We start from the raw sequence: 48,194 nt of genomic DNA, 5'->3' as shown, positions 1-48,194 counted from the left end.
ATGGATAATGGTCCGGAATTTATCTCACTTGCACTGGCTGAATGGGCAGAGCAACATGCAGTAAAACTGGAGTTTATCCAGCCGGGTAAGCCGACGCAGAACGCTTTTATTGAGCGCTTTAACCGAACATACCGTACAGAAATACTCGATTTTTATCTGTTCAGAACGCTGAATGAAGTGCGGGAAATCACGGAAAGATGGGTGTCAGAATATAACTGTGAACGCCCTCATGAATCACTGAACAATATGACGCCGGAGGAGTATCGACAGCACCATTATTTGGCCGGGATCTCAAAAAATGCATGGAACTAAAACGGGTCTATTTACATGGCCAGTTCCTCGTCCCGTTCAGCCAGCTGGCGTTTGAGGCGAGCGATCTCTGCTGCCTGTTCACTTTCTCGCTCAGAGGAGGTTGCCTGGTGTTGTTGTTTGCTGCGCCAGGTATAGAGCTGAGACTCATACAGGCTGAGTTCGCGGGCAGCGGCAGCGATGCCAATACGTTCAGCAAGCTTCAGAGCTTCCTGACGAAATTCGGGAGTGTGCTGCTTACGGGGTTTTTTACTGGCTGTTACTGGTTTTGTCATGTGAGTCACCTCTGGCTGAGAGTTTACTCACTTAGTCGCGTGTCCACTATTGGCGGGTAAGATCATATTTACAGGCTCGTTTATTCGCATCAACTGTGTTTGTGTCATATCAAGAATGGTTCAATCATACAGCCATTCCCCAGCTTCGGCACTATTGACTAACATCCATACATACAAGGGCTTAGTTTCAACTATTTTACCTGTGAATGCAGGATCAAAGTACTCTGATATTTCAAATCCATTCAATTTCACATTCCAATGCTTGAAATAGTAATCAAGGGTGTCCTGTGCATCTTCCCATATAATATTTAACTCGCCTTTAGTAAGCTCAGTGTCTAATGTTATGGGCTGTCTCTCACCAAAAATGTAGTACTTACGCACAGCATGTTGATCAAATATGTAATCGATAATTTCTTGTTCAATACTCATTAGAAATATGTCCACTGGATGCGATCTTTAGGGTCAACGATAGTATTGAAAATGTCGGCAGTATCTTTCGTTATTGCTCTTGCCGTCCAAACAGCCATACCCAATCCTACCCAAGGGATATAACGACCAATGATCGTTCCAACTTTATTAGTTGGGGTAAATCTGAAATTTTTGAAACCGCCAATGGGTGTTGGAATTCGTATACCTACGGGAAGATGCTTATCCCGGAAAATCATACGCGAATACTTAGATGCAACTGAAGTGCCTTCTAATGCCCCCGCAGGTTTTGTTCGCGTCGATACCCACGGCTGACCAGAAATAAGCATTGCCGCCACCGATGCTGTTATGCCTAAATGTTGGCTCATTACATCAACCATAATCAGCATATAGAGTTCATCGGGTTTGAGATTCCAGTACCCCTTATAGAAGTACCCATGTACTTGTTCGACCGTATCCATTCAATATCCCTCTGTCATGGAAGTCACCGCAGTGTAGATCTGCGGCCTGTATATGGTCAATAAGTGAATACCTTAAGTACTATCAACTAAATAGTTGGTTATGGCGTAAAAGCTAAGATTATTTTTGAACTGTTGTCCGTCAGCGCCCCGTCCCAGAATTAGTCAGAATTTTACGATAACGCCAGGATTTGTAGCCAAGTTTTGCTGGCGTTATATACCAGATAAAAGACAGTACAATCAGTAACGTGATCACAAGTGTCAGACTTGTGTCCCTGGATGCAAGTAAAAGAGTCAAAGCCAGTATGATGAAGGCAACAATTGTTATCCACTTCGTTGCCTTAAAACGATTGGCCAGATCATTCACAATTCATGAACGTCTGTATGCTACAGGGCAAAACCAATCCGAATAGGTAAACACCATGACAAATCACTCAGAACCAAAATTAACCATGTACGGCCTTTCTCCTAAAGTATGCGACACCATCAAAAAAGCGCGCCGCTGGCTGGAAGCGAATCAGGTGGAGTATCGCTTTCATGATTACCGTGCTGATGGTCTTGATGCCCAATTATTACGTACATTTATTGATGAACTTGGCTGGGAACCCCTGCTGAATACCCGCGGTACCACCTGGCGTAAGCTGGATGAAAGCCTGCGCGCCACTATTACCAACGCGGATACCGCCGCCACGCTGATGCTCGAAATGCCGTCAATCATCAAACGCCCATTGCTCTGCGCGCCCGGTAAGCCTATGCTGCTGGGTTTCAATGAATCCAGTTATGAGAAGTTTATCAACGAGGTGTAGTTTATGTCGTGCCCGGTTATTGAGCTGACACAGCAGCTTATTCGTCGCCCTTCTCTGAGCCCAAATGATAAAGGTTGCCAGGCGTTAATGATTGAACGTCTGCGTGCCATCGGTTTTACCATTGAGCCGATGAATTTTGGCGACACGCTTAACTTCTGGGCATGGCGAGGCCAGGGAGAGACGCTGGCGTTCGCCGGGCATACCGATGTGGTGCCTGCCGGTGATGCCGGGCGCTGGATCAATCCGCCGTTTGAACCGACTATTCGCGACGGCATGCTATTTGGCCGTGGCGCGGCAGACATGAAAGGTTCGCTGGCCGCGATGGTGGTAGCCGCAGAACGTTTTGTCGCGCAGCACCCACAGCATAAAGGACGCCTTGCCTTTCTGATCACTTCTGACGAAGAAGCCAGCGCCGCCAACGGTACGGTAAAAGTGGTCGAGGCGCTAATGGCGCGCAACGAACGTCTTGATTATTGTCTGGTCGGCGAACCCTCAAGTTCGGAAGTGGTTGGCGACGTGGTAAAAAACGGTCGTCGCGGCTCCCTGACCTGCAACCTGACAATTCACGGTGTGCAAGGCCATGTGGCTTACCCGCATCTGGCCGATAACCCGGTACATCGCGCTGCGCCAATGCTCAACGAACTGGTGGCAATTGAGTGGGATCGCGGCAACGAATACTTCCCGCCGACCAGTATGCAGATTGCCAATATCAAAGCAGGCACCGGCAGCAATAACGTCATTCCTGGCGATCTGTTTGTACAGTTTAACTTCCGCTTCAGCACCGAACTGACCGACGAAATGATTAAAGCGCAGGTACAGGCGTTGCTGGAAAAACATCAACTGCGCTACACCGTGGAGTGGTGGCTTTCCGGGCAACCCTTCCTGACAGGGCGCGGCAAGCTGGTCGATGCGGTGGTTAACGCTATCGAGCACTATAATGAGATCAGGCCGCAACTGTTAACCACAGGCGGCACGTCCGATGGGCGTTTTATCGCGCGTATGGGCGCGCAGGTCGTTGAACTGGGGCCGGTTAACGCGACCATTCATAAAATTAACGAGTGTGTGAATGCAGCGGATTTACAACTGCTTGCCCGCATGTATCAACGCATTATGGAACAACTCATTGCCTGACGGGTCTGGAGGATTGCATGGACTGGCTTGCTAAATATTGGTGGATTCTGGTGCTGGTGTTTTTACTCGGCGTACTGCTGAATGTGATCAAAGATCTTAACCGCGTCGATCACAAAAAATTCCTCGCCAATAAACCTGATCTGCCGCCGCATCGTGATTTCAACGACAAATGGGATGACGATGATAACTGGCCGAACAAGGACCAGCCGAAAAAGTAACCCCCGACAACGCATTCACCCCCTGCCGGGGGTGAGTTCCGCTTTTTAAAGTAGCTCAATAATATCGTCATCGTTCGGCTTACCGCCGCTCAGCGCTTCGTCAAAGTAGTGTTTTGGCACGGTGTAACGCAAATGGTTTAACGCCAGTTCGATACTGCGATCGTCAATCGCATGGCCTAAATCATCGACGATATCCAGCGTCACATCACCACCAAGCTGCAACAGTGCTTCTTGTGCGTTTACCGCCCACGCCATGTCAATCACCCGATCTTCGCCACCATGAATAAGATGGATCGCCTGGGCGCTGACCGCATTTTCCGGCAGGCTGGCGTAACGACCGTTAAAAGCAATCACGCGCGATGCCAGATCCGGCTGCGCCTTCATCCCCTCCAGCGCCATAATTGCCCCCTGTGAGAAACCGATAAGCGCTGTAGCCAGCGGACTCACACCGCTCTGCTGCTGCCAGTAACGCACAATGTCGATAAATTGCGGCATCACCGCATCCACACGCTGCTGGCGATTCTCTTCCGTCACACCATCAACAGAGAACCATTGGCGTCCCGCGCCTGCGGCTTCAATGCCGCCAATGCTGACAATTAGCGCATCGGGGAAGTGCGGAACAAACCAGCTACCAATTTCGCCCATGGAGACCGGATTATCGCCAACACCATGGAACAACAGCAGGAGCTGTTTAGCCGGGGCGAGTGGGCTTTGCACAACAAAATGGTCATGTTTCATGATGGTCTCCTTAATCGTTGAGTGCAGTTTACGCCCGGCAGTAATAATGACCATGCCATTTAACTGAATGAGATAGTTAAAAAAACTGCATTTTCTGCACCCATTCTTTCAGGGTAAGCGTGCGCCGTGCATCAAGCTGTTGCAGCGCCTGCGCAACCTCACTCCGCTGCTGCGCCAGCAACGCTTTGCGCCCGTGAAGCGAAAGGCGCAGGCACACGGTCTGTTCGCTCTCACCATCTGAAATCTGCCCGCGCAACGCCGCCAGGGGTAACGTGCTGTGTTTCAGTAGCCGGGATAAGGCGCCGACGGCCGCAGAGAGCGGACGATGGGCAAAAGCGAACCCGGCCAGCTCCTGCCAGTCCTCTTCATTAAGGGTAGACGCCTGCACGACGGGCAAGGACAACTTTTCCTCACGCCAGGGTGCAAGCCAGGGAAGATCGCGCGCCAGGCGTTGCTGTTCACGTTCCGCCAGCGCTTGGCCTGACGTCGTCAGGGGCAATATTGCCATCGCCGTATAACAGCCACTACTGGCTTCCCGGTGGCAGCCCAGACGTACCAGCACAAACCCGCAATTATCCCAGAAACACCACAGCGCGGGCGTGAAGCCAAAACTGACCGACAGATAATCGCAGCCATCGGCCTGCGCCTGCGCACGGACTATCAGCGCCCGGCCAATGCCTTCACGCTGGCAGCCGGGATGCACGGCGATACGGCTGACGCGCAGCCCACGCAGCGTGGCGGCAAGCGGGTTTCCGCCATGCGCTGCCAGCGATTGCGCCACCAGGTTGCCACGCGGGCGACGAAAACCGGCCCACACCGACTGGCTCAACGCCGGGTTTAATCCGCCCTCTTCCACCAGCCAGAGTGCAGCAACCACGCTCTGCGTCTTTTGTGCCAGCCAGAAATGCTGCCCTAGCGCGTCCATCATGCGTCGCAGATCGAGCGGCGAAGTGCGGTAGTGGGCGCTCGCCAGCAGACGGTATAACGCCGCAGGCCGCGAGGGCGTTTTCTGCCACGCATCTTGCGCCAGCGGCAGGATTGTCACCTCACCTGCGGGTACCTCGCCAATCTGTACATCATCAAACAACAGCAGGTTTTCAATCACCTGCTCCAGCGGACAACCGGATGCCCAGCGCAGCGGCGTGTTCAGGGCGTCAAATTGCAGATGGGGAAACCCGGCGCAGAATTTCAGCAGAAACCCCTGACCGGTGCCTTCATATCCCTGAACCGTAGTGGTGAGCAGAACATACTGAAAGGCCGAGACAAGTATATGTAGCAGAGGGCCGGGTATTGCCGCCGCTTCATCCACTACCAGCCAGCCTGGTTGCCTGCCACTGTGCGCAATCCGCTGCGCCAGCGCATCCGGTGCCATAAAAGCAAAATGTTCTCCGGCGTAAGCCGCCAGCACATCTGTGGCGGCACGCGCAGGTGCAGTTACCGTAGCGGGAGTCGACAGCCGCGCAATGTGCATACCTGCCAGCGCCGATTTCCCTCTTCCGCGCGGCGCAGTGACAACCATTACGCCGGGCGGCATCGCCTGTAATCGTGAGAGGATCCGCGCCTGTTCCTGCGCTGGCGCCCCGCTTGCGGGATGCCAGCCGGCACGCGACACTTCAGGGGGGAAAGAGAATGGTTGCCCTTCACGCCAGATCAGCACCTGGCTGTCAGCCTGTACGGTTCGGCAGAAATGCCCGACAAAAACCGGCACCGGAATGGGATCAAGGGTATCGCTCCAGCGCGCACTGTCTGCATCTGGCTGTTGCGGCCATACGCTGAAGGGCGGCGTAAGCAACACCAGCCAGCTACCGGCGGTTAATGTCCCGGCAAGCGCGGCAAAAGCGGCGACATCAAAACCCATGCGGGCGTCAAACACTGCATGGTGAAACTCGCGTCCCAGCAGTGTCGTTAGCGCGCGCGGCGCGCAGCGCTGCGGCCAGGATGTGGCTTCGCCCACCCACAGCCAGTCTCCGGGAAACTTCTCCCGCAACGTACTGGCCTGTGCTTCACACCAACCGGGCGAGCCGCTGACCACCAGCAAGCGGCGGATGCCCTGCCGCTCCATCTGTGCGCTCAGTTCAGAAAACGGTGACATAGCAGAAGGTCACAGACGCCCGCTGAAGGTGTCACACTGCGCCGGATTGCCGCTGTCCATACCGCGTTTAAACCAGGTGTAACGCTGTGCGGAAGTGCCATGAGTAAAGGTCTCCGGGAATACAGCGCCCTGGCTGCGCTGCTGCAACCGATCGTCGCCTATCGCCTGCGCGGCATTCAACGCCTCTTCCAGATCGCCCGCTTCCAGCACGCCTTGCTGCTGCATACTGTGCCCCCAGACACCCGCATAGCAATCAGCCTGAAGCTCCATGCGCACTGAGAGTTCATTAGCCTCTTTCTGCGTCGCATTCTGTTGCAGGCGGCGAACTTTGGCTTCTGTTCCCAGCACCTTCTGTACGTGGTGCCCCACTTCATGCGCAATAACGTAGCCCTGGGCAAAATCGCCGCCCGCGCCGAGTTTATTTTTCATCTCGTCATAAAAAGAGAGATCAATATAGACCTTGCTGTCTGCCGGGCAGTAGAACGGCCCCATGATCGATTGCCCTGTGCCACAGCCAGTATTGGTATGGTTACGATACATAACCAGTTTAGGTTGCGGATAGTTACGCCCCATCTTTTGGAAAATGTTGCCCCAGGTATCTTCCGTCGAAGCGAAAATCACGCTGGTAAAGTGTGCGGATTCATCTTCCTGCGGGCTGATACTCCGTTGTTGCTGCGGAGCGGTAGTGATCGGCTGCCCGGTGAGCAAGCCCGTCAGATCAACGCCATAATAGCTGGCCACCATCACCACAAACAGCAGGATTAGCCCTCCTTTGCCGCCAGGCAGGCGAAACCCCGGTCCGCGCATTGACGGCCCGCCCGACTCATTGCGCCGGTCCTCTACGTTGCTACTTTCTCGACGCCCTTGCCAGCGCATAACTTACTCCCTATGCCAATGATGGACACTGTATATATGATCGTAGGCGCTCAGGGAAGGATTAGCACGGGAAAAAAGATGTGAAAATCCAGAGGATGCAGACATCCTCTGGCGGTCATGCGGAGTAGATGATTAGTCTAATTTCACGCCCAGACGATGGGCAACGGCTTCATAAGCCTCGATCAGGCCGCCGAGGCTCTGACGGAAACGGTCTTTGTCCATTTTGTCCAGCGTCTCTTTGTCCCACAGACGGCTACCGTCCGGTGAAAACTCATCGCCGAGCACCACTTCACCTTTGAACAGACCGAACTCCAGTTTGAAGTCGACAAGGATCAGGCCAGCATCATCGAACAGTTTTTTCAGCACGTCATTAGCTTTGTAGGTCAGCTCTTTCATACGCGCGAGGTTTTCTTTGTTCACCCAACCGAAGGTTTCACAGTAGGATTCGTTGACCATCGGATCGTGCATTGCGTCGTTTTTCAGAAACATATCGAACAGCGGCGGGTTCAGCTCGATGCCTTCTTCAACGCCCAGACGCTTAACCAGCGATCCAGCCGCACGGTTACGGATCACACACTCAACTGGCACCATATCCAGCTTTTTCACCAGACATTCGGTATCGGAGAGCAATGCTTCCATCTGGGTCGGGATGCCCGCTTCCTGCAATTTACTCATAATGAAATGGTTGAACTTGTTGTTCACCATGCCTTTACGATCGAACTGCTCAATGCGCGCGCCATCCCCTGCTGACGTATCGTTACGGAATTCGAGCACCAACAGATCCGGGTTTTCGGTACTGTATACGGTCTTCGCTTTGCCGCGATACAACTCAGCTTGCTTTTGCATCTTTCTTACTCCAGGTGTGATGATATAGAGACGATTTCGCTATTTTACGCCGACGCACACGTTTGCGTCACCAAAATTAAAAAAGGCCGGAGTTTTCCGGCCTTAGGGATTAATGGTTGAACGCTGACTGGAATGCCGCGACCAACACATCGTTTTGCGACTGCGTCAGAGTATGACCTTTCGGATCGATAAACTGGAGGCTACTGCGGTTGTCCAGATCGCCGACCTGCAACTTATAGTCACCGGCTGAGAGGCCCGGATCGCGAGCGCCCAGAGCCTGCCAACTGCTGTCAGACAGTGGTTTGTAGGTCACAGCAATGCTGCCGGTAGAACGGGTGCTGTCGGTCACTTTCATGCCCACTTTTTCCAGCACGCCCGGCAGACGCTTCCATACGATGTTGAACGGACCACGCACCACCAGCATTGGCAGACCGGTATCATCCGCGCTGCTCTGAACGTCCAGCGAGGTTACGCTGCGTTTTTCAGCGGCGTTCTGCGCGTCAGTTACCGATTTATCCAGGCCGCCGGAGATGACGTTCAGCATTTCAGTGCTGTAACGCTGCAACGATGCCGCGTCAGCCACCGGTTTACCCGACTGCTCCAGGTTCAGCAGCTTAACCACCACCGCTTGCTGATAGCCTTGTGGTTTCACCGAGATTTGATAACGGCCACGATACTGCTGATCTTCATCCAGACGGTTCCAGTCAACCCAGCCGGTGGTCAGGCTCTGCGACGCATCGTCACGTTTGTCGATGCTGTAATTTTTCGCCTGAATGATGCTGACGACCTGCGGCCACAGTGTGCTGTTGCGGCCGTTTTCTACCATCAGCGTTGCGGTATCACCGGTAAACTGGGTACGCGCGCCGCTCACCAACGCCAGCGGTTGTGCTGGCGGGCGGATATCCAGCGCTTTACCGACTGCGCCGCTGCCGTTCGTGACAGGGATGTTGTAATCACCGTTTTGCAGCGGAAGGATCATTCCTGCCGGCGCATGAAGTTCAGCAAGCGGTGTAGCATCCAGATAGGATTCGTCACCGCTAACCTGACGCTTGTAACGTGAATCGGAACTACAGGCGGCGAGCAACATCACAAGTGAAACACCCGCTACCTTCGCCAGGCGCGACTTCTGTACTGAGTAAGCCATCAAATCTCCCTAAACTTTACAGCAGACCGGCATGCTTAAGTGCTGCACGGACAACCTCACGACCATTATCGGTGAGCGGCGTCATCGGCAAACGTAGCGTATCGGTTGCTACAAGCCCCAACTCCTTACATGCCCATTTGACCGGGATCGGATTGGGTTCGACAAATAGTTTGTTGTGTAACGGCATCAGACGCTGGTTGATCACGCGCGCTTCGGAGAAATGCCCCTGGATCGCCAGTTTACACATCTCGGCCATGTCTCGCGCCGCGACGTTAGCGGTCACGGAAATAACGCCGTCGCCGCCGAGCTGCATAAAGTCCAGCGCGCTGGCATCGTCGCCGCTCACCAGAATAAAGTCGTCTGAAACCAGCTCTTTGATCTGATGAACACGTGTTAAGTTCCCGGTCGCTTCTTTAATACCGACAATATTTTTAATTTCCGCCAGGCGACCCACGGTTTCCGGCAGCATATCGCAGCCGGTACGCGACGGCACATTATACAGAATTTGCGGCAGGTCAGTATGTTCGGCGATGGCTTTAAAATGCTGGAACAGACCTTCCTGGGTAGGACGGTTGTAGTACGGCGTGACGGTCAGACAGCCGACAATGCCGATGTTATTAAAGCGCTTCGTCAGACTGATGGCTTCTGCGGTGGCGTTTGCGCCCGTCCCGGCAATAACAGGGATGCGCCCTTCGGCCAGTTCCACGGTCATCATCACCACATCAGCATGTTCTTCGTGGCTTAGTGTGGCGGATTCACCGGTAGTCCCTACCGATACGATCGCCGAGGTTCCGTTGGCGACATGATAATCAATCAGTTTCTTCAGGCTTGAGCGGCAGACTTTACCTTGCGAATCCATCGGCGTGACAAGCGCGACAATACTTCCCGTGAACATGGGCCATCCTCTGTGCTAACAAGATTCTCAATGGTACGTGCGGTGCTGTAAGAAAAGCAAGAGACCTGAGGCTCAGTGGCGGTTGTATGCCGGTTTTTTTTATGCTTTCCTTATGATTACCTCACGTTTGACAGGAAGCACAGGTTTGACAACCTCATCACAACACTTTTTGGTTATCACTGCGCTGGGGGCCGACCGGCCTGGCATTGTGAACACAATCACACGCCACGTCAGTAGCTGCGGCTGTAATATTGAAGACAGTCGCCTGGCGATGCTGGGGGAAGAGTTCACTTTTATTATGCTGCTTTCCGGATCGTGGAATGCCATTACGCTGATTGAATCCACCCTACCGCTGAAAGGTGCAGAGCTGGATTTACTGATCGTCATGAAGCGTACTGACGCCCGTCCACGCCCTGATATGCCCGCCACCGTTTGGGTGCAGGTTGACGTCCCTGATTCACCGCATTTGATTGAGCGCTTTACGGCGCTGTTTGACGCGCACAAAATGAATATTGCCGAGCTGGTTTCGCGCACGCAGCCGGGAAATAAAGATGATGTCCCGCAGCTATTTATTCAGATCACCGCTCATAGCCCGGCTTCACAAGACGCATCAAATATTGAGCAGGCGTTCAAAGCCCTATGTACAGAACTGCACGCGCAAGGCAGTATAAACATCGTTAACTATTCTCAGCATGATGAACAGGATGGAGTTAAGTAATGAATCCACTGAAAGCCGGTGATATTGCACCGAAATTTAGCTTGCCCGATCAAGACGGAGAACAAGTAAATTTGACCGACTTCCAGGGACAGCGTGTTCTGGTCTACTTCTACCCGAAGGCAATGACACCAGGCTGTACTGTCCAGGCCTGCGGCTTGCGCGATAATATGGACGAGTTGAAAAAAGCGGGCGTAGAAGTGCTGGGTATCAGCACGGATAAGCCCGAAAAACTGTCCCGTTTTGCCGAAAAAGAGCTGCTCAATTTTACGCTGCTGTCTGATGAAGACCATCAGGTATGTGAGCAGTTTGGCGTCTGGGGTGAAAAATCCTTTATGGGTAAAACCTACGACGGCATCCACCGTATCAGCTTTCTCGTGGATGCAGACGGCAAAATCGAACATGTGTTTGATGATTTCAAAACCAGCAACCACCACGATATCGTGCTGAACTGGCTGAAAGAAAACGCCTGATTGCGCCTCTTTTTTCCGAGGGCGAATCCCCCTGATCCGCCCTCCTTGTTTCTCTCTTCGCGTCTTATTTGAAGTCGATCACATTTCATTGCCGCGTCTCGACACTTGTGCCGACAGGTTATTTTTCACTCAGCGCTGACCATCACTTTTGTCCATTCCCAAGCACAAAAAAATACACAACCCACTGAAATATAAACTTTTCATATTCTGGCATACCTTGTGCTAAGGCAGGTTCAACGAATTTTGCTTTTATTAACAAGGAGCCGTCATGAACCGCTTTGTGATTGCCGATCCCGAGTGGTGTATAGGATGCAACACCTGCCTTGCTGCGTGTTCGGATGCCCATAAACATCAGGGATTACAACAGCATCCTAGGCTCACACTGGTGCGAACGCAGACGAAAACCGCACCCGTGCTTTGCCGCCACTGCGACGACGCGCCCTGTAAACAGGTGTGTCCGGTCAACGCCATCTCCTTTCAGGATGAGGCGGTTTATCTCAATGAAACCCTGTGTATTGGTTGCAAGCTGTGCGGTCTGGTCTGCCCATTCGGCGCGATCACGCCATCCGGCAGCCGCCCACTAAATATTCCCGCGCGTTACGAACATCATCTGCCGGAAGAGCAATTGCGCGATGTACCCGCCAGCCCGAACACTGACCACCCTTTTTTGCGCTGGAATGCGGGCGTGCAGACCATCGCAGTGAAGTGCGATCTCTGCCACTTCCTGCCGGAAGGGCCATCCTGCGTGCGGGCCTGCCCGACCCACGCCCTGCATCTGGTGACAGATTCCGCCATGCATAAACAGTTAAAAAACCGCAGAGAACTGGCCGCCCTGAGTTCGACAGAGATCAGTTTCGCGGCCGTTTCCCCTTCGTCGGAGCAATGCTAATGGATGCCCTGCAATTATTGATGTGGTCAATCGTGCTGTACGTTGCTGGCGGCGTGGCCTCTCTGTTGCTTTCTCGTCAGCAAATTCTGGCCATCAACGTCGCCGGGATCTCGGCAATGCTCGGCGGATTATTCGGCATTGCCAGTGCGCTGGTCGCACTTGGCAGCGGCGACACACTTACCTGGCAGGCCACAGGGCCGTTTGATTTCGCCCATTTTATGGTGCGGCTGGATAGTCTGAGCGCCTTTATGCTGCTGGTGATTTCCTTGCTGGTGACGCTGTGCGGGCTTTATTCACTGGCCTATGTTCGCGAATACCTCGGCAAAGGGCCGGGGGCGATGGGATTCTTTATGAATCTGTTTATCGCCTCGATGGTCGGGCTGGTAGTGATGGACAATGCCTTCTGGTTCATTGTGCTGTTCGAGATGATGTCGCTGGCCTCGTGGTTTTTGGTTATCACCGACCAGGATGACGAATCGATCCGCGCCGGGATGCTCTACTTCTTTATTGCCCACGCCGGTTCTGTGCTGATCATGGTCGCTTTCTTCCTGATGTGGCGGCAAAGCGGTAGCCTGGATTTCGCCAGCTTCCGCACTCTGTCGCTGTCACCGGGTACCGCTTCTGCGGTCTTCCTGCTCGCCTTCTTCGGGTTTGGCGCCAAAGCGGGGATGTTGCCGCTGCACAGTTGGTTGCCGCGCGCCCACCCGGCAGCGCCGTCCCACGCCTCGGCGTTGATGTCCGGCGTGATGGTGAAAATCGGTATCTTCGGCATTATCAAAGTCGGCATCGACCTGCTCGGCCACAGCGGTATTCCTCTGTGGTGGGGCGTGGTGGTGCTGGCTTTTGGCGCAGTCTCTTCGGTGCTCGGCGTGCTGTATGCGCTGGCCGAGCACGATATCAAACGCCTGCTGGCATGGCACACGGTGGAAAACATCGGCATCATTTTGATGGGCGTCGGCGTCGGCATGGCGGGGATTGCGCTGCACCAGCCAGTGATCGCTGCCGTCGGCCTGCTGGGTGCGCTGTTCCACTTGCTCAATCATGCATTGTTTAAAGGGCTGCTGTTTCTCGGCGCCGGGGCGATTATCTACCGTCTGCATAGCCGCGATATGGAAAAAATGGGCGCGCTGGCGAAACGGATGCCGTGGACAGCGGGCGCATTCCTTGTTGGCTGCCTCGCCATTTCTGCGATGCCGCCGCTCAACGGTTTTATCAGTGAGTGGTACACCTATCAGTCGCTCTTCTCTCTCACGCGCATCGACGCCATCATTCCACGCCTCGCCGGTCCCGTCGCAATAGTGATGCTGGCGATCACCGGGGCGCTGGCCGCGATGTGCTTCGTCAAAGTCTACGGTATTAGTTTCTGCGGTAACCCGCGCAGCGAAAAAGCCGATCAGGCGCGGGAAGTGCCGTGGCCCATGATTGCCGCCATGCTGGTACTGGCGCTGCTCTGCGTTGTGTGCGGCGTTGGCGCCAGTGTCATCGCGCCGCATCTGTTGCAGGTTGCGCTTTCACTTACCGCCACCACGTCTCTTGTCGTCACTCAGGGTGCCACACTGGTTCCCGGCGACGCGCAACAGGCTATGCTGACGCCCTCCACCCTGTTCCTGCTGTTGATTGCCCTGCCGCTGTTGCCCGGCATGTTGTGGTACATCAACCGTCAGACGCGCGGCACATACCGCCGCAGCGGCGATGCCTGGGCCTGCGGCTATGTATGGGAGAAAGGCATGGCGCCTTCAGCAGGCAGCTTTACTCAGCCGCTGCGCGTGATGTTCGGCCCGCTGTATCGCCTGCGTAAACAGCTCGATCCCACTACGCCTCTGCAACAAAGCCTTGGAGGCATTACGCAGATAGCCAGCCGTACCGAACCCTTCTGGGACGATAAAATTATCCGCCCGCTGGTCAGCATGACTCAGCGTATTGCCCGTCTGGTGCAGTACCTGCAAAGCGGGGATTTCCGTCTCTATTGCCTGTATGTGATTGCCGCGCTGGTGATCCTGCTGCTGACGATTGCGCTGTGAGGAGGGAATGACGATGTTAGAACAGACTTCTGCGTGGTCACTGGGGCTGTTTGCGCTTTGCCAGGCAGCCTTGTTGCTGGCGCTGACACCGCTGTTTACCGGTATTTCGCGCCAGATCCGTGCCCGCATACATTCAAGGCGCGGGCCGGGGATATGGCAGGATTACCGTGACCTGCAAAAACTTTTAAAACGCCAGGCGGTCGCGCCCGCCTCTTCCGGGCTGATGTTCCGCGTGATGCCGTGGGTACTGCTCAGCAGCATGTTGCTGGTGGCGATGACATTACCGCTGTTTATCCGCACCTCGCCCTTCGCGGGCGCAGGTGATCTGATCACCCTGATTTATCTTTTTGCGCTGTTCCGCTTTTTCTTTGCCCTTTCCGGCCTTGATACCGGCAGCCCTTTCTCCGGTCTGGGCGCCAGCCGCGAGCTGACGCTGGGGATTTTGGTGGAGCCAATGCTGATCCTCTCATTGTTGGTGCTGGCGCTGCTGGCCGGTTCCACCAATATCAGCGCCATCAGCAACACACTGGCATCAGGCTGGATCTCACCAGTCGCCACTCTGCTGGCATTACTCGCCTGTGGGTTCGCCTGCTTTATTGAGATGGGCAAAATCCCCTTCGACGTTGCAGAAGCCGAACAGGAGTTGCAGGAAGGGCCGCTGACCGAATATTCCGGTGCAGGTCTGGCGCTGGTGAAATGGGGCGTAGGGTTGAAACGGGTGGTGATGGCCGCGCTATTTCTGGCGCTGTTTTTCCCTTTCGGTAATGCCACCAGTCTGAGTATCGGCGCGATGGCACTGTCGCTGGTTATCACGCTTATCAAATTGCTGGTGGTGTTCGTTCTGGCGTCGCTGGTGGAGAACTCGCTGGCGCGCGGACGCTTTTTGCTGACACATCACCTTACCTGGCTCGGCTTCAGTCTGGCTGCGCTGTCGTATGTTCTTTGGTTAACCGGTCTGTAAGGAGCACAGGAAAACAATGGAAACTCTTGCTTTGACGACGCTGCTGCTGCCCTTTATCGGCGCGCTGATCGTCTCACTGGCTCCCCGGCGAACCGCCCCGCAGCTCGCCACGCTGTTTGCTCTGCTGGCGACGGCGGCGACACTGTCGCTGGCGCTCAGTTTCTATACTGCCGGGCGTGAAGCGGTGGATATTCCGCTGCTGGCGGCAGGCCAGATAGCGCTGTTTGGTCTCACGATTGATCGTATCAGCACGCTGATCCTGTTTGTGGTGGTGTTCCTCGGTCTGCTGGTGGCGATCTACTCAACCGGCTATCTGACGCGCGGCAACCGTGAACATCCGCACGATGGCAGCAACCGCTACTATGCCTTTTTGCTGATTTTTATCGGCGCGATGTCCGGGCTGGTACTCTCTTCAACGTTGCTGGGACAACTACTGTTTTTTGAAATTACCGGCGGCTGTTCCTGGGCGCTGATCAGCTATTACCAGAGCGAAAAATCACAGCGTGCGGCCATGAAAGCCCTGCTGATTACCCATGTTGGCTCGCTGGGCCTTTATCTGGCGGCTGCTACGCTGTTCCTCAATACCGGTACCTTTGCCCTGAGCGCCATCAGCCAGTTGCAAGGCACACCAGCCTGGCTAGTGTACGGCGGCATTCTGTTTGCCGCATGGGGGAAATCGGCCCAGTTGCCGTTACAGGCCTGGCTGCCGGATGCCATGGAAGCGCCAACCCCGGTGAGTGCTTACTTACACGCCGCGTCAATGGTGAAAGTTGGCGTCTATATTTTCGCCCGCGCTATCGCCGAAGGCGGCCAGATACCACATGCCATCGGCTGGATCGGTGTGACGATGGCGACGATAACGATGGTCTACGGCTTTTTGATGTACCTGCCGCAAAAAGATATGAAGCGGCTACTGGCATGGTCGACCATTTCGCAACTGGCATGGATCTTCCTCGCGCTGTCGCTCTCCACCTTCGGTTCGCCGCTGGCCTTCAAAGCGGGGATTGTTTACATCTTCAACCATGCTTTCGCCAAGAGCCTGTTCTTCCTCGTCGCCGGTGCGTTGAGCTATAGCTGCGGCACTCGCCTGCTGCCACGTTTGCGCGGGGTAATGCGCACGCTACCGCTGGCAGGTATCGGCTTTTGCGTTGCTGCGCTGGCCATCACTGGCGTTCCGCCGTTTAACGGTTTCTTCAGCAAGTTTCCCCTCTTCGCCGCCGGTTTTGCGCTCTCGGATAGCTACCCGATCCTGCTGCCAGTGATGGTGCTGGCGCTGGTGGAATCGGTCGCCAGCTTCGGCTGGTTTATCTACTGGTTTGGCCGTGTCGTACCGGGCGAAGCGAGTGAAGAGGTGGCGCAGGCCGCACCGTTGCCGTGGGCGATGAAACTGGTGCTGTTCATTCTGATTGTGATGTCGCTGTGCTCAAGCGTGATTGCTGCGGCGTGGCTTGGATAAGGGAGTCGATGATGACGGGAACTTTGCTTGTTAACAATCTGGCGGGGCTGATGATGTTCACCTCGCTGCTGGTCACCTGCGCCAGACGCTACTCCGTCTCTTGCTGGTTGTATGCCCTGCAATCACTAGTGCTGGTCTCTATCTTTTTCACGCTATCGCAGTTGCTGGATGCAAAACAATTGCTGATGTGGTCGTTCAGCGCCTTCTTTACCAAGGTACTGCTGGTGCCGCTGATTATGAGCTATGCGTTTCGCAAGATGGCGCCAGATGGCACAGGGGAACGGCTGTTTGGCCCGGCGACGCTGGTGCTGATGGCCGCCGCCATTGTGCTGCTGTGCTGGTTTGTCGTCCGACCGGTGCAACTGCCGATGGTCGCCCAGCTTAAACCGGCACTCGCCGTCGCCCTCGGTCACTTCCTGCTGGGTCTGCTGTGCATCATCAGCCAGCGCAATATCTTGCGCCAGGTGTTCGGTTACTGCCTGATGGAAAACGGCTCGCATCTGGTGCTGGCGCTACTCGCCTGGCGCGCGCCAGAACTGGTTGAGATCGGTATCGCGACAGATGCCATTTTCGCCGTGATTGTGATGGCGTTGCTGGCAAGGAAAATCTGGCGCACCCACGGCACGCTGGATGTTAACAACCTTACGGCGCTGAAGGGGTAATACCATGAGTCATGCATTGATGTTCACGCTGTTGCTGTTGACGCCGTTGGCTGTCTCTGCGCTCTGTTTTGCCTGCCGGTTGAGCGGGAATGCGGCGCGGACGCTGGTCACGGTGGTGCACTCACTGGGCATTACGTTGTTATTGATTGTCGCATTGTGGACGGTAGCAGAAGCGGTGCAGGCAGGAGAAATTTTCGGCGCGCACCGCTGGCTGCACATTGATAGCCTCAGCGGTTTATTTTTGTCGCTGCTGGGGATTATCGGTTTTCTCACCGGGCTGTATTCAATTGGCTATATGCACCATGAAGTTGATCACGGGGAAATCAGCGTATCCACGCTCTGTTACTACTACGGTTTCTTTCATCTGTTCCTGTTCACCATGTTACTGGTCGTCACCAGCAACAACCTGATTGTGATGTGGGCGGCCATTGAAGCCACCACCCTAAGCTCGGCATTTCTGGTGGGTATTTACGGTCAGCGATCCTCGCTGGAAGCGGCGTGGAAATACATCATCATCTGTACCGTTGGTGTGGCGTTTGGTCTGTTCGGCACCGTGCTGGTATACGCCAATGCCGCCAGCTTTATGGCTGAGCCGGATCACGCTATTTTCTGGACGGAAGTGCTGAAAGAGAGCAGCAAACTCGATCCGACATTAATGGTACTGGCTTTTGTCTTTGTGCTGATCGGTTTTGGGACGAAAACCGGCCTCTTCCCGATGCACGCCTGGCTGCCAGATGCGCACAGTGAAGCTCCCAGCCCGGTGAGCGCCCTGCTCTCAGCGGTGCTGCTCAACTGCGCGCTGCTGGTATTGATTCGTTACTACATCATTATTTGTCACGCCATTGGCGACAGCTTCCCGAATACGCTACTGCTGGTGTTCGGCATGTTGTCGGTTGGTGTTGCCGCCTTCTTCATCCTGGTACAGCAGGATATGAAACGCCTGCTGGCCTACTCCAGCGTAGAAAATATGGGGCTGGTGGCGGTGGCGCTCGGTATCGGTGGGCCACTCGGCATCTTCGCCGCGCTGCTGCATACCCTGAATCACAGCCTTGCCAAAACGCTGCTGTTCTGCGGCTCCGGCAATGTGTTGCTGAAGTACGGCACCCGTAATATGGATGTGGTGTGCGGCATGTTGAAAGTAATGCCGCTGAGCGCCGTGCTGCTTGGCGGCGGTGCACTGGCGCTCGGCGGTATGCCGCCATTCAACATCTTCCTCAGTGAATTTATGACTGTCACCGCCGGGCTGGCGGCTGAGCACCTGGTCGTAACCCTGGTGCTGCTGTTGCTGCTGACGCTGGTACTTGGCGGACTGGTGCGCATGGTCGCCAAAGTGCTGTTCGCCACACCGCCGCAGCAAGTTGCCAGCGGCGAACTGGGCTGGCTGACCACCGTTCCGATGGTGTTGTTACTGGTGATGATGCTAGTGATGGGCACCCATATTCCGCAGCCGGTCAGCCGTTTGCTGGCCGGTGCCTCGAGCATCGTGCTGTCCGGCGACGATGCGCGCCCCACCCGGCTAAGCTGGCTGTGGGCCACATTTGAGACTACCGCCGCGTCGGCAACACCATCGCACGTCCAGGGAGAGTGAAAGTGAGTTATTTAGCAAGCGTGAACCACCAGCAGCCGCGCGGCGATGCCTGCCTTGCGGCGTTGAAAATGCAGTTTCCCGGCGCGGTGCTGGAAGAAGAACGTCAGACCTTCGAACAAGTCACCATTACGGTGAAAATCAATCTGTTGCCGGAAATTGTTCACTATCTCTATTACCAGCATGACGGCTGGTTACCGGTACTGTTTGGCAACGACGAACGCAGCCTCAACGGCCATTATGCGGTCTATTACGCGCTGTCGATGGAAGGGTCGGAAAAGTGCTGGATTGTGGTGAAAGCACTGGTTGATGCCAATACGCGGGAATTTCCGTCGGTGACGCCACGCGTGCCTGCGGCCGTGTGGGGCGAACGAGAGATCCGCGATATGTATGGGCTGATCCCGGTCGGCTTGCCGGATCAACGTCGTCTGGTATTACCGGACGACTGGCCGGACGATCTGCATCCGCTGCGTAAAGATACGATGGATTATCGCCTGCGCCCGGAGCCGACCAGCGACACGGAGAATTACACCTTTATCAATGATGGCGGCAATTCTGCACGTATCGTGCCGATTGGCCCGCTGCATATCACTTCTGACGAACCAGGTCACTTCCGTCTGTTTGTCGATGGTGAACGGATTGTCGACGCCGATTACCGTCTGTTCTATGTACATCGTGGCATGGAGAAACTGGCGGAAACCCGCATGGGCTATAACGAAGTCACCTTCCTTTCAGATCGGGTCTGCGGTATTTGCGGTTTTGCCCACAGCGTCGCCTACACCACGTCAGTGGAAAACGCGCTGGGAATTGTGGTGCCACAGCGTGCGCACACTATTCGCTCGGTATTACTGGAAGTGGAGCGGCTGCACAGCCATCTGCTTAACATTGGTCTTTCCAGCCACTTTGTCGGTTTCGACACCGGTTTTATGCAGTTTTTCCGTATTCGTGAGAAGTCGATGACCATGGCGGAGCTGCTGACCGGCTCACGCAAAACCTACGGTCTGAACCTGATTGGCGGTATCCGCCGCGACATCCTGAAAGAGCAACGCGTGAAGACTATCCAACTGGTAAAAGAGATGCGTGCCGAAGTGACGCAACTGGTGGAGATGCTGCTCTCGACGCCGAACATGGCGCAGCGCACCCAGGGTGTCGGCATTCTTGACCGCCAGGTCGCGCGCGATTTCAGCCCTGTGGGGCCGCTGATTCGCGGCAGCGGTTTCGCCCGCGATCTGCGCTTCGATCACCCTTACGCCGACTATGGCAATCTGCCGAAAACCCTGTTTACCTGGCCGGGTGGCGACGTCTTCTCGCGCCTGATGGTGCGGGTAAAAGAGGTGTTTGATTCGCTGGCGATGATTGAGTTTGCCCTCGATAACCTGCCGGATACGCCGTTGCTGACCGAAGGCTTCAGCTATCAGCCGCATAAATTCGCTCTCGGTTATGTTGAAGCGCCGCGCGGGGAAGATGTGCACTGGAGCATGCTCGGCGACAATCAGAAGCTCTACCGCTGGCGCTGCCGTGCAGCCACCTATGCCAACTGGCCGGTGCTGCGCTATATGCTGCGCGGCAACACCGTCTCCGACGCGCCGCTGATTATCGGTAGCCTCGATCCCTGTTACTCGTGTACAGACCGCGTCACGCTGGTTGATGTGCGTAAACGTAAATCGACGACCGTGCCCTATAAAGAGATCGAACGTTACGGCATTGAACGTCGTCACTCGCCGCTGAAGTAAGGAAAGAAACGATGCTGAAATTGTTGAAGACCATTCTCAGGGCGGGCGAACCCACGGTGAAATACCCGTTTGCGCCGCTGGAGGTGTGCCCCGGTTTTCGCGGTAAACCCGAACTGGATCCGTTGCAATGCATTGCCTGCGGCGCCTGCACCACCGCCTGCCCGGCGAATGCGCTGACCATGGAGACCACGCCAGAGGAAAACCGCCGTGTCTGGCAGTTATTTATTGGCCGCTGTATTTACTGCGGTCGTTGCGAAGAGGTGTGTCCGACGCGGGCGATCCGCTTGTCAGAAGAGTTTGAACTGGCAGTCACCCGCAAAGCCGATTTGTATGTGCGCGCGACATTTCGTCTGCAACACTGCACCGAATGCGGCGTCCCCTTCGCCCCGGAAAAATCGGTCGCACTGGCGGTTGAATTGCTGGCGCTCAGCCAGAACACTCCGGAACTGGTCGACTCCCTGCGCGCGCAAGCGTGCATCTGTCCGGCCTGCCGGCGTCGCGCCGCACTGGAACACCACAACAGTACCAACATTCATTACTATCTTGAGGAGCAAGCATGAGTTCCGACCTGAAGATATTGTCGCAGCATGTCAGCCAGCCAGTGCCGCTTGATGAGTCAGCGCAAAAAATCAAACAGCTTCTGCTGCGTGATATCCAGCGTTCCGCTTATGTTTACCGCGTGGACTGTGGCGGCTGCAACGGCTGTGAAATCGAGATTTTCGCTGCCATTACGCCGCTGTTCGACGCCGAGCGCTTTGGCATCAAAGTGGTGGCTTCGCCACGTCACGCCGATATTTTGCTGTTTACCGGTGCAGTGACTCGCGCAATGCGTATGCCCGCCTTACGCGCCTGGGATGCCGCGCCCGATCATAAAATTGCTATCTCTTATGGCGCATGCGGCGTCGGCGGCGGGATTTTCCACGATCTTTACTGTGTGTGGGGCGGCAGCGATACCATTGTGCCGATTGATGTCTGGATCCCTGGTTGTCCGCCGACACCTGCGGCCACCATTCATGGTTTCGCGGTAGCGCTGGGCCTGCTGGAGCAGAAACTGCACGCGGTTGACCATCTCCAGACACCTGACGAAACAGCCCGCGTCAACTGGCCTGCGCTGCCGCTGGCGCTGCGCGTTACTCTTGAGCGCCAGGCGCGTCAACTGGCAGGTTATCGCCAAGGGCGCGAAATCGTCGATCATCTTTTTGCTTTGCTAAGTGAAGGTGAGATCAGCCAGCGTGTATCACGAGTGAATGCCTGGCTGCAACAGGCCGCAGATCCCCGGCTGACGGTGATCGTACAGCAATTAATGAATGAGCTGGAGCGCCACCATGCCTGAGCAGAACTCGCAAGTGATGTTCTGGACGCTGAGACAAAAGTTTGTTGATGACAGCGTTGAACTGGAGGAGAAAAGCCGCCAGGTGATGTACTACTCGCTGGCTATTGGTCATCACGTTGGGGTGATCGATTGCCTCAACGTCGCGCTGAGCTGCCCGCTGGACGTCTATCAACAGTGGCTGCCGCTGATGGAAGACGCCGACGCGCGGCGCAAAATGCAGGGCCTGCTTACCTTCGGCGAAATCGTTATCGATGCCAGTCATGTCAATCTGCTGGCGCCCGATTTCGCCCGGCTGGCCCAAACGGCGACGGAACCCTGGCGCGGCTGGAGCCGCCAACTATTACAACACTTACAGGATATGGCCCACGAACCGGCACTCTATTTAATGGTACGACGGGTGGATTAATTTCATTCACCTGTTTATACGTGAAGCCTGTAACATTACAGATGAGAGGGGTATTGTACTCTTGTGCTGGTTTTTACGTCCGACGACATAACAACAGTGAAAACCGGTTAACTGGTGAGAAAACTGCGTTTATTTGCATGCTTTTTAGCAGGTCATTCAGGTTGCAGTCAGGGGAAAGCGAGGCGAATCTGGCATCAGCCAATCACTGAGATATGCAAGGAAAGGCAACGCACCTGCGGCTTAAATGACGCTCGCAAAATCTGGAAGGGCGACGTATCCATGATCTTACAGCAGTTGCTGGAACAGAATGATAAGGCTTCACTTCTTCAGGCGTTTATCCCTCTGCCCCCTCCCTTCAGCCCCGTGCAGTTTATTGAGTTACGTCTCAATAACGCCCCTTTCTGGCGCTGTTTTGATGACGGCAGCGCGGCGTTTTGCACGACCGAATACGGCGGCACAATCAGCGACAGCTCGCTGCATGTGGTGCTGCTGGAAGGCAGCGATGTGGCGGAACTGCGCTTTGTGCGCACCGACAGCGGCACTTTCAGCCCGCAAGAGAATGCGCTGTTTGCCTGGCTGACGCGGCTGGCGACGCAGGCGCTGGAAGAGATGTTGGTGAGCGAAAAACTCCGCCAGTCGGTAACGGCCTTGAGTGAAGAACGCGATCACCATCGGGTGCTGGTGGATATCACTAACTCGGTGTTGTCGCACCTCGATCTTGACGATCTGGTGGCAGATGTTTCGCAGGAGATCCACCGTTTTTTCGGCATCGATAATATTCGCATGGTGCTGCGCGATACGCTGCATTCAAACCAGTTGATCTGCCATGTCTCCCATTTTCCCGGTTGCCCGCCAGAGACGGAGCGATTCCCGCTACGCAGTGAAAGCCCGGTGTTGCTGGCCGCGCTGAACGAGCATCGCAGCGCGCTGCTCCAGCAGGATCAGGATACGGCGCTGTGGCACACCGATGCGCTGCTCAATCAACTGGCGCTGCAAGGGCTGAACACGGTGTTTATTTTGCCGCTGGCTTACAGTCACCAGTCAACGGGCGTGTTGCTACTGGCGCACCATGAGGCATCCGTTTTCACCGAACAAAATTGTCGATTGCTACAGCAGATCGCCGACAGAATTGGTATCGCCGTCGATAATGCCGACGCGTACCGCAAAGTTATCCACCTGAAAGAGAATCTGAACAGCGAAAACCGCCAGCTCAACGAGCAGATCGCCTCCAGCCAGAGTTTCGGCGACATTATTTACCAGAGCGATGCGATGCGTGACGTGCTCCAGCAGGTCAATATTGTCGCCCTGAGCGACAGTACGGTGCTGATCCTCGGCGAAACTGGCACCGGGAAAGAGATCATCGCCCGCGCATTGCATCAGATGAGCCCGCGTAAAGATAAACCGCTGGTAAAAATCAACTGTGCCGCGATCCCCTCCAGCCTGCTGGAAAGCGAACTGTTTGGTCACGATAAAGGTGCCTTTACCGGCGCGATTAACACCCATCGCGGACGCTTTGAAATGGCCGATGAGGGCACGCTGTTCCTCGATGAGATCGGCGATATGCCGCTTGAACTGCAACCCAAGCTGCTGCGCGTATTGCAGGAACGCGAGATTGAACGTATCGGCGGCAACCGGACTATTCCGGTGAATGTGCGGGTGATCGCCGCCACTAACCGCGATCTGCGCCAGATGGTGATCGACCGCGAGTTTCGCAACGATCTCTTTTATCGCCTGAATGTCTTCCCGCTGGTGCTGCCGCCGCTACGCGAGCGCCCGGATGATATTCCGCTGCTGACACGCCATTTCACGCAGAAACTGGCACGTCGACTAAACCGCACCATTGATACTATCCCGGCTGATACTCTCCGCCAGTTAATGCGCTACGAATGGCCCGGCAATGTACGTGAGCTGGAGAACGTGATTGAGCGTGCGGTGCTGCTCTCCCGCGATAACACGTTGAATCTGCACCTGAATACCCCGCCAGTCAGCATGGTGCAGCCAGTGGTTCACGATCCTTTCCCCTTCCCGCTGCCGAAAGTGGCAGAGATGATGCACCCCGAACCGCCGGAAAATGACGAAGAGGAGCGGGCGCGTATCATTCAGGTACTGCGCGAAACCAACGGCATCGTTGCCGGCCCTCGCGGCGCGGCCGCGCGGCTTGGCATGAAGCGCACCACGCTGTTATCGCGCATGCAGCGCCTTGGTATTGCGGTACGCGAAGTGCTGTGATCATTTCTGTGAACGAAATAGATACCGGCAAGTTTCCGGGCGACAGCATGTGCGCCGCCCGGTGGTGCTACTCTTCGATAGCAGGCGAATCCGGCCAGGCGTGAATCACCGCCTTAATCAGTGTGGCGAGCGGGATGGCAAAGAAAACGCCCCAAAAACCCCAGAGCCCGCCGAAAATGATCACCGACAGAATGATCACCAGAGGATGCAGGTTTACCGCCTCGGAGAACAGCACCGGCACCAGCAAGTTGCCATCCAGCGCCTGAATAATCAGATACACCGCAAAGCAGCTCCAGAATTCAGTGCCGAGGCCAAACTGGAACAGCGCCACGCCGACCACCGGAATGGTAACAACAAAAGCGCCAATGTAAGGGATCAGCACCGAGAAACCGACCAGCACCGCCAGCAACAGCGAATAGTTAAGGCCAAACAGAATGAAACCAACCCAGGTAGCGACGCCGACGACAATCATCTCCAGCACTTTGCCGCGAATATAATTGGTGATCTGCTGGTTCATCTCTTTCCACACCTGCCCCGCCAGCCCGCGATTGCGCGGCAATACGCGGCGCACGGCGTTAAGCATCTGCTCTTTGTCTTTGACGAGGAAAAAGACCATCAGCGGCACCAGCACCAGATAGACCGCCAGCGTCAACAGCCCAACCAGCGAAGCGAGGGAATATTTCACCACCGAGTCGCCCATTGTCAGCATGCGCGAGCGCATATTTTCCGCCATCGCATCAATGATGCCCGCATCCATTAGCGCCGGATAGCGGCGTGGCAGCGTGGCGGCGAAATCAGAGAGTTTGCTCAGCATGCCGGGCATGTCGCGTATCAGGTAAATTCCCTGCTGCCAGGCTACTGGCATCACCACAAAGGCCATCACCAGCAGAATGCCGACAAACAGCACCAGCACAATCGACGACGCCCAACTGCGCGAACAGCCGATTCTTTCCAGGCGAGCGGTTGGCCACTCGAGCAGGTAAGCGATAACCAGCGCCACCAGCAGCGGCGCAAGCAGGCCGCTAAAAAAGAAGAGGATACAGAATCCGGCAAGCAGAATGACCAGCAGCGCAATCGCCTCCGGGTCGCTGAAGCGACGGCGATACCACTGCATCAACATTTCAAGCATAACATTCCTTCATGTGCCTTGTGGGCTGAGGGGGAAGAAGTGGAATTGTATCGAAATGTCACAAAAAAGACTTCGCTTTTCGTACGCTTTACGAGAAACATAACATGCGGCCGTTTGGGATGTTTTTTCGCGGCGAAGACCGCTAAACTTGCCAGACGTTTACCGGAATGAAGCAAGAAAAAATCCGGTCATACTGATGTTTCCAAATATACAGGTGAGGTTATGTTCAGGCAGTTGAAACGAACGCTGGTCGCAACCCTTATCGCTACTCTGGCGGCAGGTACGGTTATTCCGGCATGGGCCGATTCGGCAGACAACCTGCCAGACATGGGCACGTCTGCTGGCAGTACGCTCTCCATTGGTCAGGAGATGCAGATGGGCGACTACTATGTGCGCCAGTTGCGCGGCAGCGCTCCGCTGATTAACGATCCACTGCTGGTGCAGTACATTAATGCGCTGGGCATGCGGTTAGTAGCGCATGCTGACTCCGTAAAAACTCCGTTTCACTTCTATCTCATCAATAACGACGAAATCAACGCCTTCGCCTTTTTCGGCGGCAATGTCGTGTTGCACTCTGCGCTTTTTCGTTACACGGATAACGAGAGCCAACTCGCCTCGGTGATGGCGCACGAAATTTCCCACGTCACGCAACGCCACCTGGCGCGTGCAATGGAAGATCAAAAACGCAGTGCTCCGCTCACCTGGGCCGGCGCCCTGGGTTCCATCCTGTTAGCAATGGCCAGCCCGCAGGCGGGGATGGCGGCGCTTACCGGGACGCTGGCAGGTACGCAACAGGGTCTGATTAGCTTTACCCAGCAGAATGAGCAGGAAGCGGATCGTATCGGTATTCAGGTTCTGCAACGTTCAGGTTTCGACCCGCAAGCGATGCCGACATTCCTCGAAAAGCTGCTCGATCAGTCGCGCTATTCGACACGTCCGCCAGAAATTCTGCTGACGCACCCGTTACCGGAAAGCCGCCTTGCCGATGCACGTAACCGCGCTAACCAGATGCGTCCGGTGGTGGTTCAGTCCTCAGAAGCGTTCTATATGGCGAAAGTCAGAGCACTCGGCATGTATAACTCCGGGCGTAACCAACTGACAGATGACCTGCTGGATGGCTGGTCGAAAGGCAATGTGCGAGAACAGCGTGCTGCGCAATATGGCCGCGCCTTGCAGGCAATGGAAGCGAAAAAATTCCCTGAAGCGGCGAAAGCATTGCAACCGTTGCTGAGCGCCGATCCGAATAACGCCTGGTATCTCGACCTGGCGACTGATATCGATTTGGGGCAGAACAAAAGCGCCGATGCGATTAAGCGTCTGAACGCCGCCAGAGAACTAAAAACCAATCCGGTGTTGCAGCTCAACCTGGCGAACGCCTACCTGGAAAGCGGTCAGCCAGCAGAAACTGAGCGGATCCTCAACCGCTACACCTTTACCTATAAAGATGATGTTAATGGCTGGGATCTGCTGGCGCAGGCGGAAGGTAAGCTCGGCAATCGCGACCAGGAACTGGCCGCACGCGCAGAAAGCCTGGCACTGGTGGGCAAATTGGATCAAGCCATCACTCTGCTGAGCAGCGCCAGCTCGCAGGTGAAACTCGGCAGCCTGCAACAGGCACGTTATGATGCGCGTATTGATCAGCTGCGCCAATTGCAGCAGATCTTCAAACCGTATCAGAAGATGTAACAAGGAGAAGAGATGTCAGACGCGGTGAAAATCTACCATAACCCTCGCTGCTCAAAGAGCCGTGAAACCCTGAATCTGCTGAAAGAGAACGGCATTGAGCCGCAGGTGGTGCTCTATCTGGAGACGCCGCCGGATGCGGCAACCATCAAACAACTGTTGCAGATGCTCGGCATGTCCAGCGCGCGGGAACTGATGCGCACGAAAGAGGATCTGTATAAGTCCCTGAACCTCGCTGATAACACATTATCCGAACAGAAACTGGTGCAGGCGCTGGTGGATAACCCGAAGTTGATTGAGCGCCCGATTGTGGTGGCCAATGGCCAGGCGCGTATCGGCCGTCCGCCCGAGCAGGTTTTAGAAATTACAGGTTAAATTTGATTGCCCGGTGGCGCTACGTTTACCGGGCCAGCAAAACCGCACAGGCCGGATAAGACGTAACCGCCATCCGGCCATGATTTATAACTTGAGAATATCTTTCACAAACGGGATGGTCAGCTTGCGCTGGGCGGTAATGGAAGCGTGATCCAGCACATCGAGAGTATCGAACAGCGTACGCATTTCTCTGTCCAGCCGTTTGAGCAGAAAACGGCCCACATCTTCCGGCAACTCAAAACCACGAAGGCGCGCGCGCAGTTGCAGCGCCTGTAACTTGTCTTCATCGGAGAGCGGTTGCAGCTTGTAGATCTGCCCCCAGTCCAGCCGCGAAGCCAGATCCGGCAACCCAAGATTTAACTGGCGCGGCGGACGATCGCCAGTGATCAGCAGACGGGTTTTACCCTGTTCGAGAATACGGTTATAGAGGTTGAAGATCGCCATCTCCCACGGCTCGTCACCGGCAATGCATTCGATATTATCGATACACACCAGCGAGAGTTGATCCATGCCCTCCAGTACTTCCGGCACGAACCAGGTGCGCTTATCCAGAGGCACATAGCCAACGGCATCACCGCGCCTGGAGAGCTCCGCGCAGGCGGCATGCAGCAAATGGCTGCGCCCGGCGCCTTCACGCGACCAGAAATAGATGTATCCGCTGTGAGCCTGGCGCAGAACGTTTTGCAACGCCGCCAGTAAAGAGGGGTTATCACCCGGCCAGAAACTCGCGAAGGTTTCGTCATCGGGTAAATATAATGGCAAAGAGAGCTGTGCCGGTGTGTTCAGAGGTACCTCAACAGGGCTTACAAAAAACGCAGCGAGTTTACCATAAAATATGGCAAGGTTTGAACCGGGCAAGAAACCCGGTTCAAATGGCAGCCATTAACCTTTCGCCGCGTCGTCGTCTTGCGCGTCCAGCACCACTTCTTCCGGGCGCAGTACGCTAATCAGTTTGAAGATCAGGCTCAGACAGACGCCAACGATGGTCGCCAGCGCCATACCTTTCAGTTCCGCCGCGCCGATGTGCACTTTCGCGCCACTGACGCCGATGATCAGGATGACGGAAGTGAGGATCAGATTTTGCGCTTTGCTGTAATCGACTTTCGATTCAATCAATACGCGAATACCGGATGCGCCAATTACGCCGTACAGCAGCAACGATACGCCGCCCATGACCGGAACCGGGATTATCTGGATCGCCGCCGCCAGTTTGCCGACGCAGGAGAGCAGGATCGCGAAGATCGCCGCGCCGCCGATAACCCAGGTGCTGTAAACGCGAGTAATGGCCATTACACCGATGTTTTCACCGTACGTGGTGTTCGGCGTGGAACCAAAGAAGCCGGAAATAATCGTCGAGAAACCGTTAGCAAACATCGAACGATGTAGGCCCGGATCGCGGATCAGATCTTTTTTGATGATATTCGCCGTCACCACCAGATGTCCCACATGCTCGGCAATAACCACCAGCGCCGCAGGCAGAATGGTGAAAATCGCAAACCATTCGAAACGCGGAGTATAGAAAGTCGGCAGTGCAAACCAATGTGCCTGCGCGATCGGCGTGGTATCGACAACGCCCATGACGAAGGAGAGCGCATAGCCCGCCAGCACACCGATGAGGATCGGGATAATCGCCATAAAACCGCGGAACAGCACCGAACCAAACACCGTTACGCCCAGCGTGACCATCGAAATGATCACCGTTTTGCTATCCGCGTTCTGGCCATCGGCTGGCAGCAGACCCGCCATATTCGCCGCCACACCCGCCAGTTCCAGACCGATAACCGCCACGATAGCGCCCATTGCCGCAGGCGGGAACATCACATCCAGCCAGCCAGTACCGGCTTTCTTAACAATAAAGGAGACGATGCAGAACAACACGCCGCACATAATGAAACCGCCCAGCGCCACTTCATAACCGAGCGGCAACAGCAGCAACACCGGCGAGATAAACGCAAAGCTGGAACCGAGGTAAGCCGGAATTTTCCCCTTACAGATGAAGAGATAAAGCAGCGTCCCGATACCATTGAACAGCAGCACGGTGGCCGGGTTAATGTGAAACAGGATTGGCACCAGCACGGTCGCGCCAAACATGGCGAACAGGTGCTGCAAACTAAGCGGGATCGTCTGCAAAAGCGGCGGTCTTTCACTCACCCCGATAGCACGGCGCGTCATAATGTTTTTCCTCTGAGTGTTGTTGTTTATCTCCCCGTCCTTTGTGGCGGGCAGTTTATGCATCCAAAAAAAAGCCGACTATCAAAGTCGGCTTTCAATTTGTCATGCGTTATTTCGTACCAAAGATTTTGTCGCCAGCATCGCCGAGGCCAGGAATAATGTAGCCGTGTTCGTTGAGGCCCTTATCGATCGCCGCGGTATAGAGTTCGACGTCCGGATGGGCTTTCTCCAGCGCCGCCAGACCTTCCGGCGCGGCAACCAGCACCAGAACTTTGATGCTGTGGCAGCCCGCTTTTTTCAGCAGATCGATAGTGGCGATCATTGAACCACCGGTCGCCAGCATCGGGTCAACCACCAGCGCCATGCGCTCGTCGATGTTGGACACCAGTTTCTGGAAGTACGGCACCGGCTCCAGCGTTTTTTCATCACGGTAGATACCCACCACGCTGATGCGCGCACTCGGCACGTGCTCCAGCACGCCGTCCATCATGCCCAGCCCGGCGCGCAGAATAGGCACCACAGTAATTTTTTTACCTTTGATCTGCTCAACCTGTACCGGGCCGTTCCAGCCTTCGATAGTCACTTTTTCGGTTTCGAGGTCAGCCGTCGCTTCATAGGTCAGCAGGCTGCCCACTTCTGAGGCGAGTTCACGAAAGCGTTTGGTGCTGATATCGTTTTCACGCATCAAACCAAGCTTGTGTTTGACGAGTGGGTGTTTAACTTCCACGACCTTCATACTCTTCTCCTTTCCCCTGACAGGTGGCAGCCACAAAAAAAATCGCCGGATTATACCGCTTTTTTTCCGTTGCGCTACAGATAGCCGCTTGATCGCGATCAATCAGGCTGGAAAATAGTATATCGGAACTTAGAAGGTACGCCCGGCAATAATAGGCTCGCAAACGTTTGCCTGGGCTGCTAGAATTGCGCCGAATTTTATTTCTACCGCAAGAAAACGCGTGGGGACTGAAGCAGTGACCGATAAAACCTCTCTCAGCTATAAAGATGCCGGTGTTGATATTGATGCAGGCAATGCTCTGGTTGACCGAATCAAAGGCGTGGTGAAGAAAACCCGCCGTCCTGAAGTCATGGGCGGTCTGGGCGGCTTCGGCGCGCTGTGCGCTCTGCCGCAAAAATATCGTGAACCGGTACTGGTTTCCGGCACTGATGGCGTTGGCACCAAGCTGCGTCTGGCAATGGATCTGAAACGTCATGACACCATCGGTATCGACCTGGTCGCCATGTGTGTAAATGACCTGGTGGTACAGGGCGCTGAGCCGCTGTTCTTCCTCGATTATTATGCCACCGGCAAGCTGGATGTGGATACCGCCGCCAGCGTGATCAATGGCATCGCCGAAGGCTGCCTGCAATCCGGTTGTGCGCTGGTTGGCGGCGAAACCGCAGAGATGCCGGGCATGTATCACGGTGAAGATTACGACGTGGCCGGTTTCTGCGTAGGCGTGGTAGAGAAAGCAGAAATTATCGACGGCTCCAAAGTGGCCGACGGCGACGTACTGGTGGCGCTGGCTTCTAGCGGTCCGCACTCCAACGGTTACTCACTGGTGCGTAAAGTGATCGAAGTGAGCGGCTGCGATCCGCTGACCACCCAACTGGAAGGCAAACCGCTGGCCGATCACCTGCTGGAACCGACGCGTATTTACGTGAAATCGGTGCTGGAGCTGATTGAAAACGTTGATGTACACGCTATCGCTCACCTGACGGGCGGCGGTTTCTGGGAAAATATCCCGCGCGTGCTGCCGGATAACACACAGGCAGTTATCGATGAATCCTCCTGGCAGTGGCCGGCAGTCTTCAACTGGCTGCAAAGCTCTGGCAACGTTAGCCGTCATGAAATGTACCGCACCTTCAACTGTGGCGTTGGTATGGTTATTGCGCTGCCTGCCGCACAAGCGGATAAAGCCATCACCCTGCTCAACGCTAAAGGTGAAAACGCGTGGAAAATCGGTATTATCAAGGCATCCGATTCCAGTGAGCGTGTGGTCATTGAATGAAAAACATTGTGGTGCTGATTTCCGGTAACGGAAGCAATTTGCAGGCGATTATTGATGCCTGCAAACAGAAGAAGATCAACGGCACCCTGCGGGCAGTATTCAGTAACAAGGCCGACGCATTCGGCCTTGAACGTGCGCGGGAAGCCACAATTCCTGCGCATACCCTTCTTGCCTCGCAGTTTGCCAGCCGTGATGCCTTCGATCGTGAACTGATGCATGAAATTGATGCCTACGCGCCGGATGTAGTGGTGCTGGCAGGTTACATGCGCATCCTCAGCCCGGCGTTTGTTGCTCATTACGCCGGACATCTGCTGAATATTCACCCTTCTCTGCTGCCGAAATACCCAGGTCTGAATACGCATCGCCAGGTGCTGGAAAATGGCGATGAAGTACACGGCACCAGCGTACATTTTGTGACGGAAGAGCTGGATGGCGGCCCGGTCATTTTGCAGGCCAAAGTCCCGGTGTTTGACGGCGACACGGAAGAAGAGATCGCTGAGCGCGTACAAACGCAGGAACACGCGATTTATCCGCTGGTGGTGAGTTGGTTTGTCGATGGCCGCCTGAGCATGAAAGATAACAGCGCGTGGTTGGATGGTGTTTGTTTACCGCCCGAGGGCTATGCGGCTGACGAATAGTTATCCCCATTTGTTGTTCTGTTGCCGGATGGCGCGATGCTTATCCGGCGTCAAATACGCCAATGTATTCTTATCCCCGCTGTATTTTCATCACCTTAAGTCAGAAAAAAGATTACTGTCATACTTTTTTGGCACAGTTGGACATCTTAGGGCTAAGCTCGCCATAATAAGTTGCGTTATTCGATGGAACGCCAGCAACGTTCACCTGTCAGGCGCGGACATAGTAAAAGCGAGAAGGCATTGCTGTGTCCCGAGTAAGAACCGGAGTGTAAACAGGAATGGGTCAGGAAAAGTTATATCTCGAAAAAGAACTAAGCTGGTTGTGCTTCAACGAACGTGTTCTCCAGGAAGCGGCAGACAAAAGTAACCCGCTAATCGAGCGCATGCGTTTTTTGGGGATCTATTCCAATAACCTCGATGAATTTTATAAAGTGCGTTTTGCCGAACTGAAACGCCGACTGATCATCAGCGAAGAGCAAGGCACCACCACTAACTCCCGCTATCTTCTGGGCAAAATTCAGGCCCGCGTGCTGAAGGCCGACCAGGAGTTCGACAGCCTGTATAACGACCTGCTGCTGGAGATGGCGCGCAATCAAATCTTTCTAATCAACGAGCGGCAACTGTCGCAAAACCAGCAAAGCTGGCTGCGCAACTATTTCAAGCAGTATCTGCGCCAGCACATTACGCCGACGTTGATAAACCGCGAAACCAACCTGGTGCGGTTCTTAAAAGACGATTACACCTATCTGGCGGTCGAGATCATTCGTGGCGAAGATATCCGCTACGCTCTGCTGGAGATCCCATCGGACAAAGTCCCGCGTTTCGTGAATCTACCGCCGGAAGCGCCGCGTCGCCGTAAACCAATGATCTTGCTGGATAACATCCTGCGCTACTGCCTGGATGACATCTTTAAAGGCTTCTTCGATTACGATTCGCTGAATGCCTATTCGATGAAGATGACCCGTGATGCCGAATACGATCTGGTTCACGAGATGGAATCGAGCCTGATGGAGTTAATGTCGTCGAGCCTGAAACAGCGTCTGACTGCTGAACCGGTGCGCTTTGTTTACCAGCGCGATATGCCCGATGCAATGGTGGAAACGCTGCGCGAAAAGCTGAATATTTCCCGTTATGACTCAATTATCCCCGGCGGGCGTTACCACAACTTTAAAGACTTTATTAGCTTCCCGAACGTCGGCAAAGCCAATCTCGTCAACAAACCGCTGCCGCGTCTGCGCCATATCTGGTTTGACAAATTCCGCAACGGTTTCGATGCCGTTCGCGAACGTGATGTGCTGCTCTATTACCCCTATCACACCTTCGAGCACGTACTGGAACTGCTGCGTCAGGCGTCGTTCGACCCGAGCGTGCTGGCGATTAAAATCAATATTTATCGTGTAGCGAAAGATTCGCGCATTATTGATTCGATGATCCATGCGGCGCACAACGGCAAAAAAGTGACCGTGGTGGTGGAGTTACAGGCGCGTTTCGATGAAGAAGCCAACATCCACTGGGCGAAACGGTTGACGGAAGCGGGCGTGCAGGTGATCTTCTCGGCACCGGGTTTAAAAATTCACGCCAAGCTGTTCCTCATCTCCCGTATGGAAGGTGAGGAAGTGGTGCGCTACGCGCATATCGGTACCGGCAACTTTAACGAGAAAACCGCGCGGCTGTATACCGACTACTCACTGATTACGGCCGATGCGCGCATTACCAATGAAGTGCGTCGGGTGTTTAACTTTATCGAAAACCCGTATCGCCCGGTGAATTTCGATTACCTGCTGGTGTCGCCGCAAAACTCGCGCCGCCTGTTGTATGACATGATCGATGCCGAGATCGCCAACGCGCAGAATGGGCAGCCTTCCGGTATAACGCTGAAGCTGAACAACCTGGTGGACAAAGGGCTGGTGGATCGCCTCTATGCTGCTTCCAGTTCCGGCGTGCCGGTGAATCTGCTGGTGCGCGGTATGTGTTCGTTGATCCCTGAGCTTGCAGGCATCAGCGAAAATATTCGCGTGATTAGCATCGTTGACCGTTATCTTGAGCACGATCGCATCTATATTTTTGAGAACGGCGGTGATAAGCGAGTCTGGCTCTCTTCCGCCGACTGGATGACCCGTAATATCGATTACCGTATCGAAGTGGCGGCACCGCTGCTCGATCCCCGGCTAAAACAGCGCGTTCTGGATATCATTGACATTTTGTTCAGTGATACGGTAAAAGCCCGGTACATTGATAAAGAACTGAGCAATCGCTACGTGCCGCGCGGCAATCGTCGCAAAGTACGCGCACAGTTGGCGATTTACGATTACATCAAATCACTCGAGCAGCCCGATTAATCTATGCCGATACAAGAAAAGATGCCCCGCCCGGAGGAGTTCGCCGCGGTCGACCTGGGTTCCAACAGTTTCCATATGGTGATTGCACGCGTGGTGGATGGGGCGATGCAAATCATCGGCCGCCTGAAACAACGCGTGCATCTGGCGGATGGTCTGGACAGCAATAACATGCTGAGTGAAGAGGCAATGGAGCGCGGGCTGGCCTGCCTGTCGCTGTTTGCCGAGCGCCTGCAAGGGTTCGATCCCTCCAGCGTCCGCATCGTAGGCACGCACACGTTACGCCAGGCACTGAATGCTCCGGAGTTTCTCAAACGCGCCGAAAAAGTGATCCCCTACCCTATTGAAATCATTGCAGGTAACGAAGAAGCGCGACTGATTTTTATGGGTGTGGAGCATACGCAACCGGATAAAGGCCGCAAGCTGGTGATCGATATCGGTGGCGGTTCGACGGAGCTGGTTATCGGCGAAGATTTCGAACCGAAGCTGGTCGAAAGCCGTCGCATGGGCTGCGTCAGCTTTGCACAGATGTACTTTCCCGGTGGCACCATCAATGGTGAAAACTTCCGTCGGGCGCGTATTTCCGCCACGCAAAAGCTGGAGTCGCTGGCCTGGCAGTTCCGCATCCAGAGCTGGAATGTGGCGCTGGGCGCGTCCGGCAGTATTAAAGCGGTGCATGAAGTACTGATCGCCTCAGGCGAGAAGGACGGGTTTATTACTCCGGAGCGTCTGGAAAAACTGGTCGATGAAGTACTGAAGTATAAAAACTTCAGCGAACTGAGCCTGCCAGGGCTTTCTGAGGAACGTAAAGCGGTGTTCGTGCCAGGCCTCTCCATTCTGTGCGGCGTATTCGATGCGCTGGCGATCCGCGAGCTGCGTCTCTCCGACGGCGCACTGCGTGAAGGCGTGTTGTATGAGATGGAAGGCCGCTTCCGTCATCAAGACATTCGCAGTCGTACGGCGCAGAGCCTCGCCAGCCAGTACAATATTGACCGCGAGCAGGCTCGTCGCGTGCTGGAAACCACCACGCAGATGTACGAGCAGTGGCAGGCGCAAAATCCCAAGCTCGACAACCCGCAACTGGCGGCACTGCTGAAGTGGGCAGCGATGCTGCATGAAGTGGGACTGAACATCAACCACAGCGGCCTGCATCGCCATTCGGCCTACATTCTGCAAAACAGCAACCTGCCCGGTTTCAACCAGGAGCAGCAACTGATGATGGCGACTCTGGTGCGCTGTCATCGTAAAGCGATCAAACTCGACGAGTTACCGCGCTTTACGCTATTTAAGAAGAAGCAATTTTTGCCGCTGGTTCAGTTACTGCGCCTCGGCGTGCTGCTGAATAATCAGCGCCAGGCGACGACTACCCCGCCGACGCTGTTTCTGAAAACCGATGAGAATCACTGGACGCTGCGCTTCCCGCATGACTGGTTCAGCCAGAATGCGCTGGTACTGCTGGATCTGGAAAAAGAACAGGAATACTGGGAAGCGGTTACTGGCTGGCGGTTAAAAATCGAAGAAGAACAGGCACCGGAAGTGGCGGCCTGAGCCGCCCTCCGCTTACGCTTCGACCAGCGTATCCAGCGGAGCGGGCGTAGCTGCACCTGCATCTAGTCCCAGATGAAACGAAACAGTTTGATGCGCGCATCCAGTTCATCAATACGCGTCTGCCAGTCGTGGGGATTCAGGCGAATCACCAGATCGTGACCCGAAAGCTGGTGAACAGCCTCCCCTTTCTGTAATAACGGTTTTAACCAGTTAGCCAGGCGCTGTTTAAACTGGATGCGAAACATCACGCCATAGCTGCGTCCTAAAAGTTCAAACTCCGGTATGTGCAGAAAACAGAGCACCGACCACGGAGTATTCGCCAGCTCGCAACTTAGCGCCCCCAGATTCGGCAGATGAGTCATCGGATCAACAGACGCCAACCGACGGGTTAGGCTAAGTACCGTTCGACGCCGGCTCGCGATCCCCGCCAGTGCGAGGATCATGAAGGTAAATATCAGGTAGCGGGAAGAGATGATAGCGATCTGCACATCTCTGGAAGTAACACAGGACAAACTGCGATAAAAATAGTGGATTGTCAAAATCAGCAGCGGCGACCAGACAAACGACATAAACCGGAAGCCGTAGCGCATCGATCCCCACAGCATCACTGGCAGCAGCAGCGAGAGCATATAGTTGGTGTTAAAGATAACGTTACATGTGGAGGAAGGCATTAACAGTTGGTACTGCAACCCCAGCACCAGGCAGAACCAAAAACACAGTTCCAGCCAGGTCACTTTAGGATCAAATTCCATGCACATTTGGGAAAACCATGAACGTGCGTAGCGTGGGTGGCGAATGATGCGGATCAATAAATAACTTAGGGGGAAGCGCCCGTTTAGTAACAGGGAGAAATTTTAGTTCCGCACGATAAGTAAAAATTGATATAAATCAAAAAAACACATCAGCGAATTTTATTTCCATGTGATTTATCTGCATTTTTTGTTTTTATATTCTCAGCGTAAATATTTAATTTCCCTTATATAATTTCAGATAATGTTTTAACGAGGCTCAGGCTTATTTGACCTTCTCCGGAGACTGTGTCTTAATAGCCTCGTCGCCCGTTAATCGGGTATTCCTAAAGGAACCACAGTGAGTCAGGCAACCAGTATGCGAAAACGACATCGATTTAACAGTCGCATGACCCGTATCATACTTCTCATCAGCTTTGTCTTTTTCTTCGGTCGTTTCGTCTATTCCACCATTGGCGCCTGGTATCATCATCAGGGTAAAGTCCAGTCGCAACCAATCAGCCAGACTATCGATCCCACCGCGCAACGCTAAGATTTAACCCGTTTTTAAACACGCTCAAACGCGTGGTTTTTGCACGTCCTTTAAAAATCGCCAGCAAATCGGTGGTTATTGTCTTCGCGGCAAAGGCAGTTATGTTGCGGGTCATGGCGAACCAGCATCGGCTTCATTCGAATATTCCTTTGAGACTATTTGAGCTCGAGATTTATCCATGCTGATCGGTTATGCCCGTGTCTTTACACAGGACATAACCTGATATTTCCGGAATTGTGCTGTCAGAGGGTCGGCAATGAACTAACGCGACGCTTCCTCAAATGACTCACCAGTGGCGATCTTTTCTACGACGCTTATCACTGCCGGCGCACCACCGTGGGTTGCAATCCACTGGCTCGTTCGGCATGCTGCCTTTGCGTAGAGCTGACGGTCAATCAGCGCCGTTCTGTTCCACTCAAGCATGCCAGTTGGCATTTCGGTGGGAGTGGCAACCAGACAGCGGTTCGCCTGACCTACTGGCGACAGATAGCGAAGATCATTTGATGAGTACATTGCAATCCCCTCGTCAAACCAGATAGGTATTCGTCCTGTCGAGAATGCCCATAAACCGATACGGTGATGCATTTCATTCATCGAGAGCTCGTGAGCAGCAATGGTGACGTTGCTGCCGCGTGGAGATAGTACGGCAACTTTGTCAAACAAAGACATTCCTCGCCTCCCGCCACCGCCGAGGCGACGAAAACAGTCGTCGTCCGAACAAATAAGGATCCGAGGCTTTGCTTTGAGCGGCCCCCAGAAGATTGCCAGTTTCTGGCGAGCGTCCTCGATCACACTTACTATGGCAGCCCGTTGCTCTTCACTGACATTCTCCTGAACATAGATATCGGGCTGCGTCTCCTGAAAGCCATAGCACGCTGGACAAACAGCTGCAACGGATGAAGGCAGCACCCAGATGATTCCTGCGAAGCTTACAGCAAGCACAAAGACAATCCCAAACAGGACTGTACGAAGGTACTTTTTCGGAATTTTTCGACTCATTGAAACCAGCCCTTGCATGATGTAGGCATTGATTGTGACCTATTATGAAATAAAATCGTTATATCCACTATCTGGATCAGCTGCTTGTTAGCCTGCGGAAAATGGAGGTCGTAAAAGCCGTAGGGGAACATATCAGCCCAATCCTGTAGCATTGATGCTCTTTGAACCGCCCCGGGAATCCTGGAGACTAAACTCTTTGAGAGAGAGGTAAACAGGATGACTAAAAATACATGTTTTACCCCCGGGATACGGCAGCGGGCCGTTCGCATGGTTCTGGAATGCCAGGACGGGAATGACTCACAGTGGGCAGCTCTGAGCTCCATCGCCCCTAAAATCGGCTGCACGCCGGAGACCCTGCATATCTGGCTGCGTCAGTATGAACGTGATGCCGGTGGTGGTCTCAGCCCGGAACAGTTGTTAAGGCATTGGCGAGCGTAGATGAAGCTAGCCCAGGCTCGCGAGGAAGCGCCGCCAACGATGTTCCTTTCTTCCTTAAACCCGCAATGATATCTGCTTTATGCCAGTCCTGATTTTCCATGGTGATTCTCCTTTTTATGTTGACTATAAGTCACATGGCAGCACAACATTTTAGAAATGTGACTAATAGTCCGTGGACTTATAGTCATCAAAAAACAATGCTATAGGTATGAAAAATACCGGAGATATCAAAGGTCTGCTGGGACAACGTGTTAGAACGCTGCGCATGGAGGCAGGGCTTTCGCAGGAAAGTTTTGCCGAGAAATGCGGGCTTGATCGCACTTATATCAGCGGCATCGAACGTGGCACCCGCAACCCAACACTGGAAGTGCTTTATACCCTCGCCACCGCCCTGCATATCGAACTCACCTCATTGTTCATATTTAATGAACCCGGCTGAGCACTTTTGCTAATGAGATCAACATGATCATGCCTCTCACTCCTGAGCTGGCGGCCACTGTTGCGCTGCGTGCAGCACACGCAGGATACGCACAGCAAAAGAATCTTCCGTGTACACAACAATGTGGTTTGCCCGGACGACCATTTCCCGCGTGCCCTCTATCCGACCTCCTCGATAGAGCTTCGGATGTTCCGGGAGCTTAGCTACCCTGGCCTCGATATCATCTTTCAGCCATTGAGCGGCATCAGGATTGTCATCTGAGATATAATCGACGATTGCCAATAGGTCAGCTCGGGCCGATTGCGACCATTCAACCTCGGGAACGGCGCTTCCTGTCGATAAGGGCTTGCGCCTCGTCCATTACCTGCTGATGTGGCACTCCTGGCTGGCTGTCCGTCAAAGCTTCAAGCACCTTAGCGCGGAACCATTTGTCATGGGCTTCCGGGTCAGTTGTCAGTCCCGCAGGCAAACCGCCTTCTTTAGTGACGCGAGTCAGGAAAATTCGCACGGCATCCGAGACGGATAGACCAACGTTAGCGAGCTTTTCGGTCGCATCGGCCTTCAGCTTGTCGTCTACACGGATGTGTAGCATGGATGTTTGAGCAGCCATCGTATTCCTCCTGGTGTCAGTTCTCCCTGAGTATGTATCTCATTCGAGATACGGTCAAGAATGGCAGCTCTCTCGGTATTAATATTAAACAATCTCGTTTGGCCAGGATACTAACAGAATGGTTGACTCACTCGTGAATCGCCACGACTTTAGCTGAAGTGGTCAACAAAAGCTGGCCACGGTTTGTCTCCTTTTACTTGTGGTGGGTAAGCAGAGATATTCCGGCATGGGCATTCTTCAGGCTATAGCCTTGCAGGATCAATCACCACCTCCCCATGAGATGGTTTAAGGGTGAGAACAAAAAAGTCCGCAATTACGCGGACTTAGATATCATTTAGTGTTTGTTAATGCCAGACTTTGCTTAAAGGAGCATTATTCCCACTCAATGGTAGCTGGCGGTTTGCCGCTGATGTCATACACCACGCGGGAGATACCGTTGACTTCATTGATGATGCGGTTAGAAACGCGGCCGAGGAAATCGTACGGCAGGTGCGCCCAGTGTGCGGTCATAAAGTCGATGGTTTCTACTGCTCGCAGAGAGACAACCCAGTCGTATTTACGACCGTCGCCCATCACGCCAACGGAACGGACTGGCAGGAACACAGTGAAGGCCTGACTTACTTTGTTGTAGAGGTCGGCTTTATGCAGCTCTTCAATAAAGATCGCATCGGCGCGACGCAGCAGGTCGCAGTACTCTTTCTTCACTTCGCCCAGCACACGAACGCCGAGGCCCGGACCCGGGAACGGGTGACGGTAGAGCATGTCGTACGGCAGGCCGAGTTCCAGACCAATTTTACGCACTTCGTCTTTGAACAGCTCTTTCAGCGGCTCAACCAGGCCCATCTTCATCTCTTTCGGCAGGCCACCCACGTTGTGGTGAGACTTAATAACGTGCGCTTTACCGGTTGCCGATGCGGCAGATTCGATCACGTCCGGGTAGATGGTGCCCTGCGCCAGCCATTTCACGTCTTCCAGCTTCAGTGCTTCTTCGTCGAATACTTCCACGAATACGCGGCCAATGATTTTACGTTTTGCTTCCGGATCGTCCTCGCCAGCCAATGCTGAAAGGAAGCGATCTTCTGCCGGAACGTGAACGATGTTCAGACCGAAGTGGTCGCCGAACATGTCCATCACCTGAGCGGCTTCGTTCAGGCGCAGCAGGCCATTATCAACGAATACGCAGGTCAGGTTTTTGCCGATGGCGCGGTGCAGCAGCATCGCAGTGACGGAGGAGTCCACACCGCCGGAAAGGCCGAGGATCACTTTATCATCGCCAACCTGCTTACGAATGCGTTCAACCGCGTCGTCGATGATTTTTGCTGGCGTCCACAGCGCTTCACACTGGCAGATATCACGCACGAAGCGCTCCAGTATACGCAAGCCCTGGCGGGTGTGGGTCACTTCCGGGTGGAACTGCACGCCATAGAAGCGTTTTTCTTCATTTGCCATGATGGCGAACGGGCAGCTTTCGGTGCTGGCAACGGTCACGAAATCAGACGGAATGGCCGTTACTTTGTCGCCGTGGCTCATCCACACATCCAGCAGCACTTTGCCTTCAGCGGTCAAAGAATCTTCAATGCCGCGAACCAGCGCGCTGTCGGTCTGCACTTCAACCTGCGCGTAACCGAATTCACGTTCGCTGGAACCTTCAACATGGCCGCCGAGCTGCATCGCCATGGTCTGCATGCCGTAGCACACGCCGAGCACCGGAACGCCAGCGTCGAACACATATTGCGGTGCGCGCGGGCTGTTCTCTTCGGTGGTGCTTTCCGGGCCGCCGGAAAGAATGATACCGCTTGGGTTAAAGTCGCGGATCTGCGCTTCGGTGACATCCCACGCCCACAGTTCGCAGTAAACGCCCAGCTCACGCACGCGGCGCGCAACCAGTTGCGTGTACTGGGAACCGAAGTCGAGGATGAGAATACGATGTTTATGAATATTGTCCGTCATTGACGTTACTTCCGAGGCAAGTGGCAATGAATATACTCGTCGTCTTGCAGGCTGAAACCTGAACAGAGAGTATGAAAGTCAGCGCCCGGTGCAAGCACCGGGCGCGAAAATCATTAAGAACCCATGCGGTAGTTCGGGGATTCCTTGGTGATAGTCACGTCGTGAACGTGGCTTTCTTGGATACCGGCACCGCTGATGCGTACAAATTCCGCTTTGGTACGCAGGTCGTCGATGGTACCACAGCCAGTCAGACCCATACAGGAGCGCAGGCCGCCCATCTGCTGGTGAATGATCTCTTTCAGGCGTCCTTTATAGGCAACGCGGCCTTCGATACCTTCCGGCACCAGTTTGTCGGCAGCGTTATCGCTCTGGAAGTAACGGTCGGAAGAGCCTTTGGACATCGCGCCCAGAGAACCCATACCACGGTAAGATTTGTAAGAACGGCCCTGGTAGAGTTCGATTTCGCCCGGGGATTCTTCAGTACCCGCCAGCATAGAGCCAACCATGACTGCGGCAGCGCCTGCGGCGATGGCTTTGGCGATGTCGCCGGAGAAACGGATACCGCCGTCAGCGATAACCGGAATACCAGTACCTTCCAGCGCTTCAACCGCGTCAGAAACGGCAGTGATCTGCGGAACACCTACGCCGGTCACGATACGGGTAGTACAGATGGAGCCAGGGCCGATACCAACTTTCACGGCACTCACGCCCGCTTCCGCCAGGGCACGAGCACCTGCGCCAGTAGCGACGTTACCGCCGATGATTTGCAGATCCGGGTATTTAGCACGGGTTTCGCGAATGCGCTGCAATACGCCTTCGGAGTGGCCGTGAGAGGAGTCGATCAGCAGTACGTCAACACCTGCGGCAACCAGCGCGTCAACGCGCTCTTCGTTACCGGCGCCAGCACCGACTGCCGCACCAACACGCAGTTGGCCTTGCTCATCTTTACAGGCGTTCGGTTTACGTTCTGCTTTCTGGAAGTCTTTCACAGTGATCATGCCGCGCAGGTGGAAACTGTCATCCACAACCAGCGCTTTTTCAACGCGTTTTTCGTGCATTTTGGCAAATACCACTTCGCGGGATTCCCCTTCGCGAACGGTCACCAGACGCTCTTTCGGCGTCATATACACGCTAACCGGCTGGTTCAGATCGGTAACGAAACGCACATCACGCCCGGTGATGATACCCACCAGTTCGTTGTCGCCGTTAACGACCGGATAACCGGCAAAGCCGTTACGTTCGGTCAGTTCTTTCACTTCGCGCAGGGTGGTGGTCGGCAGAACAGTCTGTGGATCTTTAACCACACCGGATTCATGTTTCTTCACGCGGCGAACTTCTTCCGCCTGGCGCTCAATAGACATGTTTTTGTGAATAAAGCCAATGCCGCCTTCCTGTGCCAGCGCAATCGCGAGGCGCGCTTCAGTCACGGTATCCATCGCCGCAGAGAGCATAGGAATGTTCAGGCGAATGGTTTTGGTGAGTTGCGTGCTTAAGTCGGCAGTATTCGGCAGAACAGTGGAATGAGCGGGAACGAGGAGGACGTCGTCAAACGTCAGTGCTTCTTTAGCAATACGTAGCATGGGCAATATCTCTGACCTGGGGGGTTAAATATTGCCGTGGCATTATACAGAGCGTAACCGATTGCATCCACACTTTTTTGATAAAAAACTTGCCATCTCCTTGTATCGGGTTACTATCGACTGAATAACCTGCTGATTTAGAATTTGATCTGGCTCACATGTCGTCGTTCCAATCCCCCTCAATTTATACTGTCAGCCGCCTGAACCAGTCGGTGCGCTTACTGCTGGAACGCGAACTCGGTCAGGTGTGGATCAGCGGAGAAATCTCCAATTTTACCCAGCCCGCTTCCGGCCATTGGTACTTCACCTTAAAAGACGATACCGCTCAGGTACGCTGCGCAATGTTCCGCAACAGCAACCGCCGCGTTACGTTTCGCCCGCAGCATGGCCAGCAAGTGCTGGTTCGCGCCAACATCACGCTGTATGAACCACGCGGGGAATACCAGATTATCGTCGAAAGCATGCAACCGGCTGGTGAAGGCTTGTTGCAGCAAAAGTACGAACAGTTAAAAGCCAAACTCACTGCCGAAGGGTTGTTTGATCAGCAATTTAAACAGCCGTTGCCCTCACCTGCACACTGCGTCGGCGTGATCACGTCGAAAACCGGCGCGGCGCTGCACGATATTCTGCACGTGCTGAAACGCCGCGATCCGTCTCTGCCGGTAATCATCTACCCGACTGCGGTGCAGGGCGAAGACGCGCCGGGGCAAATCGTGCGTGCCGTTGAACTGGCGAACGTACGTCAGGAGTGTGATGTGCTGATCGTTGGTCGCGGCGGCGGCTCTCTGGAAGATCTCTGGAGCTTTAACGACGAACGCGTCGCCCGCGCTATTTTCGCAAGCCGCATTCCGGTGGTCAGCGCCGTCGGCCATGAAACCGATGTCACGATTGCCGATTTTGTTGCCGATCTGCGCGCGCCAACGCCTTCGGCCGCAGCGGAAATTGTCAGCCGCAACCAGCTTGAACTGTTGCGCCAGATACAGGCGATGCAGCAGCGCTTAGAAATGTCGATGGATTACTACCTGGCGGGCCGCAACCGCCGCTTTGCCCTGCTGAACCATCGACTGCAACAGCAGCACCCACAGTTACGGCTGGCGCGTCAGCAAACAGTGCTGGAGCGTCTGCAACAGCGCATGCAAAACGCGCTGGATACACAGTTAAAACGCGCTTCTGCCCGTCAGCAGCGTGTGATGCAACGTCTGAATCAACAAAACCCGCAGCCGCGTATTCATCGCGCGCAAAGCCGTGTGCAGCAACTGGAATATCGTCTGAGCCAGAACATTCGCGACCGTTTAAGCGCCACGCGCGAACGGTTTGGTACGGCTATTACGCATCTGGAAGCCGTCAGCCCGCTGGCGACGCTGGCCCGTGGTTACAGCGTGACCACCTCTCCGGCTGGCGAAGTTCTGAAAAAAACCCGCCAGGTGAAAGTTGGCGATAAGCTCACTACTCGCCTGAATGATGGCTGGGTGGAGAGTGAAGTCAGCAATGTGACGCCCGTAAAAAAACCGCGCCAGCGTAAATCATCTTAATCTGTACGATTAACCTACAACCGGCCCCTATACTTTTTGTTGTTCTTTTTCATCAAGGAGAGCGACATGAAAACACGCCCGAATAGCTGCGTTATCCCGCCCTATATTCTTCGCCGCATTATCGACCACGGATCAGAAGTACAGCAGCGCTGTGCGCAACAAACATTGACCCATGTGCAGACGTTGATGGCGCATAGGCACGGCAAGCCCAGCGCGCCACTGGTCACTTCGCCCGGCGAACTGGTACGCGATATCTATGATGCGCAGCAGAAAGAGAGTCTGCCCGGTAAGCAGGTGCGCTACGAAGGCCAGCCGTCGAATGGTGATGTTGCCGTAGATGAAGCTTACGACTATCTCGGCGTTACCCACGATTTTTTCTGGCAGGTTTTACAACGTAACTCCCTCGATAATAAAGGAATGGTACTGAGCGGCAGCGTGCATTATGGCCAGCAATATCAGAATGCTTTCTGGAATGGTCAGCAGATGGTGTTTGGCGATGGCGACGGTGAAATTTTCAATCGCTTTACCATCGCGATTGATGTGGTAGCGCATGAACTCAGTCACGGCGTCACAGAAACGGAAGCCGCGCTGATCTATTTTGAACAATCTGGCGCGCTGAATGAGTCGTTATCTGATGTTTTCGGCTCGCTGGTGAAGCAGTATCACAAGCAGCAAACCGCGGATCAGGCCGACTGGATCATCGGCGAAGGGTTGCTGGCAAAAGGAATTAATGGCAGAGGCCTGCGTTCGATGTCTCACCCCGGTACCGCCTATGATGATCCGCTGCTGGGTAAAGATCCGCAGCCTGCACACATGAAAGATTTTGTGAAAACCCGTGAAGATAACGGCGGCGTGCATCTGAATTCTGGTATCCCCAACCGCGCGTTTTATCTTGCTGCGACGGCGATTGGCGGCTATGCCTGGGAGAAAGCCGGTTACGCCTGGTACGATACCGTCTGCGATAAGGCGCTGGCGCAAAATGCCGATTTCGCCACCTTTGCGAAACTGACCATTCAGCATGGCGAAAAACGTTCGGGCCAGCAGGTTGCAGACGCGATTGAGAAAGCCTGGAAAGAGGTTGGAGTGTTGTAATGAACGAACCTGAATTGACCGATGATGCGGTGGTCGAAGTCGCCCGCGAAGGCGGGCTGGCTTATATCCCGAAGCTGAGCGGCACGCGAAAAATCGTGATTGCTCAGCTTAACGCGGAACAGCGCCAGCGACTGGTCAGTATCCTGCATCAGACTCTGCCGCTCGGGCAACCGCCCGGGCAGCCGGATTCGCCTGGGCGCGGCGATCAGCGCTTTTACCGTTTGCAGATAACCTGGACCACACAGCAAAGTGATGTGCTGTTGCTGATCCCGGAAAGTAAAGCGCCACCGTCACTGGTGGAACTATGGCGCGATGGCGAAGCCTGCATTTGCAAGCCTTAGCGCTGGGTAAACTCGACGCGTTTTTTAGAGATCAATCCGTGGCCGTGCTGACAGAAAAAGTCCACCGCGCCGCAGGCTTTTAACACTTCCAGAGGCTGATGACACTCCGGACAGTTTGCCCGTACTTCGATATCTTTGTCGCAGTTGTAGCAATGTGCATGCGTTCCCACCAGTTCCAGCGGGTTGTGACAGGTCGGGCATTTGAGATCCATAACGCGTTCCTCATTCATATGTTCACTTGCCCTTATCATACACCTTAAGTGACCAAAAACCCGCCAGACTGAAGTGAACCCCGAAAGTTGGATACCCAACAAGTAGGGGCAGTCCAGTCCAATTTCAACGCCCCGCATTCTTACCCAGTCAGGACAGACCGGATATATTTCTGTTGGTAAAAATGTACCCTTTATCACAGGTAAGGTTACAGGGAAATCTGCCGGGATAAATAATCCGTTTCAGACGATAGAGCGTCATGATGTTGGCGTATCTCTGAAGGTGATGCCTGTTGTTATGGGGAACGGCCAGCTTGTTCTTACTATAGATATTGGTTATTCCGTTTCACAGGCTCCCGGTCTTTGGCGAATTTATGATACTGATGGCACTTTTGTCAGACTTGAGGAAGCTCCACTAGAATCGCCGCTAATTGATCCACTTGATATTGCGTTACTTGCAGCCGGTGTTTTTCGCATTTTCCTGGCTGGCAGGGCATTATTACAAAGTGGGGTCATAACGGCTGTCACCGTAAAAGGCACAGTCCATCAGCATCGGCCCAGAGGATTTTTATGGTATCCCCCTTGCGGCCACGGAAGATGAACAGATGGCCGGAGAACGGGTTCTCATCGAGAGCGTGCTGTACCAGTTCGCCCAGGCCATTGAACGATTTACGCATGTCAGTGACGCCGGCAACCAGCCAGATACGGGTGCCTGACGGGAGGGATATCATTGACTTCTCCCGGTCAGCCCGCGAAGCAGTACAGCCAGCAACTCTGATGACGGGTTCTCCAGCGTCATTCTGTAAGTATCCCGCATAATCGTGCCATTCATATTTAGAGAGCATCCGGCATAATCAATCTTCCAACGAAGGAGATCGCTATGCGTAAAGCCCGTTTTACTGAGCATCAGATCATCGCTGTGATTAAGTCGGTTGAAGCCGGACGAACCGTTAAAGATGTCTGCCGGGAGTCCGGTATATCTGAAGCCACCTACTACAACTGGAAGTCCAGATACGGCGGCATGGAGGCTTCTGATATTAAAAAGATCAAGGATCTTGAGGACGAGAACCGGCGTCTCAAACAGATGTTTGCCGACCTGAGCCTTGAGAACCGGGCACTGAAAGACGTTATCGAAAAAAAGCTTTAAAACCAGCCT

48 protein-coding genes and 5 pseudogenes are annotated in these 48,194 nt (G+C 54.4%); 31 read left to right on the top strand and 22 right to left on the bottom strand.

Annotation, left to right across the window (positions count from 1 at the left end):
• On the top strand, positions 1–312 hold a 312-nt coding region (locus GA0061070_RS17150; RefSeq protein ID WP_139109781.1), incomplete at its 5' end, for an integrase core domain-containing protein.
• Between the two features lie 14 nt (positions 313–326).
• Here GA0061070_RS17150 and GA0061070_RS17145 read toward each other — a convergent pair.
• The 3 genes and pseudogenes from GA0061070_RS17145 to GA0061070_RS17135 form a co-directional block, all read right to left on the bottom strand.
• Positions 327–584: pseudogene (locus GA0061070_RS17145) on the bottom strand (transposase); the annotation flags it as partial.
• A 120-nt stretch (positions 585–704) separates the two neighbouring features.
• Positions 705–1,013: a DUF1493 family protein gene (locus GA0061070_RS17140; protein WP_090137239.1), complete on the bottom strand. Its 309-nt coding sequence runs from the start codon at positions 1,011–1,013 to the stop codon at positions 705–707.
• Positions 1,013–1,471, bottom strand: a complete 459-nt coding sequence (locus GA0061070_RS17135) for an STM2901 family protein (RefSeq protein ID WP_167353588.1) — start codon at positions 1,469–1,471, stop codon at positions 1,013–1,015. Before GA0061070_RS17135 ends, GA0061070_RS17140 begins: the two co-directional genes overlap by 1 nt.
• A 419-nt stretch (positions 1,472–1,890) precedes the next feature.
• Between GA0061070_RS17135 and GA0061070_RS17125 the strand changes: the two genes are divergently transcribed.
• From GA0061070_RS17125 to GA0061070_RS17115, 3 genes are read left to right on the top strand one after another with little or no spacing between them, the layout of a single operon-like run.
• Complete coding sequence (locus GA0061070_RS17125; protein ID WP_090137238.1) at positions 1,891–2,274, top strand: ArsC family reductase; 384 nt, start codon at positions 1,891–1,893, stop codon at positions 2,272–2,274.
• Positions 2,275–2,277: 3 nt separating this feature from the next.
• Positions 2,278–3,405, top strand: coding sequence for a succinyl-diaminopimelate desuccinylase (dapE, locus tag GA0061070_RS17120; RefSeq protein ID WP_090137237.1), 1,128 nt, complete (start codon positions 2,278–2,280; stop codon positions 3,403–3,405).
• Between the two features lie 17 nt (positions 3,406–3,422).
• Positions 3,423–3,623, top strand: coding sequence for a YpfN family protein (locus GA0061070_RS17115; RefSeq protein WP_090137236.1), 201 nt, complete (start codon positions 3,423–3,425; stop codon positions 3,621–3,623).
• A 45-nt stretch (positions 3,624–3,668) separates the two neighbouring features.
• Here GA0061070_RS17115 and ypfH read toward each other — a convergent pair whose 3' ends face one another.
• The 6 genes from ypfH to dapA all read right to left on the bottom strand — a co-directional run bounded on the left by ypfH (position 3,669) and on the right by dapA (position 10,214).
• Entirely contained in the window at positions 3,669–4,361 is a 693-nt protein-coding gene (ypfH, locus tag GA0061070_RS17110; RefSeq protein WP_090137235.1) for an esterase, read from the bottom strand.
• A 76-nt stretch (positions 4,362–4,437) separates the two neighbouring features.
• Positions 4,438–6,453 carry a tRNA(Met) cytidine acetyltransferase TmcA gene (locus GA0061070_RS17105; protein WP_090137234.1) on the bottom strand — a complete coding sequence of 672 codons (2,016 nt, stop codon included), beginning with the start codon at positions 6,451–6,453 and terminating at the stop codon, positions 4,438–4,440.
• Between the two features lie 9 nt (positions 6,454–6,462).
• Positions 6,463–7,329 carry a KPN_02809 family neutral zinc metallopeptidase gene (ypfJ, locus tag GA0061070_RS17100; protein ID WP_090137233.1) on the bottom strand — a complete coding sequence of 289 codons (867 nt, stop codon included), beginning with the start codon at positions 7,327–7,329 and terminating at the stop codon, positions 6,463–6,465.
• 132 nt (positions 7,330–7,461) lie between these two features.
• Positions 7,462–8,175, bottom strand: a complete 714-nt coding sequence (gene purC / locus GA0061070_RS17095) for a phosphoribosylaminoimidazolesuccinocarboxamide synthase (protein WP_090137232.1) — start codon at positions 8,173–8,175, stop codon at positions 7,462–7,464.
• Positions 8,176–8,284: 109 nt separating this feature from the next.
• Positions 8,285–9,319 (bottom strand): outer membrane protein assembly factor BamC, encoded by a 1,035-nt coding sequence (bamC, locus tag GA0061070_RS17090; protein WP_090137231.1) that lies wholly within the window; start codon positions 9,317–9,319, stop codon positions 8,285–8,287.
• Positions 9,320–9,335: 16 nt separating this feature from the next.
• Entirely contained in the window at positions 9,336–10,214 is an 879-nt protein-coding gene (dapA, locus tag GA0061070_RS17085) for a 4-hydroxy-tetrahydrodipicolinate synthase (RefSeq protein ID WP_090137230.1), read from the bottom strand.
• A gap of 145 nt (positions 10,215–10,359) precedes the next feature.
• Between dapA and GA0061070_RS17080 the strand changes: the two genes are divergently transcribed.
• The 13 genes from GA0061070_RS17080 to GA0061070_RS17020 all read left to right on the top strand — a co-directional run bounded on the left by GA0061070_RS17080 (position 10,360) and on the right by GA0061070_RS17020 (position 24,677).
• Positions 10,360–10,932, top strand: coding sequence for a glycine cleavage system transcriptional repressor (locus tag GA0061070_RS17080; protein WP_208598184.1), 573 nt, complete (start codon positions 10,360–10,362; stop codon positions 10,930–10,932).
• On the top strand, positions 10,932–11,402 hold the full coding sequence (gene bcp, locus GA0061070_RS17075; RefSeq protein ID WP_007370874.1) for a thioredoxin-dependent thiol peroxidase: 471 nt from the start codon (positions 10,932–10,934) through the stop codon (positions 11,400–11,402). Before GA0061070_RS17080 ends, bcp begins: the two co-directional genes overlap by 1 nt.
• A 268-nt stretch (positions 11,403–11,670) precedes the next feature.
• Positions 11,671–12,291: a 4Fe-4S dicluster domain-containing protein gene (locus GA0061070_RS17070; RefSeq protein ID WP_090137229.1), complete on the top strand. Its 621-nt coding sequence runs from the start codon at positions 11,671–11,673 to the stop codon at positions 12,289–12,291.
• Positions 12,291–14,312, top strand: coding sequence for a hydrogenase 4 subunit B (gene hyfB, locus GA0061070_RS17065; RefSeq protein WP_090137228.1), 2,022 nt, complete (start codon positions 12,291–12,293; stop codon positions 14,310–14,312). The genes GA0061070_RS17070 and hyfB overlap by 1 nt, the downstream gene beginning before the upstream one ends.
• 13 nt (positions 14,313–14,325) lie before the next feature.
• Entirely contained in the window at positions 14,326–15,273 is a 948-nt protein-coding gene (locus tag GA0061070_RS17060) for a respiratory chain complex I subunit 1 family protein (RefSeq protein WP_090137227.1), read from the top strand.
• Between the two features lie 16 nt (positions 15,274–15,289).
• Entirely contained in the window at positions 15,290–16,729 is a 1,440-nt protein-coding gene (locus GA0061070_RS17055) for a hydrogenase 4 subunit D (RefSeq protein WP_090137226.1), read from the top strand.
• A gap of 11 nt (positions 16,730–16,740) precedes the next feature.
• Positions 16,741–17,391, top strand: a complete 651-nt coding sequence (hyfE, locus tag GA0061070_RS17050) for a hydrogenase 4 membrane subunit (protein WP_090137225.1) — start codon at positions 16,741–16,743, stop codon at positions 17,389–17,391.
• 4 nt (positions 17,392–17,395) lie between these two features.
• Entirely contained in the window at positions 17,396–18,979 is a 1,584-nt protein-coding gene (gene hyfF, locus GA0061070_RS17045) for a hydrogenase 4 subunit F (RefSeq protein WP_090137224.1), read from the top strand.
• A gap of 68 nt (positions 18,980–19,047) precedes the next feature.
• A complete protein-coding gene (locus tag GA0061070_RS17040) occupies positions 19,048–20,709 on the top strand; it encodes a hydrogenase large subunit (RefSeq protein ID WP_090137242.1) in 1,662 nt (553 codons plus the stop codon).
• Positions 20,710–20,720: 11 nt separating this feature from the next.
• Positions 20,721–21,269: a hydrogenase 4 subunit H gene (hyfH, locus tag GA0061070_RS17035; protein ID WP_090137223.1), complete on the top strand. Its 549-nt coding sequence runs from the start codon at positions 20,721–20,723 to the stop codon at positions 21,267–21,269.
• Entirely contained in the window at positions 21,266–22,042 is a 777-nt protein-coding gene (locus GA0061070_RS17030) for an NADH-quinone oxidoreductase subunit B family protein (protein WP_090137222.1), read from the top strand. The genes hyfH and GA0061070_RS17030 overlap by 4 nt, the downstream gene beginning before the upstream one ends.
• Positions 22,035–22,448 carry a formate hydrogenlyase maturation HycH family protein gene (locus tag GA0061070_RS17025; RefSeq protein ID WP_090137221.1) on the top strand — a complete coding sequence of 138 codons (414 nt, stop codon included), beginning with the start codon at positions 22,035–22,037 and terminating at the stop codon, positions 22,446–22,448. Before GA0061070_RS17030 ends, GA0061070_RS17025 begins: the two co-directional genes overlap by 8 nt.
• A gap of 279 nt (positions 22,449–22,727) precedes the next feature.
• Positions 22,728–24,677 carry a sigma 54-interacting transcriptional regulator gene (locus GA0061070_RS17020; protein ID WP_090137220.1) on the top strand — a complete coding sequence of 650 codons (1,950 nt, stop codon included), beginning with the start codon at positions 22,728–22,730 and terminating at the stop codon, positions 24,675–24,677.
• A 67-nt stretch (positions 24,678–24,744) separates the two neighbouring features.
• Here the strand turns inward: GA0061070_RS17020 and GA0061070_RS17015 are convergent, their stop codons facing one another.
• Positions 24,745–25,806, bottom strand: coding sequence for an AI-2E family transporter (locus tag GA0061070_RS17015; protein ID WP_090137219.1), 1,062 nt, complete (start codon positions 25,804–25,806; stop codon positions 24,745–24,747).
• A 222-nt stretch (positions 25,807–26,028) separates the two neighbouring features.
• Here GA0061070_RS17015 and bepA point away from each other — a divergent pair, with 222 nt between their 5' ends.
• Together bepA and arsC are read left to right on the top strand one after the other, a co-directional pair.
• On the top strand, positions 26,029–27,492 hold the full coding sequence (gene bepA, locus GA0061070_RS17010; protein ID WP_090137218.1) for a beta-barrel assembly-enhancing protease: 1,464 nt from the start codon (positions 26,029–26,031) through the stop codon (positions 27,490–27,492).
• A gap of 12 nt (positions 27,493–27,504) precedes the next feature.
• A complete protein-coding gene (arsC, locus tag GA0061070_RS17005) occupies positions 27,505–27,864 on the top strand; it encodes an arsenate reductase (glutaredoxin) (RefSeq protein ID WP_090137217.1) in 360 nt (119 codons plus the stop codon).
• 84 nt (positions 27,865–27,948) lie between these two features.
• On the opposite strand, the gene GA0061070_RS17000 is transcribed toward arsC, so the two are convergent.
• The 3 genes from GA0061070_RS17000 to upp all read right to left on the bottom strand — a co-directional run bounded on the left by GA0061070_RS17000 (position 27,949) and on the right by upp (position 30,772).
• Positions 27,949–28,650, bottom strand: coding sequence for a DnaA inactivator Hda (locus GA0061070_RS17000; protein ID WP_244153162.1), 702 nt, complete (start codon positions 28,648–28,650; stop codon positions 27,949–27,951).
• Positions 28,651–28,746: 96 nt separating this feature from the next.
• Complete coding sequence (gene uraA, locus GA0061070_RS16995; protein ID WP_090137216.1) at positions 28,747–30,036, bottom strand: uracil permease; 1,290 nt, start codon at positions 30,034–30,036, stop codon at positions 28,747–28,749.
• 109 nt (positions 30,037–30,145) lie between these two features.
• Positions 30,146–30,772 carry a uracil phosphoribosyltransferase gene (gene upp / locus GA0061070_RS16990; protein WP_090137215.1) on the bottom strand — a complete coding sequence of 209 codons (627 nt, stop codon included), beginning with the start codon at positions 30,770–30,772 and terminating at the stop codon, positions 30,146–30,148.
• A gap of 235 nt (positions 30,773–31,007) precedes the next feature.
• On the opposite strand from upp, the gene purM reads away from it, so the two are divergent.
• The 4 genes from purM (at position 31,008) to ppx (ending at position 36,567) form a co-directional block, all read left to right on the top strand.
• Positions 31,008–32,045 (top strand): phosphoribosylformylglycinamidine cyclo-ligase, encoded by a 1,038-nt coding sequence (gene purM, locus GA0061070_RS16985; RefSeq protein WP_090137240.1) that lies wholly within the window; start codon positions 31,008–31,010, stop codon positions 32,043–32,045.
• Positions 32,042–32,683 (top strand): phosphoribosylglycinamide formyltransferase, encoded by a 642-nt coding sequence (gene purN, locus GA0061070_RS16980; protein ID WP_090137214.1) that lies wholly within the window; start codon positions 32,042–32,044, stop codon positions 32,681–32,683. The genes purM and purN overlap by 4 nt, the downstream gene beginning before the upstream one ends.
• A gap of 278 nt (positions 32,684–32,961) precedes the next feature.
• Positions 32,962–35,022: a polyphosphate kinase 1 gene (ppk1, locus tag GA0061070_RS16975; RefSeq protein WP_090137213.1), complete on the top strand. Its 2,061-nt coding sequence runs from the start codon at positions 32,962–32,964 to the stop codon at positions 35,020–35,022.
• A gap of 3 nt (positions 35,023–35,025) precedes the next feature.
• Positions 35,026–36,567 carry an exopolyphosphatase gene (gene ppx, locus GA0061070_RS16970; RefSeq protein WP_090137212.1) on the top strand — a complete coding sequence of 514 codons (1,542 nt, stop codon included), beginning with the start codon at positions 35,026–35,028 and terminating at the stop codon, positions 36,565–36,567.
• A gap of 62 nt (positions 36,568–36,629) precedes the next feature.
• Here the strand turns inward: ppx and GA0061070_RS16965 are convergent, their stop codons facing one another.
• Positions 36,630–37,412 carry an MASE1 domain-containing protein gene (locus tag GA0061070_RS16965; protein WP_090137211.1) on the bottom strand — a complete coding sequence of 261 codons (783 nt, stop codon included), beginning with the start codon at positions 37,410–37,412 and terminating at the stop codon, positions 36,630–36,632.
• Between the two features lie 244 nt (positions 37,413–37,656).
• On the opposite strand from GA0061070_RS16965, the gene GA0061070_RS16960 reads away from it, so the two are divergent.
• Positions 37,657–37,848, top strand: coding sequence for a YfgG family protein (locus GA0061070_RS16960; RefSeq protein ID WP_090137210.1), 192 nt, complete (start codon positions 37,657–37,659; stop codon positions 37,846–37,848).
• A 261-nt stretch (positions 37,849–38,109) separates the two neighbouring features.
• Here the strand turns inward: GA0061070_RS16960 and GA0061070_RS16955 are convergent, their stop codons facing one another.
• Positions 38,110–38,847, bottom strand: coding sequence for a hypothetical protein (locus GA0061070_RS16955; protein ID WP_090137209.1), 738 nt, complete (start codon positions 38,845–38,847; stop codon positions 38,110–38,112).
• Between the two features lie 216 nt (positions 38,848–39,063).
• On the opposite strand from GA0061070_RS16955, the pseudogene GA0061070_RS16950 reads away from it, so the two are divergent.
• Positions 39,064–39,261: pseudogene (locus GA0061070_RS16950) on the top strand (transposase); the annotation flags it as partial.
• A 4-nt stretch (positions 39,262–39,265) separates the two neighbouring features.
• Here GA0061070_RS16950 and GA0061070_RS16945 read toward each other — a convergent pair.
• Positions 39,266–39,385: pseudogene (locus GA0061070_RS16945) on the bottom strand (helix-turn-helix domain-containing protein); the annotation flags it as partial.
• Between the two features lie 108 nt (positions 39,386–39,493).
• Between GA0061070_RS16945 and GA0061070_RS16940 the strand changes: the two are divergent.
• A complete protein-coding gene (locus GA0061070_RS16940) occupies positions 39,494–39,724 on the top strand; it encodes a helix-turn-helix domain-containing protein (RefSeq protein WP_090137207.1) in 231 nt (76 codons plus the stop codon).
• A 36-nt stretch (positions 39,725–39,760) separates the two neighbouring features.
• Here the strand turns inward: GA0061070_RS16940 and GA0061070_RS16935 are convergent, their stop codons facing one another.
• From GA0061070_RS16935 to guaB, 4 genes are all read right to left on the bottom strand, one after another.
• Positions 39,761–40,006, bottom strand: a complete 246-nt coding sequence (locus tag GA0061070_RS16935) for a type II toxin-antitoxin system RelE/ParE family toxin (RefSeq protein ID WP_090137206.1) — start codon at positions 40,004–40,006, stop codon at positions 39,761–39,763.
• Between the two features lie 28 nt (positions 40,007–40,034).
• The gene (locus GA0061070_RS16930) at positions 40,035–40,334 is read right to left on the bottom strand and encodes a type II toxin-antitoxin system RelB/DinJ family antitoxin (protein WP_090137205.1); all 300 of its coding nucleotides are present in this window, start codon (positions 40,332–40,334) and stop codon (positions 40,035–40,037) included.
• Positions 40,335–40,706: 372 nt separating this feature from the next.
• The gene (guaA, locus tag GA0061070_RS16925; protein WP_090137204.1) at positions 40,707–42,284 is read right to left on the bottom strand and encodes a glutamine-hydrolyzing GMP synthase; all 1,578 of its coding nucleotides are present in this window, start codon (positions 42,282–42,284) and stop codon (positions 40,707–40,709) included.
• A gap of 113 nt (positions 42,285–42,397) precedes the next feature.
• Positions 42,398–43,864 carry an IMP dehydrogenase gene (gene guaB, locus GA0061070_RS16920; protein WP_090137203.1) on the bottom strand — a complete coding sequence of 489 codons (1,467 nt, stop codon included), beginning with the start codon at positions 43,862–43,864 and terminating at the stop codon, positions 42,398–42,400.
• A gap of 158 nt (positions 43,865–44,022) precedes the next feature.
• Between guaB and xseA the strand changes: the two genes are divergently transcribed.
• The 3 genes from xseA to GA0061070_RS16905 all read left to right on the top strand — a co-directional run bounded on the left by xseA (position 44,023) and on the right by GA0061070_RS16905 (position 46,829).
• Positions 44,023–45,396, top strand: a complete 1,374-nt coding sequence (gene xseA / locus GA0061070_RS16915) for an exodeoxyribonuclease VII large subunit (RefSeq protein ID WP_090137202.1) — start codon at positions 44,023–44,025, stop codon at positions 45,394–45,396.
• A gap of 66 nt (positions 45,397–45,462) precedes the next feature.
• Positions 45,463–46,488 carry a M4 family metallopeptidase gene (locus GA0061070_RS16910; protein WP_090137201.1) on the top strand — a complete coding sequence of 342 codons (1,026 nt, stop codon included), beginning with the start codon at positions 45,463–45,465 and terminating at the stop codon, positions 46,486–46,488.
• Positions 46,488–46,829: a protealysin inhibitor emfourin gene (locus tag GA0061070_RS16905; protein ID WP_090137200.1), complete on the top strand. Its 342-nt coding sequence runs from the start codon at positions 46,488–46,490 to the stop codon at positions 46,827–46,829. Before GA0061070_RS16910 ends, GA0061070_RS16905 begins: the two co-directional genes overlap by 1 nt.
• Here GA0061070_RS16905 and GA0061070_RS16900 read toward each other — a convergent pair.
• The gene (locus tag GA0061070_RS16900; RefSeq protein ID WP_090137199.1) at positions 46,826–47,041 is read right to left on the bottom strand and encodes a zinc ribbon domain-containing protein; all 216 of its coding nucleotides are present in this window, start codon (positions 47,039–47,041) and stop codon (positions 46,826–46,828) included. The genes GA0061070_RS16905 and GA0061070_RS16900 overlap by 4 nt on opposite strands.
• 121 nt (positions 47,042–47,162) lie before the next feature.
• On the opposite strand from GA0061070_RS16900, the gene GA0061070_RS25570 reads away from it, so the two are divergent.
• Positions 47,163–47,639, top strand: a complete 477-nt coding sequence (locus GA0061070_RS25570) for a hypothetical protein (protein ID WP_279616096.1) — start codon at positions 47,163–47,165, stop codon at positions 47,637–47,639.
• Here GA0061070_RS25570 and tnpB read toward each other — a convergent pair.
• Positions 47,572–47,769 (bottom strand): annotated as a pseudogene (tnpB, locus tag GA0061070_RS16885) (IS66 family insertion sequence element accessory protein TnpB); the annotation flags it as partial. The gene GA0061070_RS25570 and the pseudogene tnpB overlap by 68 nt on opposite strands.
• Before the next feature lie 149 nt (positions 47,770–47,918).
• Here tnpB and GA0061070_RS16875 point away from each other — a divergent pair.
• Positions 47,919–48,179, top strand: a pseudogene (locus GA0061070_RS16875) (transposase); the annotation flags it as partial.
• Between the last annotated feature and the right edge of the window lie 15 nt (positions 48,180–48,194).

Source organism: Kosakonia oryziphila (assembly GCF_900094795.1).
GTDB lineage: Bacteria > Pseudomonadota > Gammaproteobacteria > Enterobacterales > Enterobacteriaceae > Kosakonia > Kosakonia oryziphila.
This window is presented reverse-complemented; position numbering and strand designations above follow the sequence as displayed.

Excerpts from the sequence above, each read along its gene's own strand:
- ppk1 (WP_090137213.1), top strand. The coding sequence starts at position 32,962 with ATGGGTCAGGAAAAGTTATATCTCGAAAAAGAACTAAGCTGGTTGTGC.
- dapA (WP_090137230.1), bottom strand. The coding sequence starts at position 10,214 with ATGTTCACGGGAAGTATTGTCGCGCTTGTCACGCCGATGGATTCGCAA.
- purN (WP_090137214.1), top strand. The coding sequence starts at position 32,042 with ATGAAAAACATTGTGGTGCTGATTTCCGGTAACGGAAGCAATTTGCAG.
- dapE (WP_090137237.1), top strand. The coding sequence starts at position 2,278 with ATGTCGTGCCCGGTTATTGAGCTGACACAGCAGCTTATTCGTCGCCCT.
- GA0061070_RS17025 (WP_090137221.1), top strand. The coding sequence starts at position 22,035 with ATGCCTGAGCAGAACTCGCAAGTGATGTTCTGGACGCTGAGACAAAAG.
- ypfH (WP_090137235.1), bottom strand. The coding sequence starts at position 4,361 with ATGAAACATGACCATTTTGTTGTGCAAAGCCCACTCGCCCCGGCTAAA.
- GA0061070_RS17105 (WP_090137234.1), bottom strand. The coding sequence starts at position 6,453 with ATGTCACCGTTTTCTGAACTGAGCGCACAGATGGAGCGGCAGGGCATC.
- GA0061070_RS16955 (WP_090137209.1), bottom strand. The coding sequence starts at position 38,847 with ATGAGTCGAAAAATTCCGAAAAAGTACCTTCGTACAGTCCTGTTTGGG.
- GA0061070_RS16905 (WP_090137200.1), top strand. The coding sequence starts at position 46,488 with ATGAACGAACCTGAATTGACCGATGATGCGGTGGTCGAAGTCGCCCGC.
- uraA (WP_090137216.1), bottom strand. The coding sequence starts at position 30,036 with ATGACGCGCCGTGCTATCGGGGTGAGTGAAAGACCGCCGCTTTTGCAG.
- GA0061070_RS17060 (WP_090137227.1), top strand. The coding sequence starts at position 14,326 with ATGTTAGAACAGACTTCTGCGTGGTCACTGGGGCTGTTTGCGCTTTGC.
- GA0061070_RS16940 (WP_090137207.1), top strand. The coding sequence starts at position 39,494 with ATGAAAAATACCGGAGATATCAAAGGTCTGCTGGGACAACGTGTTAGA.
- upp (WP_090137215.1), bottom strand. The coding sequence starts at position 30,772 with ATGAAGGTCGTGGAAGTTAAACACCCACTCGTCAAACACAAGCTTGGT.
- hyfE (WP_090137225.1), top strand. The coding sequence starts at position 16,741 with ATGACGGGAACTTTGCTTGTTAACAATCTGGCGGGGCTGATGATGTTC.
- guaB (WP_090137203.1), bottom strand. The coding sequence starts at position 43,864 with ATGCTACGTATTGCTAAAGAAGCACTGACGTTTGACGACGTCCTCCTC.
- arsC (WP_090137217.1), top strand. The coding sequence starts at position 27,505 with ATGTCAGACGCGGTGAAAATCTACCATAACCCTCGCTGCTCAAAGAGC.
- GA0061070_RS17140 (WP_090137239.1), bottom strand. The coding sequence starts at position 1,013 with ATGAGTATTGAACAAGAAATTATCGATTACATATTTGATCAACATGCT.
- xseA (WP_090137202.1), top strand. The coding sequence starts at position 44,023 with ATGTCGTCGTTCCAATCCCCCTCAATTTATACTGTCAGCCGCCTGAAC.
- GA0061070_RS16930 (WP_090137205.1), bottom strand. The coding sequence starts at position 40,334 with ATGGCTGCTCAAACATCCATGCTACACATCCGTGTAGACGACAAGCTG.
- GA0061070_RS16900 (WP_090137199.1), bottom strand. The coding sequence starts at position 47,041 with ATGGATCTCAAATGCCCGACCTGTCACAACCCGCTGGAACTGGTGGGA.
- GA0061070_RS17070 (WP_090137229.1), top strand. The coding sequence starts at position 11,671 with ATGAACCGCTTTGTGATTGCCGATCCCGAGTGGTGTATAGGATGCAAC.
- hyfB (WP_090137228.1), top strand. The coding sequence starts at position 12,291 with ATGGATGCCCTGCAATTATTGATGTGGTCAATCGTGCTGTACGTTGCT.
- purC (WP_090137232.1), bottom strand. The coding sequence starts at position 8,175 with ATGCAAAAGCAAGCTGAGTTGTATCGCGGCAAAGCGAAGACCGTATAC.
- bamC (WP_090137231.1), bottom strand. The coding sequence starts at position 9,319 with ATGGCTTACTCAGTACAGAAGTCGCGCCTGGCGAAGGTAGCGGGTGTT.
- GA0061070_RS17135 (WP_167353588.1), bottom strand. The coding sequence starts at position 1,471 with ATGGATACGGTCGAACAAGTACATGGGTACTTCTATAAGGGGTACTGG.
- bepA (WP_090137218.1), top strand. The coding sequence starts at position 26,029 with ATGTTCAGGCAGTTGAAACGAACGCTGGTCGCAACCCTTATCGCTACT.
- hyfF (WP_090137224.1), top strand. The coding sequence starts at position 17,396 with ATGAGTCATGCATTGATGTTCACGCTGTTGCTGTTGACGCCGTTGGCT.
- bcp (WP_007370874.1), top strand. The coding sequence starts at position 10,932 with ATGAATCCACTGAAAGCCGGTGATATTGCACCGAAATTTAGCTTGCCC.
- GA0061070_RS17125 (WP_090137238.1), top strand. The coding sequence starts at position 1,891 with ATGACAAATCACTCAGAACCAAAATTAACCATGTACGGCCTTTCTCCT.
- ypfJ (WP_090137233.1), bottom strand. The coding sequence starts at position 7,329 with ATGCGCTGGCAAGGGCGTCGAGAAAGTAGCAACGTAGAGGACCGGCGC.
- GA0061070_RS17055 (WP_090137226.1), top strand. The coding sequence starts at position 15,290 with ATGGAAACTCTTGCTTTGACGACGCTGCTGCTGCCCTTTATCGGCGCG.
- GA0061070_RS17020 (WP_090137220.1), top strand. The coding sequence starts at position 22,728 with ATGATCTTACAGCAGTTGCTGGAACAGAATGATAAGGCTTCACTTCTT.
- guaA (WP_090137204.1), bottom strand. The coding sequence starts at position 42,284 with ATGACGGACAATATTCATAAACATCGTATTCTCATCCTCGACTTCGGT.
- GA0061070_RS17115 (WP_090137236.1), top strand. The coding sequence starts at position 3,423 with ATGGACTGGCTTGCTAAATATTGGTGGATTCTGGTGCTGGTGTTTTTA.
- GA0061070_RS16910 (WP_090137201.1), top strand. The coding sequence starts at position 45,463 with ATGAAAACACGCCCGAATAGCTGCGTTATCCCGCCCTATATTCTTCGC.
- GA0061070_RS17030 (WP_090137222.1), top strand. The coding sequence starts at position 21,266 with ATGAGTTCCGACCTGAAGATATTGTCGCAGCATGTCAGCCAGCCAGTG.
- GA0061070_RS17015 (WP_090137219.1), bottom strand. The coding sequence starts at position 25,806 with ATGCTTGAAATGTTGATGCAGTGGTATCGCCGTCGCTTCAGCGACCCG.
- ppx (WP_090137212.1), top strand. The coding sequence starts at position 35,026 with ATGCCGATACAAGAAAAGATGCCCCGCCCGGAGGAGTTCGCCGCGGTC.
- hyfH (WP_090137223.1), top strand. The coding sequence starts at position 20,721 with ATGCTGAAATTGTTGAAGACCATTCTCAGGGCGGGCGAACCCACGGTG.
- GA0061070_RS17040 (WP_090137242.1), top strand. The coding sequence starts at position 19,048 with ATGCAGTTTCCCGGCGCGGTGCTGGAAGAAGAACGTCAGACCTTCGAA.